Source organism: Psychrobacter sp. ANT_H3, from assembly GCF_027919975.1.
GTDB lineage: Bacteria > Pseudomonadota > Gammaproteobacteria > Pseudomonadales > Moraxellaceae > Psychrobacter > Psychrobacter maritimus.
In genome coordinates this window covers 115344-173014 of record NZ_JAQISM010000004.1, presented here as the reverse complement: position 1 = coordinate 173014, position 57671 = coordinate 115344, and the positions used below count along the sequence as shown (strand labels likewise).

The window sequence follows — 57671 nt, the reverse complement described above, 5'->3', positions numbered from 1 at the left end:
TCTCCGTCTGGTTTACCTTGGTGATGAGCGCTTTGGTATTAATATTCTATATGCGCTTATCAACGCCGCTGTTTTTGGCAATGGGTATTTTTATTCTTATTTGCCTATCAGTAATGACGTTATTACCATGGGGTTTTAAGGTTTGGGCAGCTATCTTTGTTGTCGCTTGGATTGGACAGTTTATCGGTCATAAAATTGAGGGTAAAAAACCATCATTTTTTGAAGATTTACAGTTCTTATTAATTGGTCCAGCATGGGTAGCTAATAGCTTGATGGGTCGTAAAAAAAGCCAATCCTAACTATTCACTACTGCCATTATCTTTAAGCTCAATATCTAAAAAATCATGCTCTAACCATTTTAACCAAAAAAAAGCGCCACCCAACGGATAGTCGGATGGCGCTTTTTTGGTTTTGCTGCTTTTTCGCCTTAGGTATCAAACACGACCGTTATTTAGCACATGTTTGATACGCTAATATAAAACATACTATTTGCCAAATACTTGCATACGATCTGCAACGGGCTTAAATTCTTTGTCGCCTGCTGGCTGCTCAATCGCACCGAATACCATTTGAGCATTTAGTTCCCAATGCTCATCGATGTTCCATTCGTTGGCCACTTTTTTATCGATGATTGGATTGTAATGCTGTAAATTGGCACCGACATTGATACTTGCCAAGGCAGTCCAAATCACATACTGGTGCATGGCACTGGTTTGATGCGACCAAATTGGGAACTTATCTGCATATAAAGGAGCGGCTGCCTGCATGTCTCTGATAACGCTATGATCTTCAAAGAACATAACCGTACCAGCGCCCGCTTTAAAGCCATCCATTTTTTGCTTAGTTGCAGCAAATTGCTCTTCATTATCAAGGATATCACGTAAGGTATCTTCGGTCATTTGCCAAAGCTTATTATGGTCATCGCCAAATAAAACCACGATACGCGTTGATTGTGAGTTAAAAGCTGATGGCGTATGCAAAACCGCATGCTCAACCAACTTGACGATTTCATCGTTTGATACTGGCAATTGATTGCTCAATGCATAGATAGAACGACGCTTTTCAGCCAATTGCTGTAATGTTTTTAGGTCTGACATATACATTTCTCCATATGATTAATAGAATTTCAATCCAATGAAAATAACCGTTAAACCAGTAGGGACAATAAATTATCTAGAAACCCCTACTCTTTAATCTCAATTATTATATGGACGTTTGAGATAAATCCGTACTTTACTTTTGTAAAAAAACTTAATGATACATATCTATTTGAAAGGCAGTTTAACGAATAAAGCTTACCGTTAAATTAACCTTTAAAGACATTAACCTTTAAAACCTTCAGGCAACTCTGGCGCTGGTAAGCGCTTCATATCAGAGTCGACATTACCAAAACGCTCATGACCGTTATTCCAGTCGATGATAGATTGCTCAATCTCTTCTTTATTGTCCGCGACAAAGTTCCACCACAGTAATACTTGGTTATTTAATGGCTCACCGCCGATAAACATCACACGGGTGCCTTTTTTCGCGACCAGCTTAATACTTTTATTATTGGCAACATCGCTATCATGGAAGCGGAACAGTTGATCTTGCTCACAAATCTTGCCTTCAGACTCGATTTGTCCTTCTGTCACCAAGATTCCGTATTCAAAGCCCGGCTCTAAGTTAAGCGTGACCTCACCGTCTTCAACGAAATAGACATCGATACCAACCATTTTTGAATACTGGATGGTCGGCGCTTCGTAACGCTCACCTGATATGTTGGTATAGCTGCCAGTGGTTAGAATCATCTCGACACTATCTTCACGCCAAGTTGGCAGCTCTGGGTAATGATGGAAACTACGCTCGATTTGCTGATCCGTTGGCAGTGCAATCCACAGCTGTACCATACTCAAACCGCGTGCCGCATCTGCTGAGCCACCAGTATCTGGAAAGACGCTTTGCTCAGTATGGCTGATACCTTGGGTTAGACCGGTGCCCGCTGTCATGACGTTGACTTGGTTTTTGGTAATCACTTGCTCATTACCCAAGCTGTCTTTGTGCAGCACTTCACCATTTAACATCCAGCTAAAGGTTTGCAAGTTGGTATGCGGATGGCGACCGACTTGCATACCTGACTCATCTTCGCCAAATTCAGCAGGGCCAGCATGGTCTAAAAAGCACCAAGCGCCGATAGGCTTTTTGCCTGTATTGGGCAATAGACGCGCGATAGGAATACCGCCTACATCGGCCAAACGTGGTTCTAGGGTTTCGATACTCATGATTCACCTCTTATTATGTGATACGGGATGTGATGTAGAGATAATGGGCAACACGCTATAAAAAAATCAAAGTAGCGCGGCAAAATGATGTTTTTATTTCTACCGCGCTACTTTTAACTCAACATGCTATTTTTAACTTAAGTGCACCTTAATGTCAGCACCTTTTAAATTTAGCACCTTTTAAATTTAGCACCTTTTAAATTTAGCAGCTTTTACATTTAGCAGCTTTTAAACTTAGCACCTTTTACATTTAGCATCAGGGATGCTTAAAAGCTCATTGGAACTTCCATTAGCAATACTTTAGCATCTTCTTCTACGTCCATCGCAAAGCTCTTAGTATCCCAAACGCCAAGACCATCGCGGGTATCCAAAGTATTGCCGTTCACAACCACTTTACCGCTAATGACAAAGATATAAACACCGTTATTAGGGTTTTTTAGCTCATAAGTTTGGGTGATACCTTTATCAAAATCGCCCATGCTAAACCAAGCATCTTGATGAATCCATACCCCTGCGTCGTCCGCATTGGGTGACAATACTTGATTGAACTCGTTTGGCTTTAGGATATCGTCCATACGGATTTGCTGATAACGAGGCTCAACGTTCATTTTATTTGGGATAACCCAAATCTGTAGGAACTTCACCGCTTCGGTATCGTCGCCGTTCATTTCACTGTGCGTGATACCATTACCCGCTGACATCACTTGGATTTCACCGGTTTCAATGATGCCATTATTACCGATGTTATCGCCGTGACCGAGCTTACCGGATAAAGGAATACTGATAATTTCCATATCGCGGTGTGAGTGCTTACCAAAGCCTTGACCTGCGATGACAAAATCATCATTGATAACACGTAGCGCGCCAAAACCCATACGTTCTGGATTGTGATAATTGGCAAAGCTAAAGGTGTGCTTGCTTTTGAGCCAGCCATGGTTGGCATCGCCACGAGAATCTGCTGCATGATAGATGGTTTTCATAATGTATCCTTAACTATTAGTAAGTTAAACGGCTTTAGAATTTGACATTCATTAACTCGTTTAAACAATGAAATTATTATAATTGTTGTCCACTAACAGATAAACAACGATATTCGCAATTAACTATTCTCATTTTTAGAACAATATTGTCATAAAGGTAAGGTAATATATTTATAACAGAACCCTGTATACTCATAACAGTACAACTAGCATGAGCTGTTACTATGGCCAAAGTTACGATAAAAAGTTATGAAAGAAGTAACGCGAGCAGGTGTAAATTAAGTCTAGAAGATATTAATCATACGATATAAGGAAATTTAACTATGTCAGATATGGCAAAGACAGATGTGGAAAATAAACAACCATTACATTATAAAGTTATTAATAATACCGAAAAGAAGCGTTTTGAGATTCATATCGATGACAAAATCGCTTTAGAGGATTATGAATTTTTCACCACGAGCGCCGGCGAAAAAGGCATTGAATACAAACATACCGAGGTGCCAGCAGAGTTAGGCGGCCGTGGTATTGCAGGGTATCTGGTCAAATATATTTTAGATGATGCGGCGGCGAAAAACCTGCGGGTGAAACCAACTTGTTCTTATGTAAAGTCTTATATCGACAAGCATCCAGAGTACCAAGACAATTCAGTATTTCATAATGCTACGCCTTAAACAATGAATAGTTAAATATAAGCATATAGCTAAATATAAGCATTTAATCGATAAGCAAAAAAAACGCCATATCTGCAGATATGGCGTTTTTTATGGACGATGCTTTCTAGTATCTATAATGTAAGCGCTAGAATAATTCAGTTAAAAACGCTTAGGCAATATGCTCTAAAAACCCTGTATTGCGCGCCCTCATTGATAAATACAGCACCGGCAATACAAACAAGCCCACCGCCCAAAAACTCAGCTGCATATATAGCAGTGCGCCCACTAACGCCCCCACTAAAAAGCTAAATACCAATACTGAACTGTGTGCCAGTTTTTTGCCATTATCCGCTGTGCGATTGACCAAATAATCGGTCAGGTTGATACCAAGTTGCGTAGTATTACCGGTCATCAATACCGTCGGACTCATATGCTTAATCACTGTCTTGCTGGCAGTATTACGAATCGCCAGCGCAATCAAACCTAATCCACCCGTTATCGCCACGGTTATATCACCGGCATCGACAAAGGGTTGATAGTACAGACCGGCAATCATAAAAGCGGTTAAGAAAAACGCTTCCGCTAGGAACAAATGGCTCAGCGTTAATTGTTTATTTTTACTATGGTCAATAAATATCTTCGTGATCATAACCGTTAAAATAAATAACGGTAAGGCGGCAAGCTTAATCCATAGACCCGCCTCACCCTTGACCAAGCCACTGCCCGCCATCACCAAGTTACCTGTGACATGAGCGGTGAAGAAACCAAACAAGGTGATAAAACCAATAGTATCAATTGCCCCGCCAACCACGGTTAATAGCACGGGCGTTTGATGGCGCTGCCAAAAACTTGGCGGCTTTGAATGTAACGGCTGTGAGTCAGGTGAAGCTGATTGATTGCTATCACCTTTACTAGCAGCTTCATTATTAGTATTCGCAGCATTATTAGAGAGTGAGTTAGCCACCCGACTTGCCTGCAAACTGCACAAAATCAGTCACAAAGCCTTGTAAGAATTTTTGCGTGCGGGCGCTAACACTGCCATCTTCATTTAAGCTATCGGTTGCACGGCTGAGATGGATTTCTGGATCGACCATCAGTTGCGCCGAGAGCATTTGCATGCTTTTGCGCACATCAAGCCCACTATTGATACCACCAAAACTCCCCGGAGATGCCGTAACTACGGCAACTCTTTTATGCGTCCAGACACTTTCTTTATAGGGACGCGAGCCGATATCCACGACGTTTTTTAACGCCGCAGGTATGGTGCGATTATGCTCTGGGGTGACAATCAATACCGCATCAGCGTCTTTTAGCTGCTGACGGACACGCTCATAACTTTCAATGGTTTTATCATCATAATCTTGATTATAAAGCGGCAAGTCTGCAATGTGGACTTCCTTTATAGTGACGCTGTCAGGCATCTGCGACACGATATATTCGGCAAATTTACGATTGATAGATTCTTTTCGCAAACTACCAATAACTAGGGCGATGTTGATTGATGCGCTCATAGCAACTCCTGAATGATGATAAAACCATATGGATTAAGCATTTTACTATACTAAATTCTGCGCGTGTTGCTGTGATCAATTGAATAGGCACCTGCACCATGGGCAAAAATCATCAAGAAACCACCCGCCATCGCGATGTTTTTCATAAAGGGGTTCATTTGTGATTCATCAATCCAGAATTGGTGGAATAGCAATGCTGAGACAACGCTAAAGCCTGCCATCAATATAGCCACCAAGCGCGCTTTAAAGCCCAATAGGATGGCGATACCACCAAGTAACTCAACAGCGATGACCAAAGGCAATAACATACTTGGCACGCCCATCGATTCCATATAACCTTGAGTGGCAGCGTAGCCGGTAATTTTAGTAAAACCTGAAAAGATAAAAATCATTGATAAAAATAGGCGACCAATTGGGGCGCTAAGCTCTTGTAATTTGTCCATGATTATTCTCCAATAGTATGAAATTTCTAAAGATAACGTTTTTATTTAAAAGACTTTTGTTTGATTAGGCAACGACATTATTGTAGTCGTTGCTTATCAATAGATAAACCGTGATAATTACAAATATGAGTTCTTATTTAGAGAACAATCAAGGAATGGTTCTATTGATACAATGATAAAAACAGTTAGTATTTGATAGAAGGTATCAGCCGCCACAGAAAGAAGTATTTTTCGATACTGCCTAACGTCCAATACTATACCTCCAATATCATGATTTTTTGCTACACTTATTGTGTTGGTATATAAGATATACTTAACGCTAGCTTTTAAATGAAGCGCTTTTAAACCGAAGAATTTTAAACCAATATCAGTCTTTGAGCTGATAATTAAAACAGGCAGTATATTTACTCGACGATATACTGGCTTTTACCTACTCACTTAACAAAAGGATTGATTTATGATCACTGTAAATTCTATTAAAAAAACAAATCGTGCGCTTGCTTTTGCTGCTATCGGTACGCTTGGTCTGCTTAGCACCCTAGGTCACGCTGCGACTTATGAGCTTGACCCGCATCATACCGCCGTGCGCTTTTCTGTAGACCACTTCGGTACCACGACCAATGCTGGCGGCTTCTATAATCTATCGGGTATTCTTGAATACGCGCCTAAAGAGAAAAAAGGCTTTGTCGGTATTACGATTCCTATGGGCAGCTTGAGCACAGGCATTAAAGCTTTTGACGGCCATCTAAAATCTGCGGATTTCTTTAACGTAAAAAAATATCCAACCGCTTATTTTAAATCGACTAAATGGGAGTTTGATGGCGATAAAGTTAAAGCGGTCAAAGGTGATTTAACCCTGCTTGGTAAGACCCATCCAGTGACTTTAAAAGCCACTAAATTTAACTGCTATGACAGTCCTTTATTAAAAGCTGAAGCTTGTGGTGGTGATTTTGAAACCACTATCGATAGAACCAAATGGGGCATCAATACCTTTACCAATGGCGGTATGATGAAAGACATCAAACTGGTCGTTCAGGTAGAAGGCAGTAAAAAAGCAGACCTTAAAAAAGCAGACACTAAATAAGGGTAATTTAACCATTTAAGATAGTGCTTTTAGATTGACCACAGTTTCGACTATTTGGTTTTTTGATAAAAGGCTGGGTTTTTAACTCAGCCTTTTATCTTTTGTATCGTTAATATTAAATAAAATAGATATATTAAATATATACTTAGATAAAGAGAACACTTGGGAAATAACCGTTTTATATCATGGTCATCATACGATATAGCAAAATAATAATAGCTAAATAACAATAGTTAAATAACAATAATGAGGTAGCTAGGATGGGACAACTAGAAGACATGGCGATGTTTGTTCGCATTGTCGAAGCAGGCAGCATTACCAAAGCCGCTGAACAATTAAATATTGCTAAATCAGCCGTTAGCCGTCGTCTTAAGGATTTAGAGACACGTTTGGGCAGTCAGCTTATTAGCCGCACCACGCGCCAATCAAACCTAACCCAAGCCGGTGAGCAATATTACCAAAAGGTGAACAATATACTCAGCGAAGTTGACGCCCTAAATGAAGAAACCAGTGGCGCGCCAACGCGTATCGAGGGCACCTTAAAAATGACTGCGCCATTGTCATTTGGCTTGATGCATCTCAATGATGTCATCGATGAATATGCCAATCAGCATCCCAATTTGAACTTTGAGCTCGATTTTTCTGATCGCCATGTTGACTTGATTGAGGAAGGCTATGAGCTTGCCATTCGTATCAGAGAGCTACAAGATTCCAGTTATCAAGCAAAGCGTCTGGCACTTATTCGTTATGCACTTTGTGCCAGCCCGGAATATTTAGAAAAGATGGGGACGCCTGCGACCCTAGAAGACTTACAACAACATGAGTTTTTGCAGTATGGTCTTGGTAAAACAAGCACGCTTACCCTTACGGACGCGCAAGGGAAAAAACACAACCACACCATTGATGCCAAAATCAAAGCCACTAATGGCGAGTTCTTGGTGGACCTAGCGGTAAAAGGTCAAGGTATTGTCTTTATTCCAACCTTTATCGCTTATAAACGGTTGGCTAAAGGGGAGCTTGTGCCTATTCTTGAACGATACCAATTACCCACACTCAATGCCTATGCGGTATATCCAAAAAACCGCTTTTTATCGCAGCGCTGCCGCTATCTCATTGATTTTATCGCCGAGCGTTTTGGTGATGACCCTTATTGGGATAAGTTTTAATAGGCTTAACTTAGTAAACTGAGTAGTTTTTTAAAGTCGCTATAAATATTAAAACAATACTGTTAGTATTATTTTAAGATATCCATCAGTCATAAGGAAATGCATTATGGATTTGCAAGCACTCGGCATGAAAGCCATTCACGACTTTGATGACGTTCGCCAAAGCCCGTTACCACAAGAGCGTCTAAAAGCAGCGCGTAAGCAAGCAAGCGCCTTTAGAGAGCGCTTTATGGATGAAACGCCGGTACAGTTTTATCAAAGCGCCGACATGGTGCGTGTTCCCTACCCCACGTGGTACGCCTACAGTGGCGTCTATACCCAAAGCACCTATAAATTCCCCTACATTCATATCCTCAACCGCATTTTTATCATTCAGTATTATGACTTTTTGGGTGAATTAAAAACATTGCTATTCTCTCCTTCTGATATCGAAGCAGACCGTGAGACGCCATTTTTTAAACGTCTAACAGACAAAATGCCTAACTGGTCACCACTTGAAAGCGTGGTTGCACCTATCATCCGTGACGTCACTGGCACCTTAGCTGAAGTTGGCTTGTCTCCAGAAGATGTTGATTATATAAGCTACGACCATCTACATACCCAAGATGTACGCCGCTGGTTAGGGACTAAAAGCATTGATACTAAAAATGTAGGTGAAAAAGATAAGCCTGCCTATTTTCCTAACGCCAAGCTATTGATTCACGAGCAAGAATGGCTAAGTACTACCTCTTTATTACCCGTGCAAGCAGATTGGTATTGCCCAAACGGCATCGAAGGCGTCGATGCTGATAAAGTAATTAAATTTACTGGTAGCATCCAATTGGGCGAAGGCGTCGCGCTCGTACATACCCCCGGACATACCGAAGGTAACCATTCGTTAGTCGCACGCGTCCCAGATGGCATCAGAGTAACTTCAGAAAATGGCGTGGGCGCCGATGCTTATGCACCGATGAACTCAAAAGTGAATGCCATCCGCCGTTATGCTAAAGACACAGGCGTGGAAGTGATTTTAAACGGCAATACACTAGAAGGTAGTAATGAGCAATATATCTCGATGGTCATTGAAAAAACCATCGCTGGTCCCTCAAAAAACCCTGATTTTCCCAATTGTGCGTCAAGTAGTGAAGCAACCCCTTATTGGTTGATTCCCGGGCATAAAGTCAGTCATTTAATAGGCGAAGCAAAGTTTGGCAGCTTGCAGAACAAATCGGCAAAAAGTCGCTCATTGCAGAAGGAAAGCGCGTGATGGGTTACTTTACCGGTAAAACTGTCTATATCACTGGTGCTGCCTCTGGTATCGGGCTTGAGACAGCTAAGCAGCTCATTCAGCAAGACGCTAAGTTAGTACTGTTTGACGTACAACCGTTTGATGAGGTGCTATCAACCTTGCAAGCTATTAATAAAAATAACGCTTCGATTATCAGCTATGAATTGGACGTCACCGACGCCGATACAACCACTCAAAAAATCGCCGAGGCGGCAAGTAAGCAGTCACCTGACATTGTCATGCACTTCGTTGGGATTACAGGTCCTTGGACGTTTGATGAGATGAGCCAAGCACAGTTTGAGCGTGTTATAAATATCAATTTATTTGGTACGCGCAACGTCCTAGCGGCCGTGCGTCCGTTTTTATCACGTGGCGATCAAGTCATGGTCACCGCTTCGATGTCATCTTTTACCGGCAGTTATGGCTACAGCTCTTATAGCGCCTCAAAGTTTGCTATTTGGGGCATGATGCAATCGATAAGCTTTGAGTGGAAACCTCACGGTATTGATATCACTGTTTTTGCACCGCCACCGATAGATACGCCGCTGACCCAAGCGGAAGTCGGCGTCATGGCACAAGCGGGTGTCGGTATGAAAAAGCTGGCAGGCGAGCTAAAAATTGAAGATGCCGTTAAATCTATGCTAAAAGGGGTAGAAAATCGGCAGTTCCTAGTCGTACCGGGCGTGATGGCAAACTTAATTAGATTACAGCTGCGTTTCTTTCCGGTCAGCTGGGTGAATTGGATAGGCAATAAAACGGTGGCTTTTTCGCTTAGAAAATAGCGTTTTTAAAACTGGCTTGTATACATTGAACTTTCACAAGTATTGAATGTCAGTTAGTCACTTAAAAGTTCACAAAAAAAAGCGTCACCCGATTAAATATCTGGTGACCCTTTTTTATATGACGAGCTTTCTACACTAGCTATTACCGTTAATCTTAATTTTAGTCTAAGGTTTGCACACCGCCACCATTGACAAATAACGTCTGCCCACTGACCCACTCAGAGATAGGCGCCGCAAAATATAGCATCGCACCAGCAATATCATCCGCTTCGCCTAAGCGCTTGATAGGCGTATGCGACAACATTCTCTCTTCAATCTCAGGCGTCAATACGCTCTCTAACGCCGCAGTGCGCGTGGCACCCGGACCCACAGCATTGATACGCACCTCGGGACCGAAATCATGAGTAAGGTTCGCCACCATATGATTAACCGCCGCTTTTGATGCTGCATAGCTACTCATATCTGGACTCTTATTGACACTCGACATCGAGGTGGTGATGACGATTGAGCCATAGCCCGATTTTTTCATATGTGGCACGCATAACTGGCATAGACGCCACGCGCTAAAGACGTTCAATTCAAAGTCGCGGCGGAAATCATCAACAGAGATTTTAAACGGATTTTCTTGACCACCGCCACCGCCGCCTGCATTACTAATCAGGATATTGATACTACCGAATACCTCTACCGTTTTATCGACCATCGCTACCAAGTCTTCGTCTTTTAAAATATTGCACTCAACCGCCAAGGCTTTAACGCCGTAGCTTTCGATGTCTTTAGCAGCTTTATTGGCATCTTCTATTTTTAAATCTGCAATGACGATATTTGCGCCCGCTTGTGCCAAACGCAGTGCCGTTGCTTTGCCAATGCCATTAGCACCGCCCGTCACAATCGCTGTTTTTCCTGTTAAGTCAAATAGCTCATTAAATGATTTGTGCTCAAAAGCTTGCATGGTTAATCCTCATAATAATTATTAATGGAGGCGATATATCGTTTGAAAATTTTTAATATTTAATACTTCAAATAAGTATGCCAATTCAAAATCAAATAAATGTGTCAAATTATCCATATTTTGTAACGCTGCTACTTATACTTATCACATACGCTTTTTCACATGCACTTTGTCATAGCGTTATACATTAGCTTGCCAAATTTCAGGCATAAAAAAAGCCTCACTTCTTAGTATAAGAAGTGAGGCTTTAGTGCTTTTGCAAGCCATATTTGGAGCGGGAAAAGAGATTCGAACTCTCGACCCCAACCTTGGCAAGGTTATGCTCTACCACTGAGCTATTCCCGCTAATTATCAAATCGCAATGTTGTTAACAACGACTACGTCTCGATAGGCTGGCTATTTTAGCAAATATTCTGAGAGTGTCAATACCTTTTTTCAAATTTTTAATCAAAGGTATGGTTTTTAAATCTATCTTAAGAGAAAAACAAGCATAGAGTATTGATTCTAAGTGCTATTTTAATTTATCTCATTAAGATAATAATTTCAAATAAATAGAGAAAATAATAGCAGTCTCAGCATTCTGCCCGCCTAACCTTTGCTTACAACATGCTGACAACGTCAAAACGCTAGCAAAATATAGTTTTTCTATAGAAGTTATAGAAATAAAAACGCTTGCGCGCAAACGATAAAGCGGCTTTAACTACTGTATCCACTTCCATTATTTCTTGTGCGAACTACTTACCTTTTAATAGCACTTACTAACAGCACTTGCTAACAGCACTTACAATCCTACCGCCTATTGTTACTTTTTCTGTCTAGGTTTTAGGTTGTTAACATTATTATACTTATGGCTAATGACAGTTGGAGTAAAATTCCACTGTTTTAGTAGATGGGCAAACGGTAGCAATACTTCAATAATAAGCTACCCTTTCCGCTACTATTTTGATCTTGGCATTGTTCCACTTTATTTTTTCCATTTACAGCGAGGACGTTTATTATGAAAAAACTGCTTACCACAACAGTTATGGCGGCATCATTGTCGGCATTGGCCATGACCGGTTGTTCTAGCACGACTAGCACTGGTGCCGTCGGCGTTGACCGTCAGCAGCTATTATTAGTCTCAAATGAGCAAGTATTGCAGCTATCGGCGCAAAGTTATGCCAAAACGCTGCAAGAAGCAAAAGCGCGCGGCTTACTGGATACCAATAGCGCGCAGCTCAATCGCCTAAAAAATATCTCGAACCGTTTGGTCGGTCAAGTCGGTGTCTATCGTCCTGATGCGGCAAAGTGGCAATGGGAAGTGCATACCATTAAATCTAATGACTTAAACGCCTTTGTGATGCCCGGCGGTAAAATTATGTTTTACTCGGGTATTATCGACCGCTTAAATTTAACGGACGATGAAATTGCCGCTATTATGGGACATGAGATATCGCATGCCCTACGTGAGCATTCACGTGAGCGCTTATCACGTCAATACGCTACCCAAACGGGTATTGGTATGGCAGCGAGCATCTTTGGTCTCTCACAAGGGCAGGCAGAGCTTGCTAACGTCGCTGGTGACTTAGGTCTTAGCCGTCCGCACAGCCGTACGCAAGAAGCAGAAGCTGACCAAATCGGTCTTGAGTTGATGGCACGTGCAGGCTACAACCCACAAGCAGCGATTACTTTATGGCAGAAAATGCAACGCGCCAGCCAAGGTGAGCCACCACAATTTTTAAGCACTCACCCAACCAGCAGCAACCGTATTGCGCAATTGCAGTCATTGATGCCTAAAGTAATGCCGCTTTATCAAAAGTCACGTCGTTAATGGATGATGTTTAAGCATTAAGTATCAATCTAATGACAAGTACGGACTAATGGTAAGTAATGATAAATAAAAAAGGCAGAGCGTAATATATTGCGCTCTGCCTTTTTTATGCGTGCTGCTAAAATATTTTATAGTAAACTGACTATCGCACGGCGATAAACGGTCAGTTAATGCAGCATAGCGGCACAGTGAACTGTGTCTGCTATAATGGGCGCAATCAGCCATTTAAATGGCTAAGCCCTATAAGATAAAGGATGATTATGACTATCAATACGCCTACGACCAATACGTCTACTAACACTCCAACCGCCGATACCCTTAATAATGAGCTACAGGCTTTGCAAGCGCAGCATATTGAGCTGGTAAATGAATCGATGAATCATGCGGGTTACTTTGACGGTAAAGAAAGCCATTTTAAACTGACCATTGTCAGTGATGCCTTTGAAGGCAAACGTTTGGTTGCGCGTCATCAGCTGGTATATGCTCTGGCAAACTCGCTACTGACCTCACAAGGCGGTCAAATCCATGCCTTGGCTATCCATGCTTATACGCCAACAGAGTGGCAAGGTCAAAGCCCTGAGAGTCCACTGTGCGCCGGTCAAAACAAAGGTTAGATGGCGGTTTTATTGTTTACTATTTTTAAACAGCTACCATTAAACATCATAATCAAATGCTAACTTCTAATAATATAAATAAGCTGGCAAACGGCACCTTTAAAGGAAATCCTATCCAATGAAACATTTACATATGCTCATGGCAGTACTGTTGATTGCGGCGTTTTTATATCAAAGCTATCTGGTATTAAGCGCAAACAAGCGAATGCCATTGGCGCTCAAAATTTCTACCCATATTCTCTATGCCGTTATTATTCTTTCAGGGGCTGGTATGCTCATGCAATTAATGAGTGCCAATGCGCCCGTGCAATGGGTTTTTGCAAAAATTATCTTGCTCGTTGCCGCCCTTAGCGCCAGTATCAAAGCCTTTAATAACAATGCAACACTGAGCCAAAGAAAAACCGGTATTCTGATTGCAGGTGTGGCTTATATCGGCATCGTGGTGCTTGCCTTTAGCAAACCGGGTAATTTGTTTTAAGCGTTGCTAAACGATATATTTTTCAATATCTTAATCGCCACTTTTTTGCTATCTTAAATAAATATGCTTTTTAAAATGCCCTGTTAAAACATAACAGTGTTAATCAATACCAAAACAGATATTAATTGACAGCAGGCATTAATAAGCACGGTAAACATCCTCATTTAGCTTATGGAGACATTATGAAAACTCTTACTGCAGCAACACTACTGGCAACAGCTGGCGTTTTTGGTCTCTCAGGCTGCGCCTCAACGGGTAATATCACCCCGCAATATGTGCCACCAAGCACCTATCAAAGTTATGATTGCCAAGCGCTTAGTCAAGAGTATAATCGCGTCAATCGCTATGTCGATGCGGCGCGCAATGAGCAATCAACCCTATCCGCCTCAGGCGTCGGCGTTGGGGTTTCCGCTGGACGCTGGGGTATCTCCCCTAATATCAGCTTTGGTGTTGGTCAAAGCAACAATACTAAAGCGCGTGATGCCAAGCTATCAAGACTGTATGGCGAGCGTGATGCCATCATTCAGTCTGCCCGTATCCAGCGTTGTAGCTTTGCCAATGGTATTAAGATTTATGGTGAGTAATGCTCGATAGCTCGTGTTTAAATGGCTCGTGTTTAAATGGCTCGTGTTTAATAAGTCACGTTTGATAGTTTATTATTCCGATGACATTAAACGCTGTTCAAAAGAGAAAAGCCAATACGCGATAAGCATATTGGCTTTTTTGTGTCTAATCATCGAGAGTAAAAAATCAAGCAACGCTTATGCGTTTAAGCTTTTTACCCACTGCACAATTTGATCGCTAGGTAACGCTCCAGACTGTCGCGCGACTTCTTTGCCATTTTTAAAAGCAACCATCGTCGGCAAGCTACGAATATTATAAGGTGCCGCCGCTTGCTCGTATTTATCGGTTTGTATTTTGGCAAAAACCACTTGCGGCAACTGACTGGCCGCCGCTTTAAACTGCGGTGCCATCATCAGACACGGCTGACACCAGCTTGCCCAAAAATCAACGATGGTCAACACCTCGTTTTTTTGAATGACTTTATTAACCGTTTGGGCGTTTAGCTCATGCGGACTGGCCGTTAATAATGGCTGACCACATTTGCCACAGTTCGGTGCCGCATTTAGCCGTGTGGCGGGTATACGATTGGTTGCCTGACAATGCGGGCAGACCAGATGAGAGTTTTGCTCACTCATTATACAACTCCTTTATACATAGCTTGGGCGCGTATCTTAATAGAGCGCCCATACTCAATGCTTGTGAATGGGTTATTCGTAAGAATCTTAATCACACTTTTTTTTGGCTTTATTCCATTATGCAAACTTACAATGCAAGCTTATAAGACAGATTAGCATTAGGATAGCCACTACTCGTATTGTGCGTGCGTAACTTTCTGCTCTATTTGTATTTAGCTATTTATCAGCTCTTTTTTTATTTCACTGAAATTTAATTAGTTACTAAAGCGCATTAATCGGTACTTTTAGATAACGGGTGCCATTGTCTTCTGGTTTCGGAAAATGACCGGCATCAATATTAAGTTGTACTGACGGAATAATCAGCCGCGGCATCTCTAAATTGGCATCGCGGCGCTCACGCATCTCAACAAATTCAGCTTCATTAATGCCGTCTTTAACGTGAATATTACCGAGCTTTTGCGCCGCCACCGTCGTGGTTGGGCAATGCTTGCGACCTTGACTTGGATAGTCATGGCACAGATACATCAGGGTCTCATCAGGGAGTGCCAGCAGTTTTTGGATAGACTGATACAGGGTTTTGGCGTCTCCTCCCGGAAAGTCACAGCGCGCCGTACCCACATCGGGAGCAAATAGCGTATCGCCGACAAAAACCACGGTTTTTTCATCGTCAGCGGCAAGATACGCCATATCCGCGCGCGTATGGCCGGGCACATACATGGCAGTAATCGTAATGCCGCCCAGTGCCAAGGTTTCGCCATCATCGGTCAAGATATCAAACTGGCTGGCATCGGTACGAAAACTGCTATCAAAGTTAAAAATTTGCTTAAATATTTTTTGCACTTCAGTGATATGTTGACCGATGACCAGCTTACCGCCAAGTGTTTCTTTTACATGTATAGCGGCCGATATATGATCGGCATGGGCATGGGTTTCTATAATATAAACCAGCGCCCAACCCTGCTCACGCACGAACGCTATTACCTTATCGACACTAGCGGTATCCGTACGTCCTGACTTGGCATCGAAATCCAAAACAGGATCGATAATGGCACACACTTGCTGCTGCACATCAGCCAGTACGTGGGTGTAGGTCTCTGTGTCGCTATGTAAGAAGGAATGAACTTGCATGGCTACCTCTTTATTTTTATATGAATGTTTTATTATTTAATGAAGTCTTACGTATAATAAATACTTGTTTATAATATTTGAATGTACATAATACCTATCTTGCATACCACTATAGCAACCAGCTAACAATTTATCAATTTATATAATGTAAATAATGATAACTTGCTATAAATCGCGATATCATTGATAATTAACTATATATGACCATATCTTATCTATAAACTTTGCCTTTTTTATCTATAGCTTAAATAAGGAGTTCGCTCTGACTACTTCAACTTCAGCATTGAGCACGTCTACTAATCACACTGGTAAACCTGTATCTGCCAGCGTAACAGACTTTGCACCCAAAGACCTTGCTGAGCAAATGCAACATGCATCTATGCAAGCCAGTCAATTATTAAAATCACTCTCGCATCCTGATCGCTTATTACTGCTATGTCAGCTGACCCAAGGTGAGTACTGCGTCAGTGAGCTTGAAGACTTAGTCGGTGTCGGTCAGCCAAGCTTGTCGCAGCAGCTTGGTATCTTACGTAAAGACGAGCTGGTGACGACCCGCCGCGAGGGCAAGCAAATCTATTATAGTATCGCAAGCGATGATGCGTTATCGGTATTGCAGTTATTGTATGAACGCTTTTGTGCCAAAACAGACGCATAACTGGTCATTTAGCTCTTAGCTATTCTTAAATTTATTTATTGTGATGACCTATTGCTATGCCTTCTATCGCCGCTCGTCTGATTCCTGCTTGGTTACGTCAGTACCAGCTGTCTGCCCTGCCGACTGACGTCATCGCGGGATTGGTCGTTGGGGTGCTCGTCATTCCACAAAGCTTAGGTTATGCGGTGCTAGCAGGGTTGCCGCCGGTCTATGGACTCTATGCGGCCATTGTACCCGTGCTGGTATATGCTTGGATAGGCTCGAGCAATGTCCAAGCCGTAGGGCCTGTCGCCATTACAGCGATTATGACAGCCAGTAGTTTGCACCCTTATGCCAATGATGGCACGCAGCAATATATATTAATGGCCAGTTTACTGTCTTTGATGGTTGGCACGATGTTATGGCTGGCGGGAAGGCTGAAGCTTGGCTGGATTATGCAGTTTATCAGTCGCGGCGTATCGGCAGGCTTTATCAGTGGCGCGGCGGTATTGATTTTTGTCAGTCAGCTTAAGTATCTGACGGGGATTCCTATTGCAGGTAATGGCCTTATCGGTTATTTATCGAGTATGCAGATGTATGGTCACCAGCTGCATCCGCTAACCTTGATCATCGGCGTGATTGCATTTACGCTATTATTTGCTAATCGCTATGCGAGTAAATGGGTCTGGCGCTCTTGGTTGTCAGCCTCTTATGCAAAATGGGCTGAGCGTCTATTTCCGCTTATTTTGCTTGCTCTTGCCATTATATTAAGTATGAGTTTGCATTGGACAACGCACGGCGTAGCGACGATTGGTACTATTCCGCAAGGGCTGCCTAGCTTTACCCTGCCGTACTTGCCAGATTTTCATGAAGCGCTCAATCTATTACCGAGCGCCGGTTTAATGGCGTTGATTATCTTTGTTTCAAGCAGCTCAGTAGCCAGCAACTATGCACGCCTGCGCGGTGAAACCTTTGATGCCAATCGTGAGTTAACCGGACTGGGTCTGGCCAATATGGCTGGAGGCTTTTTTCAGAGCTTTACCATTGCTGGCGGCTTTTCACGTACGGCGATTAATGCCGACTCAGGCGCCAAAACGCCAGTCGCAAGTCTGGTCACTGTGTTGGTTATGATTGCGGCGTTAATCGCTTTTGGTCATTTATTAGCTCCTCTGCCCTACGCCCTCTTGGGCGCGACTATTATGACGTCAATTATCGGTCTCATTGATATGGCGACTTTAAGGTCAGCATGGCAACGCGACCGCTTAGATGCGGCGAGCTTTTTGGCGGCATTTATCGGGGTGCTGATATTTGGGTTAAATACTGGCTTAGTCATCGGTTTGATGGTGTCGTTTGCTAGCCTTATTTGGCAATCAAGCAAGCCGCATGTCGCAGTCGTCGGTCAGCTAGCGGGTACAGGACATTTTCGTAATATCAATCGTCATGATGTGGTGACCTTTAGCAATTTATTGATGCTGCGTATCGATGAGAGCTTGTTTTTTGGCAATAGTGAATCCGTGCATCGCAGCGTCATACAAGCGACGCGGCAGTACCCCGATGCGCATGAGGTTATCCTGATTATGTCCGCGGTCAATCATATTGACTTGACCGGACAAGAGATGCTTATCAGCCTCAATCAAGAGCTATTGAATCAAAAAAAGCACTTAAGCTTTAGCTTTATTAAGGGACCGGTGATGGATATTATCGAGCATACACCAGTCATAACCCATCTATCAGGGCAGGTTTATTTAAGCACCATGGATGCGGTCAATGCGCTAAAAGAGATTTGATAGCACCGTATTTATGCAACTCAAGTTAAATTATTCATGACCGTTATTGTCCGTGACAAAACATCAGTGATAAAACCTTAATTATAAAACATCAATGTCAAAACAGAGATACGATAAGAGCTGTGTTATGCTAAATTACTATTAGATTTAAAACTTATCGTCTCTAGAAACATCAGAAAATCTAACGCCATTTAATATACGCGACCGAAAAACTTATGACCGATGATTTAACCATTTATAAGCAAATTTACCCAAGCCAATGCGTCAAAATTGCTGAGCTTGGCTACCGCTCTGTGCTCAATATTCGACCTGATGCTGAGACAGAGACGCAGCCTAATAGCTGTGACTTTACCAGTGCAACGGCAAAGGCCAACCTTAACTATCAGCATTTACCGTTCGATGATGAGCGTTTAAGCATGGCGACTGTCGAGCAGTTTGCCGCCTTTTATCGCAGCATGCCAAAACCCATCCTGATGTTTTGCGGTACGGGTGCACGCGCCAAATTGCTCTATCAAAGTGCACTGATGCAAGGTTTACTATAGAAAGCAGATAGGCTTTATTGAAATATTTTAATCCAAGCGCAAAATTTTCGTTTTTACGCTAAAAAATAAAAAGGAGCTCTTATGAGCCATGAAGTAAGTTTTACCGGACAAATCACCCCTGATCAAGTACCTATGATTGCTGAAAGTGGTTTTAAGACCATTATTAACAATCGTCCAGATGGTGAAGAACCAAACCAACCAACCAGTGCTGAGATTGAAGCTGCCGCTAAAAAAGCAGGTCTTGCTTATAAAGAAGTGTCTTTCGCCGGTAGCGAGCTCAATCAAAACCATGTTGAAGAATTTGCTGACTTTTTTAACCAAGCTGAGCAGCCTATACTGATTTTTTGCCGTACCGGTAACCGCTCAACGGGTATCTATGAAGCAGCAAAGCGTATGGATTTGTTAGACGATTAATGATGTCCTGAATAAAATTGTAGTTGCTTAAAAAAACAAAACCCCTAAAACCTTAGTAGATTTTAGGGGTTTAAAACTTTAATAAAAGCTAAAGCAAAACTTTACTGCATCACCAAGTATTCAAACGCTGATAATGCGGCTTTTGAACCTTCGCCCATGGCAATGTTAATTTGCTTAAATGGTACAGTGGTCACGTCACCACAAGCAAAGATACCTTTGCGGTCGGTGCGACAGCGCTCGTCAATCTCAATCTCGCCAAAGCGGTTTAAATCAACAAAGCCTTTGACAAACTCAGTATTTGGTACCAAACCAATTTGCACAAACACCGCTGACGTATCTAGCTCTTTGGTTTCGCTGCTGCTACGATCTTGATAAACAAGCGAAGTCACTTTACCATCTTGCGCTTTAATCTCTTGCGTTGCAGCACTAGTAATAATATCAATATTACTCTTCTCTTTGGCTTTATTAATCAGTACTTGGTCCGCCTTTAAATCATCGGCAAATTCAAGGACGGTCACGTGTTTAACAATACCTGCCAAGTCTAGCGCTGCCTCGATACCTGAGTTACCTCCGCCAACGACCGCAATATCCTTACCTTTAAAGAATGGACCATCACAGTGCGCACAGTAGGCTACGCCTTGACCCACGTTTTCATCTTCACCGGGAACACCAAGCTTACGCCACTGGGCTCCGGTCGCTAAGATGATACTGCGCGTCTCAAACGTCTCACCAGTATTGAGATGAATACGGTAGTTTTCTTCTTCAGTTTCACTGATTTCTTTGACGCTGACATGCTCTTTGAGCGTAATGTCATATTCGTGCAAATGTTTTTCAAAGTTCGCCGACAGCTCACTACCGGTCGTTAAAGGTACAGAGATTAAGTTCTCGATATCTTGCGTATCTTTCACCTGCCCACCGATACGGTCAGCGACCATAGTGACTTTTAAGCCTTTACGCGCGGTATAAATCGCCGCCGCCACGCCAGCAGGACCGGCTCCGATAATTGTCACATCTTGCTGCTCTAGCTGTTCAGCATCGTCATCAGCTTCGCTCAGTAAATCAGGAAATTGCTCTTGCAACTTCTCAATCAATTTAGCCGTGTCAATCAGACCATTAGCAAACGGCTTACCATTTAAAAACACTGCTGGTACGCCTTGGATGTTATTGGCTTCTACTTGTTCTTGGAATAATGCGCCATCGATCATCTCATTACTGATGTCATCATTGAGCAAGGCAAATTGGTTCAGCGCTTGCACCACCTCTGGGCAACTGTGGCACGAGAGCGACACGTAAGTCTGAAACTGTAGCGGCTTATTAAAACGCTTAATCAGCTTTTGAATACCTTCATCCAGTTTTAAGGTATGACCGCCCGCTTGCAAAATCGCCAAAATCAACGAGGTAAATTCATGACCACCAGGGATACCGCTAAAGACAATACCGGTATCGGTCAATGCGCCATCGATATGGCTGACTACTTTAAAGCTAATCGGGCTTGGCAAGCTGTCATCGGTAGCTGTACTGTCAAAATTAATCTTATCCGTGGTGCCAGCGATTTTAGTCAAAAAATCAATCAGCTCAGCGCGCTTGCTATGTTCGCCGCTACCCAATACAAAGGTAATTGGGCGGGTCATGTTTTCACTGTAGCTTTTGACTGCATCTAATAAACTTTTATCTATCATGTTTGTTCCTCATTATTATTAAATATGTAACGCCAGCTACGATGCTGAGCATTTAAATAGGGTTTGGTGATAAGTTAAGTCGCTGATTTAGAAAGCTAAAAATACCGGCCTTACCACCTTTGATACGTCTATTATCAGGGGTTTGCAGGTTTTGGGCAAGCTGATAAACTCAAACCTTACGTTTTATAAAATATATCATAAACCGATATTATTATTTAAATTCAAAACCACTGATAAATAGAAGTCAATGATAGTCGTAGTATCTGGCAAATTTTTTCGCTACAATCGAGTGAAGCGAATAAGAAAAACTCTTATTTGTCCCATGGTAGATTGGCGGTTATCGCAGTGTATTAACAGCCCTTTCTGCTGCTAGTAAGTCTATGCACTTTTGAGCTGAATAACGATTTGGCTCAATGACATTCAAGTCTCACAATCATAGCAATTCATCACAGCACTCTTAACTAAAATGCGCCGATGCTTTGATAAGCTTGCGCTTTATAACAAGGATGACAACATGAGAAAGACTGATACATGGCAAGACAACAGAGATATTATTGCTGAGCTTAAGCAAAAAGACAGTCACTTTGCGACTATTTTTGACGAACATACGCAGCTTGATCAGCAAATCAATCAGTTGGATAAAGATTTGGTCAAACATGCCAGTCGCGATGAAGAAATTGAGCAAATGAAAAGGCGAAAGCTGCATTTAAAAGATGAGATTTACAAAATAATCGATAAAAATAAATTACAATCTCATGCTTAACCAGTGGCTAGTTTATACCGTTAGATATTATAAAGTCTTATAAGATTGAGACAAAAAAAGACCCCGTTAACATCTGTTAACGAGGTCTTTTTTCTAGCACTTTATTTAGCATTATCAATCAGCAATTACCGCTTTAAATAATACTAAAATCTTAATCTAATAACTTTAGTCTAATAAAAGAAGACTTAGATTTTACCAACTAGATCAAGGCTTGGTTTAAGAGTTTCTTGACCTTGTTCCCAAGCTGCTGGGCAAACTTCGCCGTCGTTTTCACGAACATACTGTGCTGCTTTTACTTTACGTAGCATGTCTTTTGCACTACGGCCGATGCCGCCTGCATGGATTTCAGCAACTTGAATCAAGCCGTCTGGATCCACTAAGAATGTACCGCGCTCAGCTAGACCTGCTTCTTCAATCATGACATTAAAGCCACGAGTGATACGACCAGTAGGATCGCCGATCATTGGGTAAGTTACTTTGCCGATGGCTTCTGAAGAATCATGCCATGCTTTGTGGGTGAAATGCGTATCGGTTGATACTGAGTACACTTCTACGCCCAAACCTTTAAGCTCTTCGTAATGAGCTGCCATGTCTTCAAGTTCAGTTGGGCAAACAAAGGTAAAGTCAGCTGGGTAAAATAGGAAGATTGCCCAGCTGCCTTTTACGTCTTCTGAAGTGATGGTTTTGAACTCACCGTTTACAAACGCATCTGCTGAAAACTCTGGGATTTCTTGATTGATAATAGACGCCATGATTGGCTCCTTTTTTTGATTGATTGTTGTTGAGTTAATGGATGTTTATTGTTGGTTATTTCTACTAACCCTTTGCTTAACTGGGCTACCTGACAAACTATACGCGAATTCTATGGTTAATCCAGTTAAAAGTTTTTAATGTGATGTTTTGTTTTATTAAACTTGTTAAACTATTCTATCTGCTTTTTATCCGTACATCGGCATTAAATGGCTATAGTACACAAGATAAACGAGTAAAACAAATTGCGTTAAAAACCCATTAACAGAGAGGTTTTATGATTACCTTACGTCAACTTGAGTTTGCCTTAGCGGTTGCCAAACATCGTCATTTTAAGCGTGCGGCAGAAGACTGTAATATCTCACAATCAGCGCTGAGCTTGGGTATCGCCGAGTTAGAAAAACAGCTTGATACGCAGATTTTTGAGCGAAATAATAAGCAAGTCTTGATTACGCCTATCGGTGAAGATATCTTGACGCGGGCGCAGCGCGTGTTTTCGGAAGTCAATGATTTGACCACGCGCGCGCATAGCCATCAGTCGCCGCTTGCTTACCCTATGACCGTCGGCATTATTCCAACGATTGCCCCTTATTTGCTGCCAAAAGTGTTGCCTGCGCTACGTGAGCACTATCCAGAATTTCGTATGACCATCGTTGAGCAGCAAACCGAGCGTTTGCTCGAGCAAGTCCGTTACGGTCATATTGATACCGCCATTATTGCGCTACCGTATGCAGTCGATGGCTTGCATACTTTTGAATTTTGGAGCGAGGACTTTTTTGCCGTCTTCCCAAAAGATGATGTCCATGCCAAACTTAAAACCATCAATGCTGATGAGCTAGCAACGGCCAATCTGATGCTATTAGGTGAAGGACATTGCTTGACGGATCAAACACTGACGGTCTGTCATTTTGACCGCGCGCAAATGAAATCGAGTTTTTCTGATGCCAGCTTAAACACCCTTATTCAAATGGCACTTGCCAATATGGGGACGACATTAGTGCCAGAGATGGCATTAGACCAGCTACATCTGCAAAATCAAAATGCAGTTGCGGTGCCACTAGCCGAGGAAGGACCGCATCGTCATATCGCCTTTGTCACTCGTTTAAATTATGCCCGCGTTGATGATGTTAATTTATTAGGCAAGCTGTTTAAACAAGCATTTGAAGATGCGGCTAGTAAGAAGTAAGCATTTGCTAATAGATTACAGTCATTAAATAAAGGCTAACTATGGACGGGTTGTCACAAATAGAAACTGAGCTCGGTAAGCTTTTCGAGTGGCATTTAACGGCTATTAATAACGCTATCGAGCCAGCAATATTAAAAGCACTTTGGCAAGATATCGCCGTGCGCTATAACGAAAGCCAGCGCGCTTATCATAGCTTGCAGCATATTCAGCAATTATTTACGCAGTTTGAACAGATTAAGCACCATTTAAATAAGCCGCATATTATCGCATTGGCACTGTTTTATCATGACGTGATATATGCGCCGACGCGCTCAGATAATGAGCTTAAAAGTGCAGAATATGCCTTAGACTCGCTAATTCCTTATCTAAGTGCTGAGCAATGCCAATATATCTACGCGCTGATAATGATGACGGCTAGCCATCAAATTGCCGACATTGATGAATGGTCAGACAAAGCTAGAAAAAGCGATGCCGCCTATTTACTAGATATGGACTTAAGTATTTTAGGGGCATCTTGGCCTGAGTATGAACAGTATGCGCAAGCTGTCCGCCAAGAATATGCGCATATCTCAAATATAGATTATCGCGTTGGACGCATAGCAGTATTAAAAGGATTGTTAGCGCATCCAACGCTTTATCTGTCGGATTATTACTCTACACGGTTAGAAGAACAAGCTCGACAAAACATCAAGCGTGAGATTAAGGTTTTACGCGCATCTTAATAAACAGCTCACTGCCCTGCCTTGCGGGATGTGAGTTATAACTTGTCTCCATAATTTCAATATCAAAATAAGGCGCAAAACGCTGTTGGTATTCAGCTTTTGTACCGCCAAACGGTGGCTCGTCTCGTCCAAAGTCTTTATCAAACAGCAAACCAACCAGCTTACCATTCGGTTTCAATAATGCTGCCATCTGCGCTACATATTCATCACGGCGCGCAGGATTTATCGCACAAAAAAACGTCTGCTCAAGCACCCAATCAAACTGATATTGCGCAGCTGATAACTCAAAAAAGTCGGCACAGATTAAATGCTCAGCTGGAAAGTCAGGATAGCGCTCCGCAAAAGCGTCAATCGGCGCAGGGGCAAAATCAACCAAGGTAACATTACTAAACCCTTGCTCATGCAGATAACCGACCTCGTAAGCATTACCCGCTCCCGGCACTAAAATAGCCTGACTTTTAGCAGATTCAGGCAATTGATCAATATAAGCTTTGAGCGGTGGCGACACCTGTCCCATATCCCAGCCGATACTGTCTTGCTCATAACGCTGCTGCCAAAACGCTGCTTGATTGACGTTTTCCATATGACATCCCTGTATATACGATAGATAAGAATATTATTTAAACGACATAATTTGTATTGTTATGATTAATCATATCAGTCTTATGGTGCTTATTGACAGTACTTGTTGACAGTACTTGTTGATAGTACTTGTTGATAGTACTTAGGTGAAGGGTTTAATCTAACTGTCCCGCCTTACCTGCCAGCATATTATGCCAATGCTGATAATCAGGCATCGCGGTCGCCACCGTTTGCCAAAAGGCGCGGCTATGATTGGCATGATGTAAATGACATAGCTCATGGACAATCACATATTCGGTACATTCGATAGGATAAGCGGGCAGATAGACAGACAACCAAATTCGCCGTGCACGGGTATTACAACTGCCCCAACGCGTATGCATTTTCTTTAGACGTATCTCATTAGCGTCAGCGCCGACAATTGGTTGCCATTTTTCAAACAGAGAAGGTATGACTTCAGAAAGCTGTTGTCGATAGTAAGTAATTTTTTCATCATGATTTAAGGTGAACGATTGCTTTATGCCCCATAACAGCAGCGTACTATCGGCAGTTGAAGACTCTTTTGAAGGAAGTTGTCGCCGCCTATATTGCTCTAATACTTGGCCGTGGTTAGCGATTGCCCATGGCACACGCTTCGCCACAGCCTGCGCAGCTTGGGCTGAACTAATAAACAATGGCACAGAAACCATTAATTTATGCGGTTTTAAGCGAAAATTGATATTTTTGACCCGCTTTTTACTGATATGTAGCTCAATATCCGCTTGCGCCAAATGTTGTATCGATTTTTCTAATAAAGGTGACTGGTATGCAGACGGCATATTCATGCTCAAAGCGCTTGCAAGTGATTGTCAAACGACATCATATGACATTTGCTGTCTTTAAGAATACGGTCGTTTTTCTCTACAGTATCCAATTGTGCCGTTGCCAAGCTATCAACAGCTAACGCCGTTAACTGACCTTGGCCATCGCTAACAATAAAGCCTGATTGCTCATCACGGCTATCTGTCTTATTAGTGCGCTGACTAAACAGTACTGCTGCCCCTGCACAATCTGGCAAACTGACATCATCAATCAATTCTCGCGTACTTAAATCATAAATCGCCGCACAACCCCCAATCGGCGTGGTTACGCATAATAAGTTACGCTCACTGTCGACCGCTACACTGGCGATATATTGATGGAAGCGTTGCCACTGGTTATTGGGCATAATAAGGGGTTTAAACTCACTATCACCGCGTTTATGGGTCAACACTAGCGGCACATTGATATGCTTTTCACCTTGGAATTGAATACCTATCATCACCGTTCCATCGTCATGCATGGCTAGGTGACGCACACTCATTTGATTATGTTCAGGCGTAATCTGCTCAAGCAAAGCGCCAGTATGACGATTGAGGTAAACCAATGATGGTCGCATACTGTCTAGATTTAACTCTTCACGCGACGCTTGCTCGGTTTTGATACCACCATTAGCAATCACTAACGTCTCACCATCGGGATGCATAATCAGCTCATGCGGACCGATACCATACGAGTCAAATTCTGCTATTTTTTTATAACTATCATCAGCATCATAGATACCGATTTTACCATCTAAACTTAGGGTGTCATTTTCGGTCACATAGAGCAATTTACCGTCTAGGCTATAGCAAGCATGCCCGTAGAAATGACGATGAGTAGATGCTTTAATAGCAAAATTTACTTGTCCGCTCGCCGTGTCTAATACCCAAAACTTTGCACTCGGACGCCGACCCATGACCACGACATCGCGATGTTGGTTGTTTTTAGCAGATGAGTTTTGCGCATCAAAAATCGGCTGAACAACAATATCGTGGACACGTTCAGGCATAGTCGTTTGCCAAACGATTTGTCTATCGGCATCGATACCGACCACACCAAAGTCGTTTTCATTATGACTGGCATCACTATTATCATTTGCTAATACGACACTTTTTGGCATAGAAGCAACACCGCTAACCCAACAAACGGGGCGCGGTAGTACGGTGGTGGTATGTGCGGCGCTAAAGTCAGCTAGGCTATTATTATTGGCATTTTTCAAATCATCTATCGGTAAACGATAAGCCTGTTGCCATGCAGTTGTAGCTTGCTGATAAGCGTGACGAAACTGCACGAGCTCGCGTTTTGGTGCGGCGGTTAACGACTGCAACTGCGAGCGCATACCTACTACATAGTCCTGCAAGCTGGCATCAGGGTGACGCTGCTTACGATAATGATGATGGATACCGACAAGCGCGGCTGTACCCATGACAGCAGACAGCGTGGTCAATGCGGATGTTACTAGCAGCTCATTATTAGGCTGCTGCTGTTGTGACTGCTGCTGTGACTGCTGCTGTGATTCATTTGCCGTCTTAGTATCGATAGTGTGCATTTTTTAATCGCCATCAGTGCTATTAAAGCCCACACGGATACCGAGCGTCGGAATCAATTGGCGTTTAATAATGCGCGTAATGGTCGTCAGCTTGTCATACAGCTCTTGCTGGGTAGCTTTATCGGCAGTCGCTAAGTCTTCTGGCATTTGCGCCAATAATGTGGTCGCATCAGCAAGTGCGGTCGATAGATTATCCGCCACTGCGTTTTCATTATTGCCACCAAGAATAGCGGTTAAGACAGGATCGGTCATTGCTTTATTGAGCGTGGCCAATTTAGCATTGATAATCGCGCGGCTTTGCCCTGCGGTCGCAGCTGGCAGGTGACCTTTTTTCTTACCGGTTAAGCCTAATGGCTGATCAATGGCATTGGACTTCATGGTCTCAACCAATGACAATAAAGAATTAAACCATTGGTTTAGCCCTTGATCACTCTCAGCGGTTTTATCAATCGCTAATAAAGTAGTTGAATTTTGCTGCCAGTTTTTCTCAATATCTTTAAGGCGCGTGCTTAAGGCACTGCTTGCGCTCATCACATAAGCACATTGCCCAGCATCCAAGCTATCATTGGCATATAACGCTTCTTCTAATCCTGGTATACCTTGGGCAATAGCGCTCTCGTTAGCCAGTTGCTCAGCGGTGAGCTTGGGATTGGCAGCAATGAGATCGGCAACACCACCATGTACCAGACCGCGCTCATCAGGATAATAATTGATATATAAATTACTCATACTCGCTGTCGCTGGGCCAAAATTAATCATCTCAGCGCCCGCCCATGCTTGTGCAAGCACCAGCCATTGGGCGCGCAGCGCTTGCAATTGATTACCGCTGACTGGCGCTTGCTGACAAGATTTCTGTGCCAATTCATGCAATAAATCACTCTGCTTCGCGGCATCCGCATAAGCGGGAATAACAATATCATTTGCCACATGGGTCAAATAGGTCTTTTCAGTATCAGCGCTAATATCAACAGCGATAATCTTATCTATACTATTGTCTTTTTCAGCTGTAGCCGTAGAAGTGGCACTATCTTGTGTAACTTGGCTGTCCACTTCTGGCACTTTGGTCTCATCAGCAGGTTTGACGCAGCTGATAAGGATACCCGCACTTAGTGCTGATAGAGCCATTGCTAAAGCATGGTTTATTTTCATAGATTTCTCGGTATTTATATGGCTATTAATATAAGTAATTATTTAAATCTGTACATTTAAGGCGGGCAATTTTTAAATGCCTTTTAGATGGTTTTTAAATGGCTTTTAAAGTGTATAGCCTGACTTTTATAATGACTTTAAGAACGCATTTAATTCACTGCGCCCTTGTTTGTCTAACTTTAATACCTTTTGTTTCTGCTTTTCCGCTTCGCCGCCATGCCATAGCACCGCTTCCATCAGCGTACGAGCGCGACCATCATGTAAAAATGTCGCTTGCGAATCAACGGTTTGCGCAAGCCCAATACCCCATAATGCAGGCGTACGCCATTCATAAGAATTGGCCAAAAATTCAACTTGTACGTCTTTCGATGGCAGCTTGCCAGCGATAGTACGATCGGCAAGATCATTTCCCATGTCATGTAATAATAAATCGGTATAAGGATAAATCACTTGCCCATGCTGCTCAAGATGGTCATCGTCGGTTTTTGGCAACTGATATCTTGGTGTATGACAGCTTTGACAACCCATATCATAAAAGCGTTTTTTGCCCGCCAGTACTAGCTTATCGTCAGCATTACGGCGATGCGGCACCGCTAAATTGCGGGTATAGAATTCAACGAACTTTGCCACTTCATCATTGACTTCAACCGGTGGTTTGCCATTACCTTGCTCATCAGCACCCGTTGCCGCCTTTATACAAGCGGTCTGCGTGGGCATGCAAGATTCATGGGGACGGATATTAGAGGTCAGTCCCATATCTTCATTAAAGGCACTTTGGTTTTGGGTAATCAATTTGGTTTGCCCAGCTTTCCAACCAAAACGACCTAATGCCACTTTACCCGTTTGTGGATCCATAACCCAGTTGAATTTGCCGCTAATATCGCCATTGGCATTATTTGTTTTTATCGCTTGTTTTTTAATGGCTTCGTCTGGGATTTGCTCGAGTAGCCCAAGCCCAATCATAGGTAAGGCAACACGCGGCGACACCATCAGCTCATCATCAAATGCACCATAACCGGGTTTGGTTAAGTTAAAGGTTGGCGACCGCAGTGTTTCGACATGACCATCAGCAAAGGTGACGGGTTTATCTGTCCACTGTACCGCAATGCGCGCTTCAGCAGGAACGCCTTGAATACCGCGGTCTTGCAATTGGCCGCCATACATAGGATGCACAACTTTCTCTATCAAGGAATTCTCTAATTTTTGGCGCTGCTCCTCGGTAGTAGCAGGCATAGCAAGGCGGATAAGCAGGCTATCAGCATCATCCTCACTGCTCATCGGCGCATGACCGCGACCGTCTTTGATATGACAGGATTGACAGGCAGCGACGTTAAATAAAGCGCCAAGCCCATCGCGGCTATCGGTACTCGCCGGCGCAACCACCCACGGCTGCCTAAAAAATGCATTACCGATAAAAAAAGAACCTTTGCGTGAAGCGGTGATATTGGAGGAAGGTTTAGAGTAGCTCTCGCTAGTGGTGATACTAATACCAGTATCGCCGCCTTGCTTAATCTCTTGCGCATCAAAGCTGGCAAGCTGCTGCATAGCCACGCCAGCTAACGTCTCAATAGTCTGGACACGTTCAAAAGTGATTGCTTCAGAATGGCTGCTTTCCGAGGGTTTGCCGTCATCTGTAGCATTATTAGCAACATTATCACTTGGCTGACAGGCGCTTATGGATAGTGCACATACTATTCCTAGCGAGAGCTTCAGTGGCGAATGCGTAAATATTAAAGAGGAATAAAACGCGATAGATTGTTTAGCTTTTAACACATTACTGCTGCTCATAGGGAACCTTAGTTCTAATAGAGAACCATTAAAATCGCGTGCTATAATTTTTTCACTTCTATTCGATAAGTATTTCTATTCAATATAGTATTCACTGCGCTATGACATATCTGGCTATCTTAATAGGCTATAAAAAAAACACGCTGCCAACGGTAGTCGACAACGTGTGTATTATACCTAAATTATTTTTCTATGAAAATAATTCTCATTCGCTTATAGTGACTTATTAGGCATATAAAACCAAGCCTATACGTACAGCGACAAACACACAGCCAATTGACGGTATTAAATACGCATTGTCTTAAAACTGTGAACCTGCATCGGCGTCTAGATTATCAATACCAACGGCTTTTGCAGCGTTTTCAATACCAGCGGTTAGCTCTTGTAAGCTCGTAATGCTGCTTTCAATCCAACCACGGCGTTTATTTTGCTCTTCAGCAGAGATACCATGCTTGCTTGCTTGCCCTACCGTCGCAATCATTTGGTCGACCTTGATGCCTTCTTTTTCGCCTTTATCAACAATTACCTTAAAGGCAGCTTCTACTTTAGCAAAATCAGCCGCGAGCTTATCAGCCGCCTCTGTATTACCGGTATCAATAAGATAGTGTTTAACGCCATATCCGCCGACAGTCTTACCGGCGACGGTTTTATAGCTGCCATTAAAGACATTTTGAATACCGCGGGCATTATTAGCATAGCTTAAATGGGTTAAATCACTAAAGCATTCATGCTCATCTTCGGTAGAGCCGGTGACAAAGGCCACTTGTATGCGCTCAGAGGCCAACTCACCAAGTGCTAAGCTGCCCATTTGGTACATAATTTGACGTAGACCATTTTTGTCTTTACGTTCCATCATGTCGCTACGCAAGGTGTTTTCGCTGTTAGGCTGCCACTGGGCTTCCATCGCGGTTAAATCATCGACCAATAACTGAGTAACCGCTTTTAAATACTGCCCACGGCGCTCGCAAATACTGGCATCACTATTGACCGTGTCACCGCTGGTGCATTCACCGTCGGTTGCTATATAGTCGCTCACTGGACGGTTACCTGCGCCCTCACCGACGCCATTGGTATCTTGACCCCACAGCATAAACTCAATCGCATGATAGCCGGTGGTAACATTGGCTTCACTGCCACCAATCTCACTCATCTCAGCCAATAACTTAGGCGTAATGGTGGTCGTATCTTGTTTTAGGCTACCGACTGTAATGCTGTCACTGTTGATAATATTGTCCTGACTGTTATATTCACCCTCATAACTGTCACTCACATAATCAATCAATGCCTCATCAAGCGGCCAAGCATTTACCTGCCCTTCCCAGCCATCGATACTGCCAAGCGCACGTTTGTCATTAGCCGTCACAAAGCCTTCGTCAAAGCGGAAAATTTCAGTCTGCGAATAAGGCTGGCGCGCCGCTTTATAAGCCGCTTTTGCAGCATCAAGATTTTCTTGGGTCGGCGTTTCTATATAGGTATTAACCGCTGTTTGTAAAAGTTTGGCGGTTTCTAAAGAATCCTTGTAGGCGGCGTGCGCCATATCAGCATAGCTAATCAGCAAGCGATCAATATTCGCTTGGGCAGCCGCTGACGAGGTTTTATTGTCTGTTTTTTCAGTGCCTTGTACGTCAGCTTGTGCGTCCGTACTTGCACTCTCATCAGACTGCTTGCTACAACCCGATATCATTAATATCCCTGCCAGTGCAGCAGCTAAAGTAGTCGGTAAAATTTTACGGCTTGGCGCTGGGCTGATATTCATACACGTCCTCGATGAGATACACTAAATAAAATAGCAAAGTAGAAGTCTAGAGACTTATAAGGAGAAAATTCAGCAAGATAAGTAGCAAATATTGATTAGAGTAAAACTGTCGATTTCACAATATCATTACATGCTAGCAGAATTTAATACTTGCGAATTATAATGTTATTGATAACTATTATCAAATATAATTTTGAAATCCTACATAAGTTTTAGGACAAATTTCAGGCAAAAAAAGACCAGCTTTGCGCTGGTCTTTTTGTCTCATTCTTTATTTTTTCTTGATTTTTAGTCAATCAATTTTTTAGTCAATCAATATTGATTAACGAACGCTGTTTGGCGCATTAACGGTTAGCTCTACACGGCGGTTTTGTTGACGACCATATTCACTGCTGTTATCAGCAACTGGACGCGACTCACCATAAGCGACTACGTTGATACGGTTAGAAGCTACGCCACGTGCACTTAAGTAGTTCGCTACTGCATAAGCACGGTCACGTGATAATTTCATGTTATAAGCATCAGCACCTTTACTGTCGGTATGACCGGCAATAGTAATGGTGTTTTGGTTATATTCATTCATTGTAGAGGCAAGCTTATCAAGCGTTGGTCTAAATGATGGGTTTAAAGACGCATCATCAAACGAGAACGTGATATTACCTGGCATAACCAAGTCAATGTTACCATTAGCATTCGGTGTAACTGTCACACCAGTACCAGCCATTTGCTGTTGAAGTTGCTTGGCTTGACGATCCATATAGTAACCAACGCCAGCACCTAGTGCAGCGCCAATAGCAGCATCACGACCAGTTTTGTCGCCACCTGTTGCTTTTGAGATAGTCGCGCCACCAGCTGCACCAGCTAATGCGCCAAGTGCAGACTTGTTAAGCGTCTGTTGGCCAGTGTATGGATCTGTAGCACAACCGCTTAGAGCCAAACCTGATGCCACTGCTGCAATCATTAATGTATTACGCATAATATTTCCTCTTAAGTTAAAAAAATCGATAGATAAATTTGCTTTTTATAAATATTGCTTATGACCATTATTGATCAGCAATTATTGGTCAGCAATATCGTTTAGATGTTTATCCACACTTGCTATTATTATGGCAATTGCCATCCATTTGTGTGTAATATTTTGTCACATCTATGTATGAAAAGTGCATAACTATTTATGACTTATTGCTTAGCAACAGAGCCAATTTGCTACCGCAAGTCACGTTTACAGTCGTACACTATAATATTTTTCTGCTAAAATCAGCCAACAAAATGATTATTGCATCAACAATACTAAAACCTGACATGCAATAATAACTGAACTTAGTTAAGGTATTAAGTAGTTCAAAATGATAAAAATGCTATTAAAAAGTACGTTGGCTCAATTAAATATAGGCGCTTGTTAACAGAGGCTTATTTATATCATGAGCTTTTATATGGCGAAATTATTACTAATAAATAAGAGTCCATATTAAGAATACATTAGTTATATATTTTGAGGTTGATTAAAAAATTCTAAAAAAAGTTGCTTGATTAACGAAATGAATAGGAAGGAATTGGATATGCGCTTAAATTCTGCCATACAAAAAATACACGAACGTACGCCAAAATTAGCAAAAGCCATGTCGCTTGCGACAGCAACTGGGGTCATCGCTGCCAATAGCTTTGGCGGTAGCATTCCGTTATGGCTAATGGGAGTTGGTAAAATCATCACCGGCGCTCCTATCGCCGATAAGACAGTGATTAAAATCGCTGAACACTGGATTAGCAGCAACAATGCGCTCATCGACAATATGTTGCCGCGTAAAGACTGGCGCATTCATTTGCCAAATGATGTCCATATGGACGGTAAGTACCTGCTGGTCAGTAACCATCAATCTTGGGTAGATACCAGTATCGTGCAATATATCAGTGAAAAACGCTTGCCGCTGACCCGCTTTTTTACCAAGTTTGAGCTGATTTATATTCCTATCGTTGGGCAGGCGTTTTACTTTTTAGACTTCCCAATGATGCGCCGCCACTCTAAAGAAGCGGTTGCTAAAAACCCTGCCCTTCAAGGTAAAGATATCGAAGAAGCAAAGCGTGCTTGTGCCTTATTAAAAGACAAGCCCTTTACCCTATTGAACTACTTAGAAGGCACGCGCTTTACCCAAGAAAAGCACGATAAACAACATTCACCCTATACCCATCTATTAAAACCACGCGCCGGTGGTTTGTCGCTGGCTATTAACGCCTTGGGCGCTGACATGGATGGTATCTTAGATATGACCATCGTTTATCCTGACGGCGTCCCAACCTATGGCGATTTGTGGAAAGGTAATATCAAACGCTTAGGCGTCGATGTTCGCCATATCAAGATACCTGACGAGCTGTTTGCAGGTATTCAAAACGGTGGTTACGAAAACGATGAAGCAGTCAAAGCGCAGATGTTTGATTGGGTCGAGCACATTTGGCGTCAAAAGGATCAACGCATTACTGAGATGCTTGCTGAATTTGATGATACGGCGGTTGATAAAACGCCTTAGGATTAGAATAAAATGTAAAATCTCTATTATTAAAATCCGTTGCTACTGTCAGCGGATTTTTTCTATAAAAAGATAATGGCTAAAATACCAAATTATAATGGTTGATGGCTTGTTTTTTGGCATGATTCATTGATAATGTGAATAACCATTAAAACTCGTTACTTATTTGGTAGTGATTGGCCGAAAGCCACTCACTACTGATGCCATTTACCACTTAATAAGGTATGACTGTGTCCGCCTCTTCTACTAGCAGCGCCCCTATAGAATCAACGTCCGCGCGCAATCAGTCCTCAGACTTATCGAATAGTCCACCACCAAGACCGAATCGTCCCAAGCCCAATCGCTTGAAGCTGACCTATGATATCGTGATGATTATCGCCATCAGTATTGATTTATTATTAATCGGTATTGACGCTATTTTAATGAGTGGTTTTAGTAGTGATGCGGCGCAGTGGTTGACCCTGAGTGAGGCATTAAACTGGTATCAAAGTAATATCCATGATTCGTTACGGACAGCTGGTGGCTTCTTTACCTTATTTTTGATTGTAGAGCTGCTATTACGCTGGGCGATTGCTATTAAAGAAAAGGTTTATTACCGCTGGTTCTTTTTCCCTTTTGTCCACTGGTATGAAGTGTTAGGCTGTTTCCCGCAGCTGCGCGCGCTACGTTTATTTCGCGCGGTGATTATCGGACGCCGATTATATCAGCTAGGTTATCAAGTATTGCCGCAGCCGTGGATTAACCGCATTAACTTTTATATCGATTTACTTTTAGAAGAGCTGTCTGACCGCGTCATCTTAACGACCATTCAGACCTTTCGGCAGCAGCTCACCGACCCTAAAATGCATAAATCGTTTATTGAGTCGACCATCGCGCGCAATCGCAACGAGATTGAGGCGGCGGTGCTATCGCTGCTACGTAAAGAGCTGGCGCCAAAACTCCAAGCACTCACCGAGTCATCAGGCGGCGGCACCATTATCGCCACTGAGATGGGCAATGCGATTAAAGAGGGGTTGGCCAATACGCCTGAGCTACGCCGCTATCTGCGCATGATACCTATTGCTGGTAGCTTAATTGAGTCTCAGCTTCAACATGTCGGGCATAATATTGGTGAAAATGTGGTATATGCGCTTAATGAGCGCCTGCTTGACGCCGAACGTCTCGATGCTTTGATGGTCGCTATTGCCAGCGGCGTCGCTCAAATCGATACCGATAACAGTGCCCTTGATACATTAATCTCAAGTATTATTGCCGACAGTTTGGATGAGTTTGAGGCACAAATAAAAGTGCAGCAGTGGAAGCATCAGGACATGCTTAGGTTGTAGCATTTTTAGTCAAAGCGGGCTTAGCAAAAACTGGCTTAGCAAAAATCGGACTAGGAAGAACTGACTTAATAAGAACTGGGTTTTGATCGCGATAGTTTTATATAGCGATAGTTTTATATAGCGATAGTTTTATATAGCCATACTTTGATAATAAAAACGGCACCGTGAACACAGCAATACGACCATTTTTGAGGATTTATATTATGACGATTTCAAACAATGACCAGCATGCCCTCGCCTCAGCCAACACGCCGGCGTTAGCCTTTTATGGCAAGATGCTGACTTTTTCACGGGTGCAGTTTAGCACCGCTGATTTTACAGCGATTGCCAGCCAACTTGAAACCACTCTGAGCAATAAGAACAGCAATATTCCGGTATTGATTGACAGTGAGGTCGAGCAAGATTTATCGGCGTTGGTCGAGCTGCTTTGGTCTTGGGGTTTGCAGCCTATCGGCGTGGTCACAGGCTTGCTAGACGCGCAAGCTCGCGAGCTACGCTTGGCGATATTCCCCGCTGACGGTAAACGTATCGAGCGTATTTTACCGAGTAAAAAAGCCACTACTCAGCTAAGCCAAGTAGCGGCTACTGTGCCCAACAACAGTGCTGACTCTACAACCACCACTGCGGATAATACGGGTTCAATAGTAGACAACCAAGCGGTTGCAGCAAGCGCAATACCTGAAGTAGCCGAAACCACCTTGACCGCAGAAACACTTATCAGCGCTGAGCAAATTACCAGCCTCATCTACGATCAAATGCTACGCTCAGGACAAAGCCTCAACCATGTTGGCGGCGATTTGATTTTAACCAACAGTGTCAATAGCGGCGCCGAAGCCATTACCGACAATAACTTACACGTTTATGGCCGCGCCCAAGGTCGTTTGGTCGCAGGGGCAACAGGCGATAAAGACGCGCGTATTTTCTGCCAAGTATTTAACCCTTCGTTGGTCTCCGTTGCCGGTACGTATTGCTTACGCGACAACCTACCCGAGCATGTGATTGATAAATCGGTTGAAGTACGTTATTTAGAAGGTCAAGGCTTGGTCTTTACTGTCATGGACGACGCTTAAATTAGCTATGACACTAAGATTATCCAAAGACCTCATTGCAGTTATATTATTGCATTGATATCAGCTTAAAAAATGGATGATAAAGACTAAATTGGCGGCTAAATAGTATGATTAATATTGTAGTAAGTTTACTTAACAAAACTGCGCTATGATGAATTTTTAGCTCTGCCACTATTTACGTTAGACTATATGTACGGGCTTTGAGCGCAGATACTAGAGCGTTTTTTAGCTCTCTAATCTGTTTGCTTATAGCAAGCATAAATGTGATATATCGGCTGTTTTTGTGCTTTAATATAGACTTGCTATAAGTTTTTGTATATTTATGCTAGGCTTACGCTCGCAGATAGCACATATACGCTAGGTGAATGCCGAGCAAATGTGCTACTTTATATCTATACTGTTTTGTATAATAAATATCCCATCAATTCATAGGAGTGTGCCATTGTGGCGAAGATTGTTGTAATCACTTCGGGTAAAGGCGGTGTGGGCAAAACCACAACCAGTGCTTCTTTTGCCGCCGGTTTAGCATTACGTGGCTATAAGACAGTTGTTATCGATTTTGATGTAGGCTTACGTAATCTAGACTTGATTATGGGCTGCGAAAATCGAATTGTTTATGACTTTGTCGATGTTATCAATGGTAATGCACGCCTATCCCAAGCGCTGGTGAAAGACAAGCAATTGGAGAATTTATATATCCTACCTGCCAGTCAGACACGTGATAAAGATGCGTTGACGGACGAAGGTGTAGCAGAAGTCATGGACGAGTTGTCTAAGCAGTTTGACTATATCATCTGTGACTCGCCTGCTGGTATCGAACGCGGTGCTCAGCTTGCGATGTATCATGCTGATGAAGCCATCATCGTTACCAACCCTGAAATCTCTTCTGTACGTGACTCGGACCGTATCATTGGTATCTTGCAAAGCCAAACTAAGAAAGTGGCTGAAAACCAAGGGACAGTACGTGAGCATCTTATCATCACACGCTACAATGCAGACCGCGCCGCCGCTAACGAGATGATGGATATCGATACCATCTCTAACGATATTCTAAAAGTGCCGTTACTTGGCGTGGTTCCTGAGAGCCATTCAGTACTTGAAGCCTCTAACCACGGCGAGCCAGTGATTCATTATACCGACTCTGTTGCTGGTCAATGTTATGACGATATCGTTGCCCGTTTCTTAGGGGAAGAGCGTCCATTACGTCACATTGATGTGAAGAAAAAGAGTCTATTACAGCGCTGGTTTGGGGGTTAATAATGAGTAAGAAAAAAGGATTTTGGAGTAGTCTATTCGGCACCGATGACAGCAGTAATGCTGGTAGTGCCAATATGGCCACTGAGCGTCTAAAGGTTATCGTTGCAAGCGAAAATCGTTTAAACAACCGTTTGACCGCTGACCGTATTGAAAAAATGAAACGTGAAATACTAGAAGTGGTTAATAAATACGTCAACGGCGTTCAGATTGATGATGTCAATATCAATCATCGTTCTGAAGACAGCTTAGATGTGCTAGAAATGAATATCAGTTTACCTGAGCATAAAAAGTAGAGTTGTTTAGTTTACTTTATTGCTCCATAAAAAAGCCCTAAGTATCATACTTAGGGCTTTTTTTATGCTTACTTTTTATCTACAAGTCTTTATTTTATACGGGCTATTAGATTGTCTTTTTTGATAAATTGATGGTATAAAGCGGCGCCAATATGAATCAAGGTAAAGGCGATAATCATTGGCCATAAAATATCTGTATGCCAGTCATTAAAAAGTCGGGCCAAGCCTCTATCTGGTGTGACAAAGACAGGGATTTGAAATAAGCCAAAAATATCAACGGCTCTACCGCCATAGACTGACATCAGCAGCCCTGCTGTTGGCATAGCGATCAATAAAGCGTACAAGAAAAAGTGTGACAATTGTGAGAGGAGCATCTGCCATTTTGGCATAGCAACTGCAGGCGGTACTTTGGTAAATATACGATTGATCACGCGGGCAATCATCCAAAACAATAAACTGATCCCAAACGCCTTATGCAATCCGATATAGACCTTACTATCCAAATTGCCATATAAAAATATCATGACCCAAGTGACCAGCAATAAGATGGCACTAATCCAGTGAAAGATTCGACTAGCAACCGACCACTTTGTCAGGTTTGAATTGATGGTATTCATAGCTTACTTTATCACCCCTATTGTTCATTAGCGCTCAATGATGCTCATTCATACTAACTGGCGCTGACTGATACACCGATATTGGCAAACAGCGATTGGCTGATAAAGACACGTGCTAAACACTCTCAAGGCTAATGACAAAGATTTTTATGAGAAGCATAACCGTAAGCAAACTAGCGGTCTAAATCAACCAATTGGTGTGCTATTTTATCTAAATCTGCTACCAAGTACAGCGTATTATCAATCATCACGGTTTGAAAGAGGTAGGATAGCACATCATCTTCTTGTACGCGTTCATCAACATCATCGATTTTGTCGTCTGTCTTAATCAAATACTCAGGAAGGTCGATATCTTTGACATCAGAGATACGCGCCTGTAGTTGGCGTAGCTCGCCTGCCGTTTGAAGTGCGATGCGATGGGCGGAGGTATTACCCTCTAAGACAATCATTTTCTCTGGTTTTTGATGGCGTGGCAATAGATGGAAGACCGCGACTGCTTGCTGTTGCCACTCATAACTATCGGTATGTTCGCTACATTCCTCAACGCTCAAAATCAAACTGCTAGGAATAATCCAATCCGGTTGGTTAACTGCTGGGACAACCGTCACGTCGAGCATACCATTGTTAGTGGTCAGTAAGCTCACCGCCTCAAACGAATGCTTTAGAATCTGTTTCATAAGTCGCTCACAATAAATGAATCTAAAGGGGCGCTCACCGCCCTTTCAGTAATATACTCAGTAAGTTTTTCTGCTAATGCTGTAGGACTGCCGACAAACTGACAATAGCCTGAATCAATAATCGCTTGTGGCTGACTAGGACAGGCACTTAAGCTTGGCTCTTGCGCCCACAATTGACTGTCATTGTCTTGGATTAAATCTAAATACTGCGTACCATCGTTACCCATCCCTGAAAAGATAATATTGATAAGCTCACTGCCATAGACATCACTGGTATTTTTAAGAATTTGCCCGATAGCAGGTTTATAATCGCCTTCCCAAGCCTGGTCTAACAAAATAATGCGACCGGTTGAATCACAGACAATTTGTTTATCAATAGGCACTATAAGACATTGCCCAGTGCGCAAACGCTGCGTTGAGGTAATCAGCTGACAGCGCCACTCATTATGACGATTCAATATACGCGGTAAGGTACTAATCATGGTTTGGTTAAAGTGATGCGCCAATAAAATACTTACAGGCAGTAAAGGCGATAAGTGGTCTAGAAACTCTTTGACAGCGCTAGGGCCACCCATTGAAGCCCCTAAAAACACCACATAACGCCAGTCATTGGCCTCATTTTTATAGGCAGTGTTTTTATCAGTAGCATTATTGACTAGCATCGGCAAAGCCAACATATGGGCAAGCTTACGCTTTAGTTTACGCTGCCACTTAGCATACTGCTGTGCTTCATTAAGATACGGTGCTTGACTGAACCCTACCAACACAGCGGCAGCTTGAGAGGCTGCCGTTGCTGTCGCCATATGATGGTCATAATCACCGTCGATTAACCAAATATCGATAGAGCCTTCATAGCTCTCAAACTTATCTTGCAATTGCGCCCGCGATACGCAGTCAACCAGCTGTAAACCACAGCTACGTACCGTATCAGAAAAAGCCATACGCTGATGATGGTCCTCTGCAACCACCAATACCTTGATATCACTTTTATGTTTATCTTTTAGCGCCAAGGCACGTAAGTTATCCTTCATTGACTAGGCTAGCCTCTTTACCCAATAGGGTTTCAATCTTACTAAGAAGCTGATTTTCTTGGAAAGGTTTGCCCATATAGTCATTAACCCCAATCTCAAGGGCGCGCTCGCGATGTTTTTCGCCCGTACGCGAGGTAATCATAATAATCGGCAGATGTTGCAGACGTCTATTATGGCGGACTTGCGTCGCGACTTCAAAACCATCCATGCGCGGCATCTCGATATCGAGTAGCATCAAGTCAGGTGTCGTTTCTTGTAGAATCTCAAGCGCATCGATACCATCTTTGGCAAGCACCACAGTGAAGCCTTGGCGCTCTAAGAAACGTGAGGTGACTTTTCGTACTGTAACGGAGTCATCGACCACCAAGATAGTCGCTTTAGACTCTGTCGTGCTGCGCATGCTCACAGCAGGTTTTGCGACTTCTTTCACCAAGGCGACATTACGCATCAAGGCAATCAAATCAAGGATGAGCATGACTGAGCCATCACCCATAATAGTCGCTGCTGAAATACCTGATAAATTCGAGAACTGTTGTCCCAAAGGTTTTACCACAACCTCAATACGCGAGCCTGCGATTTGGTCAACCTGTAGCGCCATATTCTGCCCACTACGGTTTTTGATAATAATAAGTGGCACGCTGGTATTGGTATTGACGACCAGCTCATTTAACTTATTACCAGATAAAATCTCATTTAAATAACGGACGCGATAATCGGTATCTTCAAAGTTAAGCGTCGCCGCGCCTGATTGATAATAGTCGTATATTTTTTCTGGATTGATACGCACCACGCGCTCAATCTGTACCAGTGGTATCGCATAATAGCGGTCTGCTGCGCGCACTACCAAGGCATCAGAAACAGCAACGGTGAGCGGCACACGCATGGTAAATCGAGAACCTTTACCAAGCTCTGAGACGACGGATACTGCGCCGCCTAACTGACGAATCTCACTGATCACGACGTCCATGCCGACACCGCGCCCTGATATTTGCGTCACCTGCTTACTGGTACTTAAACCGGCATTAAAGATGTACTGCATAATATCAAGGTCGCTTAAGGTACTGTCGTCTGCATCAATCAGACCTTGCGAGATAGCTTTATTGCGTACTGCTTCTACATCAATCCCACGACCGTCATCGGTTAACTGGATGACAATTTCACTGCCTTCACGCCGTACTTCTAAAGTGATTTGCCCACTACGCTCTTTACCCGTCTTTAGGCGTGTAGCAACGTTCTCAATCCCGTGATCGACGGCGTTACGTAACATGTGCTCAAGCGGTGAGGTAATGCGTTCTAGAATGGTTCTATCCATTTCATCATCAGCATTGATAATCTTGAGCTCAACCGACTTATTAAGCTCATTGGCTGTCTGACGTACGATACGCTCAAGCCTTGGCGTTAGACGAGTAAACGGCACCATACGCGAGTTCATCAAGCCATCTTGGAGCTCGGTTTGCGTTCGTGATAGTTGTAGCAACAGACTTTCACTATCACGGGTTTTTTCTAATAAGGTGTTATTAATATCGACCAAATCCGACGCCGACTCTGTCAAAGATTTTGACAGCTGATTCAATGAAGAATACTGATCCATCTCTAGCGGGTCAAAACCTTCATGATTGACCAGCTCGTCATCGATTTGCGATAAAATCTGCGCCTCAAGCTCAATCTCCATCCGGCGTAACTGATCTGCTAAGCGCTGTACGGTAGTGCCCATCTCTTCAATACTATTGGTCAAGCTACTCATGCCCATATCGATACGCGCACGGTTAATCGCCGACTCGCCCGATAGGTTAATCATATGCTCAATCAGACCACCTGAGATACGAATCATCTCATTATTATTGGTGTTCTGCTCTTGCTCAGCGGTATTGGCCACCATCAGCGGCATCTCACTAATGTCCTTTTGGATATAGGTCGATTCTTGCTTTTGCTTTGCCAAAAGAATGGCGTCACGCTGCGGTTGCAATGACTCTTTCGGTATCTGCTTTAAGCTATCTGGGTTTTTACTAAATTGCTGTAATGCCTCAATCAATAAATCAGGGGTTGGCGGATTCACCTGTTGCGACAGAATGAATACGGCATCTGCAAGCCAATCATGACAGGCAACTAATAGCTCTAAGACTTTTTTGGTAGCAGGACGGCGACGATCGACGAAATCTGTATATACCGATTCCATTTCATGCGCAAGGTCAGCGATACCACTAGCGGTCACCATACGCGCGCCACCTTTAAGGGTATGCAAGTCGCGTTGTAGTGCCTGCAATGCCACCGTATCATTTGCATCACTTAAGAATGATTGCAGATATTCGTTACGGTTGGTCAGGGCCTCTGCTTCTTCTAAAAACACTTCCAAAATATCAGGGTCAGGCAAGCCATTTGCCCATGATTGCTTAATAATTCTATCTAAACTTAAGCTATCTGCTGCTTGTTCTATACGATGAATATATTCATCTGCCAGTACTTGCGACTCGGTATCGATATGGTTTTTCGGCATCGGTACAATAAGTTGGACGACATCTGGCAATGCCTTCGCTTTTTCAAACTGTTGTAACTGCTCAATCAACTCAGGTGCAAAAAACGATTGCTGATAGCGGACAATGTGCGCCACTTGTAATGACAACGTATCTTGCACGACCTGCATAATCTCAAGCCACTGTGCGGTTGGTACTCGTCTTTCTTCTACAAATGCCTCGTAGATACTCTCCGCTTCATGAGTCAAGTCACCAATACTACGGATACCTGCCATGCGCGCGCCACCTTTGATGGTATGCAGATGACGTTGTAAGACTTTTAAAGTATTGATATTACTAATGTCGGCGCGCCATTTACTAAAGCTGTCATTGAGCGCGTCATCAAGCTCTTGCGCCTCTTCTAAGAAGATTTCTAATAGCTCGATATCGGTATCGATGGTTTCAAGCTCTAGCTCAGGCGCAGCGATACTATGCACCGAAGCATCAGCATAAACCTCTGCAGCAATATTAATGTTGGCTTCAGTTTCAGTTTCAATTGCAGCGTTGATTTCGGCATCATCAGCGACCATTTCGTCATTACTGTCATGGCGTTGAGAAATACTTTGTAGCTGCTGAAGAACTTGCTCATCAATCTTTAATGAGCTGCTACCTGCCAAGGCATCAAATAAACCGACCAATTGTGCATGTCCGGCCAGTAAAATGGCTTGAATATCAGTATCAATTGACTGCTCAGGATGATGACTTAAATAAGCATAAGCCTTGCCCAACTCATTAAGGATGGCAATAAACTTTGGAAACTCTTGGGCTTTACCGCTTAAGTATTTTATTTGTGCCATTTGCTGCGCTATATAAGCTTGGACTTGCGCACTTTCTGGATGAGTCAAAGCGGCTTCTAGCTGCCATTCAGCATCGAGCAATTCATTGATATTATCATCCAACAATTGGTTTATCGTTGGCTTATTATCAGCAGTGCTCTCGCTATCTTTAATAGCATACTGCTCACCAAGCATCGCTTGCAAAGAAGCAATATCTTGCTGGCTTTGCATCTCTTCTAACGACACATCTTGCTGCTGAATGTTTTGTTTATAGTTGTCCAAATAGCCATTAATCAGGGTCGCAGACTGGGCGAGCGCCTTTAAATGCTGCGCACTCATCGGCGTATCCTGCTGTTGTAGCAGCTCTAAACTCTGCTCTATGGTCGCACTAACCTCGCTAATTGCTGTCAAAGCACTAGACCCAGAAGCAGCCCTTAAGGTATGGAATGCCCGTACAATCTCATCGCTTACCGCCACATAAGGCTCGTCTTGATGGCGACGAACAAAGTCATTAACGCTCTCTAATAACTCTTCTGCTTCTTCAATAAAAATGTCAAAAAAGGCTTGTTCTTCTTCACTTTGAGGGGTTAAAACGATGGGCGCTTCTGCCATTTTTTCATTCACAGAATTAATCGTTTGCAACATGCTGTCGATATGATTGCTATTGTCAGCATTGCTCTCATCGTCAAAACCATCCTGAGCACTTTGATTTGTGCTTGGTGCAGAAGACGGTGCAGGAGTACCTAATAACTGTTGGTATAGCGCAGAGTAGCTAAATTCATTACCCAACTGTTTACTATAGGCCTGCGCACAAGCCACCCATAAGGGCATGATAGTAGGATAATCTTGGCTATCGTTCTCAAAGGTGGTTAATAACTCAGGATACACGCTCAGCACATCGCCAATCAGCTGCTGTATGTCCGTAGAAGCCGTAATGCTATTATCTAAAATACGGTTGAGCATATTTTCTATCGACCACGCCAACTCAGCACTAGTGTTAGCACCAACCATACGCCCCGACCCTTTTAAGGTATGAAAGCCGCGACGAATATCAGTCAGCTGGGTTAAGTCATCTGGAGCAAGCTGCCACTGCTCATATAAAGGCACGATTTCATCCAAGACCTCATTGGCCTCTTCTAAGAAAATCTCTTTAATATCGGGATCAGCATCGTCAGCATCCATCGGTAACGGCTGGGCTGCTGACATAAATGGTTGCAGTGCCGCAGGGATTTCTAATTCTATCAATGATGCAGAGATATCTTTTTCCTCTGCCAGCGAATAATTAACGTGCTCTGTCGTTCCTAGAGTATCGGCATGCTCAATGTCTAAGTTTGTTTCGTTTAAAAGGAAACTTTCTTCCAGTAAATAATTATTTCCTTCAACGTCAGCGATAGAAGATATGACTTCAGATGTTTCTAGCCCAGTGTTGATAGGTTGCTGGCTCATTAGGTTATTGCTTTGCACAATAGTAATAGCAGGATCAAAGCTTGGTATTCTCTGTGCTTCAAAGTCACTCAACATCGCTGGTAGACGCTGGGTCGTTTCTATCACTAATGCGACGACTTCATCGGTCACCGGCAGTGTTTTTTCCAACAGACGATTGAGTAGGTTTTCAATGGACCATGCCATCTCACTGATGCTAAAAGCACCAACCATACGCCCTGAGCCTTTTAAGGTATGAAAACCTCTTCGCACTTCCGTTAACGGGGTTAAATCCTGTGCGTCTTGCTGCCATATCGGTAAAAAATCTTCTAAATCAGCAATAACCTCTGCAACCTCTTCGATAAAGATGTCACGAATATCTTCATCGATATCAAAGTTATCAGGCTTGATTTGGCTACGGGCGCTTAATAAAGCGGCACTTTCTGCTTCACAAGCGTTATTAAGATTATTAACGTTATCACTCGCTAAAACTGAGTCGATAATGTCGTCATTATTAATAGGCGCAATTTCACCACTGTCGTCGTAGCGCAGTACATTACTCGCTGCTAATTTTTGCGTTAAAAAAGTATCTTTTACTGTTTCAGGTGCATCGATATAGCCAGTAAGCAACGTTGAGGCTTTATCAATATAGACATTTGCTTGTTCTAATAATGCTTGGTTAAAGACTTGCTGCGCCAGATAATCGAGTAATAACTCAATCGACGTTAAACCTTCTGCCACTGCTTCAGTAACATCCCAGCTGAGTACATTAATCTCATGGGTGCTTAATTGATCAAATATAGCAGCTATTTTATCCGTCGCGTGACGGATTGATGGCAAGCCCATACTATCAAAGGCTTCGCTGATTTCAGTAAAATCTGCTGAGTCTGATAATAGTTCGATGTTTTGGCGCTGAATATAGTCATTAAAGCCTTGCTTAACGTCTTCGACAGCAATACGCAACTCACGCAGCTCTTTATCATTTGACTTAATTTGGCGGTTATTTTCTGTTTGTAAGCCGTCAACACTATTAACGCTATTAAAACCATCAAAATCGTCATTCGTAACGACTACAGGTTTAGAGGTAAACGACGCCGCGTTTCCTATTTTGCTAGCAATGACTTGTTCGGTATTGTAGACAGCATCGTATAATTCTTGCAGTTGGCGCTCAATTTGCCACTGTTCCTGCTTATGTTCCTGCGTATGTTCTTGGGTCAATTCTGCTTCTGCAGATAAACCACGCTCTATATCAGCTAGGATTGCGGCAGTCTGTGCAGCAAAAAACGTCCAACCGCGACTCTCAAGTTGGTTATTTATGTGTTGTAAAGGTTTTAATAGTGTGTGAGGTTTATCAAGATTAAAGATAAGACTTTCAATTTGACTGAGTATGCGCGGTAAAAAACGTGATTCTACATCCGGCTGCGATACGTTATGCAATATAGATTGAGCGTTTTCACTATAATTGACAAGGTTACTTAACTCAATATAAATACTGGTTATTAAGTTATTAATGATATCCGTCGATATCTCGTTTTGCTGCGCGCAGGACTCTATTAGCGCATCTAACTGGCTTAATAACGCGGCATAATGTTTAGGTTTTGGGGTTTCATTGTCTGCTAGGTCATGTAGCCAAGTTTCAGTCAGATACCAAAGACGCTGTAAGTCTGCATCCGCTGTAGTTTGCCATAAATATTGACTGACCTTTTCTAAAACCGTCAGTATAGAGGGAGTGTTGGCATTAGCTGCTAGTAATGCTTGTACTTGCTGACGCCAGACCAATAACAATTGCTGATATTGCTCACGGTCTAAATTTGCCGCTGTCGTAACATCAGGTACTGTAATATCAAGGTATTCAATATCCATCATGCTAGCAGAATGCTCAGCTTCAAAGGCTAAAGAAGCATCTGCAAGATGGTCAGTCACGACACCATAATGCGCTAAGACTTGTGTCAACTCAGCCGAGGTTTTATTCAGCAAAGCAGCATGGTAGCTACCCGTGCGCGCGTAGTGTCCAAGCTCACGCATGAGTAATCGATGAGCTATTTGACCAATACGGCTTTTATCCGTACCAAATGCTACTTCAGCAGCTATTTCTGACCCTGTTTCAGAAGCCGCTCCAGAATTTATTGCAATGTCGTCTGCAAGAGTATCTTCTAGGTCAACGACTTTACCTATTCCTGCTAACAAACTTAGCTTAGTCGCCAAACTTGCCAATGCAGGCAAGTTGAGCATGGTTAAGGCACCACTAATTTGATGATAGCTCTGTGACATTTGCTCATAATCAGCGCTTTTTTCACCTAATTGCCAGCCATCAGCTACCTGTGATAATTGCTGATTAAATAGTGGTAATAACCACTCAAACGTCACCATGTCATTGGGCTGGTTTTTCATAGATTTATCCTAACTCGTCTAGGCGCTAATTTAGGCACTGATTTTTTGCCACGCATTAATCTGTGGGTGCGCAATACGGCGCATGTTTGATGGACGCCAAAATAACGCCTCACCTGGAGCCAATATAATATAACCGCCTAGCGCACACTGCTCTGATAGCCGCGCTAAAATATCACGCTGATCAAACTTGCGAAAATACAGCAGCATATTTTGGCAGACAATCACTTGTTGTAAATGCGGGGTTGGCGGCTCTTGATTGATAATATTATGTAAAGTAAAGCGTACCTGCTGTTTTAAGGTTGGCATCACTTGCCAGTTTGCATTTACGCTATTTTTTATGGTTTGCTTAGTATTAGTCGCCACAGGAGCAAAACGTAATGCTTCGATGACGCTTGCCTGACGCAGTGGCTGGATAAATTGCTGACAATGCGGGGGAATTAAAGCCTCCTGTCTTTTATCATACTGCCCTAAGCGTGCTTTTTTTAATGCTTGTTCGCTGACGTCAGTACCCAATATAGTGTAATGAGTCAGCTGCTTTGCCGCTAAGCTCATTGCTAGCGACCAAGTCTCTTGCCCACTCGCACAGCCGACGCTCCATATACGGAACAACTCATTAGCGCCAATATGGTCACTGTTATTAGCCTTACTAGCAACACTGCTATTAACATTGCTATTAACATTACTGTTATTTGCTAATTGCCGCCGTTGATGCTGCAAAGCACACTCGGTGACAAATTCTATAGAAGGCTGATGGCGAAAGAAGCGACTTTCATGAATCAGCACCTTATCCAAGAATTGCTGACGCAGCTCATGATTAATCGGTAACTGCTGCCATAACTGTAGAATAGTGAGCCCATACGATAGTGCCGTTTGCGTGACGGCATTGACCAACCACTTACGCTGAACATTCGGTAATATAAAGCCGATTTCTTGCTCTATATAACGTTGCCATTGCTCTGTATCAAAAGCAGCATCCTGTCTTAAAGCCTCGGCCGCTAAAGCGTCGGCTTTATAAATAAAATGACTGTCTTGTTGCATATGATTATTCATGTGACCTGCTATTAATAGTGTTGCCTTAGATAAGGATAAGATAATAACTAGAGCAACTATTTGGTTAACATTTCAATATAAAAATCATAAATTAAGCGCTAATGACTCAATAATAAATGGCCCTTAAATACTGGCTGATACTCTTTCATCAATATCTAAGTACTCATCATCCGTCTGTTCTGTATGTAATTGCTCATCATCATTAGAAATCTTGAAGCCGGTTACTGACTCTTGCAATGCTGCTGCCATTTCACTCAGCTCACCAATAGAGCGCGCCGTTGCCATCGAACCCGATGACGTTTGCGAGGTAATATCTTGAATGATATTCATCGTATGCGAGATATGACCTGCAGACTCTGCCTGTTGCATAGCGGCGTTGGAGATGTTTTGAATCAGATCCGCCAAGGTATTCGAAACGGTTTGCACCTCTTCTAGTGCCTCACCCGCATCTTTTGCCAAACGGGCACCACGTACCACTTCAGAAGTCGTTGATTCCATCGACATCACTGCTTCACTGGTATCGGCCTGAATGGTTTTTACCAGCGTTTCGATCTGTTTGGTTGCGTTGGCTGAACGCTCAGCAAGGCGCTGAACTTCGTCGGCAACAACCGCAAAGCCTCGACCAGCCTCCCCTGCCATCGATGCCTGAATCGCAGCGTTCAATGCCAGAACGTTAGTTTGGTCAGCAATATCGTTAATCAAACCAACGATATCACCAATCTCTTGCGAAGACTCACCAAGGCGTTTGATACGTTTTGAGGTCTCTTGAATCTGATCACGAATAACGTTCATACCCTCAATCGAGCGCTGTACAACTTCCGCACCGTTATAAGCAATAGCAACTGAACGCTGTGCAACCGTTGCCGATTCTGCAGCGTTATTTGAAACTTGGTCAATCGATACCGTCATCTCATTAATAGCCGCTGATACGCCCGCAATCTCTTGTGCTTGGTGTTCTGATGCTTCAGCAAGCTCAACCGCATTCATCTGCGTTTGCTCTGAGGACTGCGAGACGCGATCAGCGGTACTGTTAATAACCAGTACCAACTGACGTAATTGGTCAATTGCGAAGTTAACAGAGTCAGCAATCGCACCCGTAAAGTCTTCCGATACGGTCGCATTTACCGTCAAGTCACCATCTGCCAAATCACCTAGCTCATCCAGTAGACGCAAAATAGCAATCTGGTTACGCTCGTTTTCTTCTTGAATTTGGCGCGCACGCTCAGACTCTGCTTCCGCTTCTTGGCGACGACGCAAGGTCTCTTTTTCAATCAATAAACGTTCTGAGCCGCCACGTTGTTTTAGTAGCTGGAACAACGCAAATAAGATACCAAGTACACCTAAGACAAATACAATCACCGGCAAGACAACTGATTGATTAAAATTCGTTAAATATTGGCTGACCGATGACAATGAATTGACCAGCCAAAACAGACAAGCCACACTTACTAAAGCACAAAGCCCTAATAACAGCTTCCATTTACTATTAGCATCTGTCGTTGTTTTATTCTTACCAGCTACAGGGTTGTTTATAACATCACTCATCGTGCCTCTTCCTTTCAAACAATCGTCAAAGTCGTATCGTGACTGACTCTGAAATCATATTGTCATCAAAACAACAGTGATTAACAAAGCCTGTATGAATGCTGACATATCACTAAACCATGTCAGCCCTTGTTCTTTATTCTTGCTTTAACAAAAACCGCTTATTAAAAACAGTTAAGTAATAAAGACCGCTATGCTTATATGGCGGCATCGGTATACTGCAAATCTTGTGCAAGCAAGCTTGGCATAAACACATACCAATCTTGCTCATCCTTAAAAAACTTGCCATGGTTATAAGGCGCAAATGGCGAGCTGGGCTCAAGCGCTTCTGGACGATATTGATCTTGAGTGAACTGCTCAATACCCAAGACTTGATCGACCAACAACCCTGAGAACACATTATCATGGTCAATAACGATAACTTTACGTTGGCTCATTTGCGACAACTGACTAGGCACTTGTAAAAACCGCGACAAATCGGTTAAAGGTAACAAGCGCCCACGAATATTGGCGATGCCGAGCATCCAAGGCTTTACTAAAGGCACGCTGGTATATTCTGGCATGGTCAATATCTCTGATACCTGACCCATTGGTGCCACCAAACGCTGACCACCAATCTCAAATACCACACCTTGCCAGTCAAACTCTTTGCCTCCGCGGCGACCACTTTTGCGCGCGCGTGCTAAGTCTGCTATCCGTAGCAGTTCAATAAACCCTCTGGATGCCACAAGCTACTCCATTACTCTACGAATTATCTGGACCAGACCACTTTCATCAATCGGCTTAGTAATATACTCTTTAGCGCCTTGACGCTTACCCCATACGCGATCAGTTTCTTGATTCTTGGTACTAATCATAATGATAGGAATATGAGACGTGGTTTTCCCACGGGTAATCTTACGAGTTGCCTGAAAGCCGTTCATTTCAGGCATCACCACATCCATTAAGATGACATCGGGCAGATGATCAATGGCCATCTGACAGCCTTGCTCACCGTTTGTCGCTTCTAATACTTGATAGTTATTCTTCGCAAGCATGTCGCGAAATTTCGCCATCTCAGATGGCGAGTCGTCAATGACTAAAACAGTAGTCATAGGTGTTTCCTTTATTTTCGATGATATCCATTAGGATATATTATTGATACAAATCGATTAAAATAAGTCGCTATGAGTCAGTGGCCGCATTATTCTCATCAGGGTAAAAATTAAGCAGAAAGCTCTCATGACAAATATGCATAACCAACTTTCCTAAACAGCGTCAGTAAGAATAACTGTAAAGACAACTTATCTGCTGATTAGCAACTTATATTGGGTTTTTGTAGCGGGCTATTATTTATAGCGGGCTATTTATAACAGCTTATAATAAGTTTTAAAAAACCTACCGCTATGAGCGATACTGATTAATCGCCTCAAAAAGCTCATCTTTACTAAATGGCTTGGTCAAATACTCATCAGAGCCGACAATGCGACCACGGGCTTTATCAAATAAACCATCTTTCGATGACAACATAATTACAGGCTTGCTGGCATAATCAGGATTGTTTTTTATCAATGCGCAGGTCTGATAACCATCTAAACGTGGCATCATAATGTCCACAAAAATAATATCTGGGTTATGATCGACAATCTTAGCCAAGGCATCAAAACCATCAATGGCGGTTACAACTTCGCAGCCAGCTTTTTGCAATAACGTTTCTGCGGTACGGCGAATGGTCTTTGAGTCATCAATCACCATTACTTTTAAACCATCAAAATTATTTTCCATTATCTCTGTCCTATTAATGACTATTTATTCGTAGTGCTATCTATAAGTACAGATTATCACTCTAATCTGCCAATCTAAGCTATCAATACAAAACAATAAGCGGTTATCTTAATTTATCAGTGAACGTATTTTATCTAAAGATAAACAGCAAAACCTGTATTGTGCTCGATCATAATAGCTAAATTTTCACCATCAGTATCTGCCTATTTACCAGCGCATTACCATCAGTCACTATACGCACTTTATGGTAAATATTCTTAGCAAATTGCGCGGTATTTTAAGTGCTATTAAGCGGTGATAATACCTATATCAGCGTTGCGCAATCATACTATTCAGTCATCGATACAAATCCTAGCTAACCGAACTGCGAGCCTTTTCAGCAATCATTCATTAAAGCTTAGTTATTAAAAGCAGTTCATTCTTACTAAAAGTAATTGCTGTTACTTAATAGGATTTGATTTAGATGACACTAAAGCCAGATATGATATTTGGTGTTGCTATATTTTGGCATTATATAGAAATAGCGTGCACCTTACCGAATAATTTTCTTTTGTCATAAAAATGTATCAATATATTTTATTATGTTTGTTTTAGCACAGTTGCAATGCCTTTTCCAGTCATTTAGTGAATTTATGTTCAAATAAATCAGTGTAAATTCATCACTCTAGCGCAAGCCCTTTATTTTCGGCCTATATTATCAGCGTTGCCTATCAACGCAATATTCAACTCAATCAATGCCCATTAGAAAAGACAGGCTAATCATTTCACCGCAGCAAAATTCACTATATAATGAAAATTCGTTGATAATGGTGACTGGTATGACAGATTCTATGTGCTCAAGGCATTTAAGCACGATATTTTCAAGTGCGCTATTTCTAGCTTCTAGCCCTTTAAAAAAGAGCATGTACCTCTTAAGTGCTTTGCTCATTATCGCCTGTCAACCCTCGCCTCCGACATCAGAGCCGGTCACTGCCGAAAATAGCGAGACGGTTAATACGCCGCTCCTCATTCGCGCTGATAGCATCACGATGACCCCTGACCATATCCTGAGCGTCAAGCCAACCCGTTATCAGCCCAGTCTTGGCTTAGAAGGTGAAATTGAACCTATTAAAAAGGTCAATCTGATTGCCGGACAAGCGCTGATAGTCGAAAAAGTATTGGTGAAAAAAAATCAATGGGTAGAAAAGGGTGCGCCCTTATTTATTGTTCGTCGTCAAACGACCGAGATTCAACAGCCAGCTGATGCAGTAGCGGCTACAAACTCAGCAGAAACCGTAGAAATTAATAAAAAGGCTGATATTAAGCCTGAGCAATCGGCCGCCAATAATCAGAATTCGGCAGATAATACCGTTATTAATAGTGATAAACAGACAAAACAAGCGGTAAAAAATGATGCAGAAATTGATGCAGAAAGCGATGCGAAAATGACGGCCGCTAACAGTAAAAAGCAAACTACAGACAACGCTACTAGCAGTGGCAGTAATGACGACAATAACACTCAAGAAAATACACAATCAGAGAAATCATACAACTTGATCACGGTGCGGGCGAGTTTTTCTGGTTGGATAGAAAAGCTCTACATTAAAAACGAACAAAAGATAGAAGCGCGGCAGCCTTTATTAAAGCTCAGTGACGAGACGGAACTGCATTTTATTGCCACCCTTCCCATTGACGCGGAATCGCAAATCTCTGTCGGGCAAACGGTGAATTTTACCGCTGAAGGTTTAATAGATGAATTTACCGGCCAAGTGAGTAAGCTGACCACCACTCAGCAACCCAAACAGCTGTTGGTTGCTGTCAACGTGGTTGATAATGAAGTCAGTCGCAACCAGATAAGACCTGATATGAAGGTGACAGGACGTGTTGACTACGGACAAATACAGGTCGGTACCACTGTCCCTAAGCGTGCCCTGCATAATGTAGATCTCACTGTGCTGCACAAACCGCCTTATAAGCCGCTGCGGCCTTTAATCGCCAATGTATGGATTATCAAACAAGACCAGCGTTTGACGCGCCAGCCTGTCGAGGTCATTGAGTATGACCCGCTGACCAAACAATATTTAATCGCGGGCATTACCAATGACAGTTTGATTTGTTTGGCAAATCTACCGGTTGAGTCTGAAGGTAAAAAGGCGGTAGTTTCATAAGCATTGAAGCAAGTAGTTACATTGTGTAGAAACATTAACAAAGCATGTCTTGTTTAATAACATCCTGTTTAGGCAATATAGCGTATGCTAAATAGCAGTGATTGAAAATTAAGGGCGCAGTACTTTTAAAGCAGCACTTTTAAAGCAGAACTTTGAAAATGCAGGTTTAAAACAGTACTTTTTAAAATGCAGATTAAACAAACTATAACAACAACTAGAGGAAAAATTATGAGTAAGCAGATTTTACTAATTGAAGATGATCCAGATTTGGCCGAGTTAATCAGTGATTATCTGACCATGAATTACTACGATGTACACCATGCAGGATTGGGTCAAGAAGGTTTAGATTTATTAGACACCAAAGAGCGTGATATTGACTTGGTTGTACTGGATTTGATGCTTCCTGATATGGATGGGATGCAAGTTTGCCAAAAAATACGTGGCAACAAAAACAACATGACCAATAAAGTGCCGATTATTATGCTGACGGCAAAAGGCGATACTACTGACCGCGTATTGGGTTTAGAGATGGGTGCCGATGATTATATTGCTAAGCCATTTGAGCCACGTGAGCTATTGGCGCGTATTCGTGCCGTTATTCGTCGTCATGAGCAGCCAAACCAAGCCGACAGCCAATCAGACAGCTTAACTTTCGGTCGCTTGAGCGTCTTTCCTGACAGTCATGAGGTCACTATCGATGACCAACCGGTACGTCTAACGACGCATCAGTTTCAATTGCTGCATTATTTTGCCACCCATTCTGGTAAAGTACTAAACCGCGAGCAATTGTGGCAAGCGATGCCAAACGATGACAGCTCAGACAATATTGATCGCGCTATCGACGTACATATTTCGCGTTTGCGTGCGCTTATTGAAGACAATCCACGTCAGCCAAAACGTATTATTACCGTACGCGGTGTGGGTTATCAATTTGCAACCGATCAAGTATAAATGGCGTATGTAATCAAACGACGTTAGGTTAAGCGATAGTGCCAATAAAACCGATAAAGCGGTTATGAGCGTTTGATAATAGAGATGATTTAATGCAACAACTGGGTTTTCGTTCCGTATTTGCCAAGCTATTTGCCAGTGTCATGCTGGCACTTATCTTATTTGCGGTAGCGATGGTGTTATTGACGCAGTTGGTCCATGACAAAGACGCTGGCATTCGCTCAGAAATCTTAGCCACGCAAATCTTGGGTCAAATAGACCCTTTTTTGCATGAGCTAAACATCGCGGTCAGCAAGGACAATCGCTTACAGTCGCGCTTTATGCTGGCGGTGGTCAAAAAAAGTTTTGATATTTTTGATGAATCTTTGCAGGCAAAGATGGGTTTGTATGACAGCGAAGGTCATTTGCTTATGCAAACTGACAATAGCGATTTGCCGTTAGAATTGCCGGCACCGCCCTCGCTATTAGCACGCGTTTTTCCCTCATTTGCCGAAACCTCCCCAACCAAGCAAGCCCAAGTCTATAGTAGTACGGGCTACACGCTACTCTATGAGTCACGCTTAGCGCCTAAAAAACCCGTACTTTCGGCGGCGCTAAACTTATTTACCGGCACCTTATTGCTGCTGATTATTATGGCGGGCGTGCTTTGGTGGATTGCTCGTACCATTACTTGGCGTATCAATCAGATGAGTCAGCAGATGGCTGAACTTGGTGATGGCGACTTTAGCGTGCGGGTCAATGCACGCGGTAATGATGAGATTGCCTCACTCGCCCGCGGTTTTAACCAAGCGGCACAGAAAATTGAACACCTTATTAATGCCAATAATCTATTATTGGCGCACGCCTCGCACGAGCTGCGCACGCCTATCACCCGTATCCGTTTACAGATTGAGATGATGGATATGCTGGCAGCGGCTCTGCCGAGCGATACCAAAGAAAAATTTGATAAACGTGCCCATGCGATCAATCGCGATCTGTCGGGATTAAATGATTTGGTTGAAAGTATCTTGCTCGTCAGCCGATTAGACGCCGGTCATGCGCTACAGCAAGTTGAACATTTAGACTTATATGACTTGGTCAATCAGGAACGCCAGCATTATCCTGAAGCGACCTTGATTGGCGAGCATATCGTCATTGATGGTCAATCCTCTATGCTTACCCATTTAATTCGCAACCTACTGACCAATGCCATGCTACATGGCAAGCCGCCTGTTACTGTATTGCTTTATGGCGTACAAACCTTAGATGAAGCCAATGATATCCCTGACTTCCTATTGCAAACCATACTTTGCAGCAGTTTTGTCGACTATAACAGCTCCGACTTTGATTCTTATGAAGAAGGCACTCATGACGTTAGTCAGCTTGAAAACGCGCAGGAGAATAAGCATGGCGATAATGACTCTATTGACGTTAGTGACAAAAAGTCTAAGCCAACGTCAGCAGAAGCTACAGAAGTAGCGTTATTACCCGCCCCCGCTATTTATAAAAATGGTGAAAGCGTCACGGCGCTTACTGATGTTCAGAATGAAACTATTGAGGTCAATGGTGATAGCGATAATGATACGAGCTTAGTCACGGATAAATCACAGCCTTCAGAACTTATTGACGTACCTAGTAAGGTAAACAGTAACGTAAACACTGACATAAGCAGTGCCATAAACACTGATATAAACAGTAATGATGAGTCGAAAACCATTAATGAGCCTTCGCTTAGATCTAACTATCAACGCTTCACGAGCGATTTAACCGATAAAATTAAAAAAGTCATTTGGCGCGCGGTTCCTGAAAATCAGGAGATATCACTTCTCAGTATTGAAGACAATTCTATCAATCAAAACGCAGAAAACACCG

Annotated in this window: 51 protein-coding genes, 1 tRNA gene and 1 pseudogene (2 of these 53 cut by a window edge); 25 read left to right on the top strand and 28 right to left on the bottom strand. The window is 42.8% G+C overall.

Annotation, left to right across the window (positions count from 1 at the left end):
* Nucleotides 1-299, top strand: partial view of an Mpo1 family 2-hydroxy fatty acid dioxygenase gene (locus tag PG901_RS03545; protein ID WP_201625510.1) — the 3' portion only. 154 nt of this gene lie to the left of the window's left edge; the window shows 299 of its 453 coding nt (coding positions 155-453); its start codon lies off the left edge, out of view; it ends in the stop codon at nt 297-299.
* A gap of 186 nt (nt 300-485) precedes the next feature.
* Here PG901_RS03545 and PG901_RS03540 read toward each other — a convergent pair whose 3' ends face one another.
* The 3 genes from PG901_RS03540 to PG901_RS03530 all read right to left on the bottom strand — a co-directional run bounded on the left by PG901_RS03540 (nt 486) and on the right by PG901_RS03530 (nt 3241).
* Nucleotides 486-1097, bottom strand: coding sequence for a nitroreductase family protein (locus PG901_RS03540; RefSeq protein ID WP_271133527.1), 612 nt, complete (start codon nt 1095-1097; stop codon nt 486-488).
* 225 nt (nt 1098-1322) lie between these two features.
* Nucleotides 1323-2261 carry a pirin family protein gene (locus PG901_RS03535; RefSeq protein ID WP_271133526.1) on the bottom strand — a complete coding sequence of 313 codons (939 nt, stop codon included), beginning with the start codon at nt 2259-2261 and terminating at the stop codon, nt 1323-1325.
* A 266-nt stretch (nt 2262-2527) separates the two neighbouring features.
* Nucleotides 2528-3241, bottom strand: coding sequence for a pirin family protein (locus tag PG901_RS03530; RefSeq protein ID WP_271133525.1), 714 nt, complete (start codon nt 3239-3241; stop codon nt 2528-2530).
* A 323-nt stretch (nt 3242-3564) separates the two neighbouring features.
* Here PG901_RS03530 and PG901_RS03525 point away from each other — a divergent pair, with 323 nt between their 5' ends.
* Complete coding sequence (locus tag PG901_RS03525; protein WP_271133524.1) at nt 3565-3915, top strand: GNAT family N-acetyltransferase; 351 nt, start codon at nt 3565-3567, stop codon at nt 3913-3915.
* A 151-nt stretch (nt 3916-4066) separates the two neighbouring features.
* Here PG901_RS03525 and PG901_RS03520 read toward each other — a convergent pair whose 3' ends face one another.
* From PG901_RS03520 to PG901_RS03510, 3 genes are all read right to left on the bottom strand, one after another.
* A complete protein-coding gene (locus PG901_RS03520) occupies nt 4067-4720 on the bottom strand; it encodes a YoaK family protein (RefSeq protein ID WP_271133638.1) in 654 nt (217 codons plus the stop codon).
* A gap of 133 nt (nt 4721-4853) precedes the next feature.
* A complete protein-coding gene (locus PG901_RS03515) occupies nt 4854-5408 on the bottom strand; it encodes an NADPH-dependent FMN reductase (protein WP_271133523.1) in 555 nt (184 codons plus the stop codon).
* Between the two features lie 50 nt (nt 5409-5458).
* Nucleotides 5459-5851 carry a DoxX family protein gene (locus PG901_RS03510; RefSeq protein ID WP_271133522.1) on the bottom strand — a complete coding sequence of 131 codons (393 nt, stop codon included), beginning with the start codon at nt 5849-5851 and terminating at the stop codon, nt 5459-5461.
* Nucleotides 5852-6308: 457 nt separating this feature from the next.
* Here PG901_RS03510 and PG901_RS03505 point away from each other — a divergent pair, with 457 nt between their 5' ends.
* The 4 genes from PG901_RS03505 (at nt 6309) to PG901_RS03490 (ending at nt 10150) form a co-directional block, all read left to right on the top strand.
* The gene (locus tag PG901_RS03505) at nt 6309-6935 is read left to right on the top strand and encodes a YceI family protein (protein ID WP_271133521.1); all 627 of its coding nucleotides are present in this window, start codon (nt 6309-6311) and stop codon (nt 6933-6935) included.
* A gap of 260 nt (nt 6936-7195) precedes the next feature.
* Nucleotides 7196-8101: a LysR family transcriptional regulator gene (locus tag PG901_RS03500; protein ID WP_271133520.1), complete on the top strand. Its 906-nt coding sequence runs from the start codon at nt 7196-7198 to the stop codon at nt 8099-8101.
* A gap of 106 nt (nt 8102-8207) precedes the next feature.
* Nucleotides 8208-9347, top strand: coding sequence for a hypothetical protein (locus PG901_RS03495; protein ID WP_271133519.1), 1140 nt, complete (start codon nt 8208-8210; stop codon nt 9345-9347).
* On the top strand, nt 9347-10150 hold the full coding sequence (locus tag PG901_RS03490) for an SDR family NAD(P)-dependent oxidoreductase (protein ID WP_271133518.1): 804 nt from the start codon (nt 9347-9349) through the stop codon (nt 10148-10150). The genes PG901_RS03495 and PG901_RS03490 overlap by 1 nt, the downstream gene beginning before the upstream one ends.
* A gap of 160 nt (nt 10151-10310) precedes the next feature.
* On the opposite strand, the gene PG901_RS03485 is transcribed toward PG901_RS03490, so the two are convergent.
* Both PG901_RS03485 and PG901_RS03480 read right to left on the bottom strand, forming a co-directional pair.
* Nucleotides 10311-11102 carry a glucose 1-dehydrogenase gene (locus PG901_RS03485; RefSeq protein WP_271133517.1) on the bottom strand — a complete coding sequence of 264 codons (792 nt, stop codon included), beginning with the start codon at nt 11100-11102 and terminating at the stop codon, nt 10311-10313.
* 270 nt (nt 11103-11372) lie between these two features.
* Nucleotides 11373-11447 (bottom strand) — tRNA-Gly (locus PG901_RS03480).
* A 652-nt stretch (nt 11448-12099) separates the two neighbouring features.
* On the opposite strand from PG901_RS03480, the gene PG901_RS03475 reads away from it, so the two are divergent.
* The 4 genes from PG901_RS03475 to PG901_RS03460 all read left to right on the top strand — a co-directional run bounded on the left by PG901_RS03475 (nt 12100) and on the right by PG901_RS03460 (nt 14588).
* Complete coding sequence (locus PG901_RS03475; protein WP_201619189.1) at nt 12100-12912, top strand: M48 family metallopeptidase; 813 nt, start codon at nt 12100-12102, stop codon at nt 12910-12912.
* A 260-nt stretch (nt 12913-13172) separates the two neighbouring features.
* A complete protein-coding gene (locus tag PG901_RS03470) occupies nt 13173-13526 on the top strand; it encodes a BolA family protein (RefSeq protein WP_271133516.1) in 354 nt (117 codons plus the stop codon).
* 118 nt (nt 13527-13644) lie between these two features.
* On the top strand, nt 13645-14004 hold the full coding sequence (locus PG901_RS03465) for a SirB2 family protein (protein ID WP_271133515.1): 360 nt from the start codon (nt 13645-13647) through the stop codon (nt 14002-14004).
* Nucleotides 14005-14186: 182 nt separating this feature from the next.
* Complete coding sequence (locus PG901_RS03460) at nt 14187-14588, top strand: hypothetical protein (RefSeq protein ID WP_201564855.1); 402 nt, start codon at nt 14187-14189, stop codon at nt 14586-14588.
* Between the two features lie 177 nt (nt 14589-14765).
* Here the strand turns inward: PG901_RS03460 and trxC are convergent, their stop codons facing one another.
* Together trxC and PG901_RS03450 are read right to left on the bottom strand one after the other, a co-directional pair.
* Nucleotides 14766-15203, bottom strand: a complete 438-nt coding sequence (gene trxC / locus PG901_RS03455; protein WP_271133514.1) for a thioredoxin TrxC — start codon at nt 15201-15203, stop codon at nt 14766-14768.
* A 261-nt stretch (nt 15204-15464) separates the two neighbouring features.
* Nucleotides 15465-16331 carry an MBL fold metallo-hydrolase gene (locus tag PG901_RS03450; protein WP_201564859.1) on the bottom strand — a complete coding sequence of 289 codons (867 nt, stop codon included), beginning with the start codon at nt 16329-16331 and terminating at the stop codon, nt 15465-15467.
* A gap of 283 nt (nt 16332-16614) precedes the next feature.
* Here PG901_RS03450 and PG901_RS03445 point away from each other — a divergent pair, with 283 nt between their 5' ends.
* From PG901_RS03445 to PG901_RS03430, 4 genes are all read left to right on the top strand, one after another.
* Nucleotides 16615-16986: an ArsR/SmtB family transcription factor gene (locus PG901_RS03445; RefSeq protein WP_374220408.1), complete on the top strand. Its 372-nt coding sequence runs from the start codon at nt 16615-16617 to the stop codon at nt 16984-16986.
* Nucleotides 16987-17042: 56 nt separating this feature from the next.
* A complete protein-coding gene (locus PG901_RS03440) occupies nt 17043-18752 on the top strand; it encodes a SulP family inorganic anion transporter (protein ID WP_271133513.1) in 1710 nt (569 codons plus the stop codon).
* A 215-nt stretch (nt 18753-18967) separates the two neighbouring features.
* Entirely contained in the window at nt 18968-19294 is a 327-nt protein-coding gene (locus tag PG901_RS03435; RefSeq protein ID WP_200661803.1) for a beta-lactamase hydrolase domain-containing protein, read from the top strand.
* 81 nt (nt 19295-19375) lie between these two features.
* Nucleotides 19376-19708: a TIGR01244 family sulfur transferase gene (locus PG901_RS03430; RefSeq protein ID WP_271133512.1), complete on the top strand. Its 333-nt coding sequence runs from the start codon at nt 19376-19378 to the stop codon at nt 19706-19708.
* A 101-nt stretch (nt 19709-19809) separates the two neighbouring features.
* On the opposite strand, the gene ahpF is transcribed toward PG901_RS03430, so the two are convergent.
* Complete coding sequence (gene ahpF, locus PG901_RS03425; protein WP_271133511.1) at nt 19810-21387, bottom strand: alkyl hydroperoxide reductase subunit F; 1578 nt, start codon at nt 21385-21387, stop codon at nt 19810-19812.
* Between the two features lie 514 nt (nt 21388-21901).
* On the opposite strand from ahpF, the gene PG901_RS03420 reads away from it, so the two are divergent.
* Entirely contained in the window at nt 21902-22150 is a 249-nt protein-coding gene (locus PG901_RS03420; RefSeq protein WP_201564865.1) for a YdcH family protein, read from the top strand.
* A 185-nt stretch (nt 22151-22335) separates the two neighbouring features.
* On the opposite strand, the gene ahpC is transcribed toward PG901_RS03420, so the two are convergent.
* Entirely contained in the window at nt 22336-22902 is a 567-nt protein-coding gene (gene ahpC, locus PG901_RS03415; protein ID WP_201564866.1) for an alkyl hydroperoxide reductase subunit C, read from the bottom strand.
* A gap of 275 nt (nt 22903-23177) precedes the next feature.
* Here ahpC and PG901_RS03410 point away from each other — a divergent pair, with 275 nt between their 5' ends.
* Nucleotides 23178-24086: a hydrogen peroxide-inducible genes activator gene (locus PG901_RS03410; RefSeq protein WP_201564867.1), complete on the top strand. Its 909-nt coding sequence runs from the start codon at nt 23178-23180 to the stop codon at nt 24084-24086.
* A 41-nt stretch (nt 24087-24127) separates the two neighbouring features.
* Nucleotides 24128-24808 carry an HD domain-containing protein gene (locus PG901_RS03405; protein WP_271133510.1) on the top strand — a complete coding sequence of 227 codons (681 nt, stop codon included), beginning with the start codon at nt 24128-24130 and terminating at the stop codon, nt 24806-24808.
* On the opposite strand, the gene PG901_RS03400 is transcribed toward PG901_RS03405, so the two are convergent.
* The 7 genes from PG901_RS03400 to PG901_RS03370 form a co-directional block, all read right to left on the bottom strand.
* Entirely contained in the window at nt 24786-25391 is a 606-nt protein-coding gene (locus PG901_RS03400) for a methyltransferase domain-containing protein (RefSeq protein ID WP_271133509.1), read from the bottom strand. The two genes, PG901_RS03405 and PG901_RS03400, sit on opposite strands and share 23 nt — an antisense overlap.
* Before the next feature lie 154 nt (nt 25392-25545).
* Nucleotides 25546-26214 (bottom strand): M48 family metallopeptidase, encoded by a 669-nt coding sequence (locus tag PG901_RS03395; protein WP_442966844.1) that lies wholly within the window; start codon nt 26212-26214, stop codon nt 25546-25548.
* A gap of 2 nt (nt 26215-26216) precedes the next feature.
* Nucleotides 26217-27779 carry a DUF1513 domain-containing protein gene (locus PG901_RS03390; protein WP_271133507.1) on the bottom strand — a complete coding sequence of 521 codons (1563 nt, stop codon included), beginning with the start codon at nt 27777-27779 and terminating at the stop codon, nt 26217-26219.
* Between the two features lie 3 nt (nt 27780-27782).
* Nucleotides 27783-28928, bottom strand: a complete 1146-nt coding sequence (locus PG901_RS03385) for an imelysin family protein (RefSeq protein WP_271133506.1) — start codon at nt 28926-28928, stop codon at nt 27783-27785.
* Nucleotides 28929-29054: 126 nt separating this feature from the next.
* Nucleotides 29055-30716 carry a di-heme oxidoreductase family protein gene (locus tag PG901_RS03380; RefSeq protein ID WP_271133505.1) on the bottom strand — a complete coding sequence of 554 codons (1662 nt, stop codon included), beginning with the start codon at nt 30714-30716 and terminating at the stop codon, nt 29055-29057.
* Between the two features lie 301 nt (nt 30717-31017).
* Nucleotides 31018-32472, bottom strand: a complete 1455-nt coding sequence (locus tag PG901_RS03375) for an imelysin family protein (protein WP_271133504.1) — start codon at nt 32470-32472, stop codon at nt 31018-31020.
* Between the two features lie 322 nt (nt 32473-32794).
* Nucleotides 32795-33448 (bottom strand): OmpA family protein, encoded by a 654-nt coding sequence (locus PG901_RS03370; RefSeq protein ID WP_201564874.1) that lies wholly within the window; start codon nt 33446-33448, stop codon nt 32795-32797.
* Between the two features lie 583 nt (nt 33449-34031).
* Between PG901_RS03370 and PG901_RS03365 the strand changes: the two genes are divergently transcribed.
* The 5 genes from PG901_RS03365 (at nt 34032) to minE (ending at nt 38939) form a co-directional block, all read left to right on the top strand.
* A complete protein-coding gene (locus PG901_RS03365; RefSeq protein WP_271133503.1) occupies nt 34032-34994 on the top strand; it encodes an acyltransferase in 963 nt (320 codons plus the stop codon).
* A gap of 230 nt (nt 34995-35224) precedes the next feature.
* Complete coding sequence (locus PG901_RS03360) at nt 35225-36319, top strand: hypothetical protein (protein WP_442966843.1); 1095 nt, start codon at nt 35225-35227, stop codon at nt 36317-36319.
* A 203-nt stretch (nt 36320-36522) separates the two neighbouring features.
* Nucleotides 36523-37389 (top strand): septum site-determining protein MinC, encoded by an 867-nt coding sequence (gene minC / locus PG901_RS03355; protein ID WP_271133501.1) that lies wholly within the window; start codon nt 36523-36525, stop codon nt 37387-37389.
* Between the two features lie 444 nt (nt 37390-37833).
* On the top strand, nt 37834-38646 hold the full coding sequence (minD, locus tag PG901_RS03350; protein WP_183620258.1) for a septum site-determining protein MinD: 813 nt from the start codon (nt 37834-37836) through the stop codon (nt 38644-38646).
* Between the two features lie 2 nt (nt 38647-38648).
* Nucleotides 38649-38939, top strand: a complete 291-nt coding sequence (gene minE / locus PG901_RS03345; protein ID WP_183620257.1) for a cell division topological specificity factor MinE — start codon at nt 38649-38651, stop codon at nt 38937-38939.
* Between the two features lie 89 nt (nt 38940-39028).
* Here minE and PG901_RS03340 read toward each other — a convergent pair whose 3' ends face one another.
* The 9 genes and pseudogenes from PG901_RS03340 to pilG form a co-directional block, all read right to left on the bottom strand.
* Nucleotides 39029-39556: a cytochrome b gene (locus tag PG901_RS03340; protein WP_271133500.1), complete on the bottom strand. Its 528-nt coding sequence runs from the start codon at nt 39554-39556 to the stop codon at nt 39029-39031.
* A 173-nt stretch (nt 39557-39729) separates the two neighbouring features.
* On the bottom strand, nt 39730-40233 hold the full coding sequence (locus tag PG901_RS03335) for a hypothetical protein (protein WP_271133499.1): 504 nt from the start codon (nt 40231-40233) through the stop codon (nt 39730-39732).
* Entirely contained in the window at nt 40230-41264 is a 1035-nt protein-coding gene (locus tag PG901_RS03330) for a chemotaxis protein CheB (RefSeq protein ID WP_271133498.1), read from the bottom strand. Before PG901_RS03330 ends, PG901_RS03335 begins: the two co-directional genes overlap by 4 nt.
* Nucleotides 41254-48363: an Hpt domain-containing protein gene (locus tag PG901_RS03325; protein WP_271133497.1), complete on the bottom strand. Its 7110-nt coding sequence runs from the start codon at nt 48361-48363 to the stop codon at nt 41254-41256. The genes PG901_RS03330 and PG901_RS03325 overlap by 11 nt, the downstream gene beginning before the upstream one ends.
* A 30-nt stretch (nt 48364-48393) precedes the next feature.
* Complete coding sequence (locus PG901_RS03320) at nt 48394-49413, bottom strand: CheR family methyltransferase (protein ID WP_271133496.1); 1020 nt, start codon at nt 49411-49413, stop codon at nt 48394-48396.
* Nucleotides 49414-49620: 207 nt separating this feature from the next.
* Nucleotides 49621-50625: pseudogene (locus PG901_RS03315) on the bottom strand (methyl-accepting chemotaxis protein); the annotation flags it as partial.
* 530 nt (nt 50626-51155) lie between these two features.
* The gene (locus tag PG901_RS03310; RefSeq protein ID WP_201565077.1) at nt 51156-51686 is read right to left on the bottom strand and encodes a chemotaxis protein CheW; all 531 of its coding nucleotides are present in this window, start codon (nt 51684-51686) and stop codon (nt 51156-51158) included.
* Nucleotides 51687-51689: 3 nt separating this feature from the next.
* A complete protein-coding gene (locus PG901_RS03305; protein WP_183620243.1) occupies nt 51690-52052 on the bottom strand; it encodes a response regulator in 363 nt (120 codons plus the stop codon).
* A gap of 289 nt (nt 52053-52341) precedes the next feature.
* Entirely contained in the window at nt 52342-52722 is a 381-nt protein-coding gene (gene pilG / locus PG901_RS03300) for a twitching motility response regulator PilG (RefSeq protein ID WP_149488687.1), read from the bottom strand.
* 818 nt (nt 52723-53540) lie between these two features.
* On the opposite strand from pilG, the gene PG901_RS03295 reads away from it, so the two are divergent.
* From PG901_RS03295 to PG901_RS03285, 3 genes are all read left to right on the top strand, one after another.
* Complete coding sequence (locus PG901_RS03295) at nt 53541-54869, top strand: efflux RND transporter periplasmic adaptor subunit (RefSeq protein WP_271133495.1); 1329 nt, start codon at nt 53541-53543, stop codon at nt 54867-54869.
* Nucleotides 54870-55097: 228 nt separating this feature from the next.
* Nucleotides 55098-55820, top strand: coding sequence for a response regulator transcription factor (locus PG901_RS03290; RefSeq protein ID WP_057761578.1), 723 nt, complete (start codon nt 55098-55100; stop codon nt 55818-55820).
* Between the two features lie 92 nt (nt 55821-55912).
* Nucleotides 55913-57671, top strand: the 5' portion of a protein-coding gene (locus tag PG901_RS03285; RefSeq protein WP_271133494.1) for an ATP-binding protein. It continues 416 nt past the right edge of the window; 1759 of the gene's 2175 nt are visible here — the first part of the coding sequence; the start codon lies at nt 55913-55915; its stop codon lies off the right edge, out of view.

Bases quoted from the DNA above. Each gene is read 5' to 3' on its own strand.
- PG901_RS03295 (WP_271133495.1), top strand. From the start codon at position 53,541: ATGACAGATTCTATGTGCTCAAGGCATTTAAGCACGATATTTTCAAGT.
- PG901_RS03305 (WP_183620243.1), bottom strand. From the start codon at position 52,052: ATGACTACTGTTTTAGTCATTGACGACTCGCCATCTGAGATGGCGAAA.
- PG901_RS03325 (WP_271133497.1), bottom strand. From the start codon at position 48,363: ATGAAAAACCAGCCCAATGACATGGTGACGTTTGAGTGGTTATTACCA.
- ahpF (WP_271133511.1), bottom strand. From the start codon at position 21,387: ATGATAGATAAAAGTTTATTAGATGCAGTCAAAAGCTACAGTGAAAAC.
- PG901_RS03385 (WP_271133506.1), bottom strand. From the start codon at position 28,928: ATGAAAATAAACCATGCTTTAGCAATGGCTCTATCAGCACTAAGTGCG.
- PG901_RS03515 (WP_271133523.1), bottom strand. From the start codon at position 5,408: ATGAGCGCATCAATCAACATCGCCCTAGTTATTGGTAGTTTGCGAAAA.
- trxC (WP_271133514.1), bottom strand. From the start codon at position 15,203: ATGAGTGAGCAAAACTCTCATCTGGTCTGCCCGCATTGTCAGGCAACC.
- PG901_RS03525 (WP_271133524.1), top strand. From the start codon at position 3,565: ATGTCAGATATGGCAAAGACAGATGTGGAAAATAAACAACCATTACAT.
- PG901_RS03470 (WP_271133516.1), top strand. From the start codon at position 13,173: ATGACTATCAATACGCCTACGACCAATACGTCTACTAACACTCCAACC.
- PG901_RS03410 (WP_201564867.1), top strand. From the start codon at position 23,178: ATGATTACCTTACGTCAACTTGAGTTTGCCTTAGCGGTTGCCAAACAT.
- minC (WP_271133501.1), top strand. From the start codon at position 36,523: ATGACGATTTCAAACAATGACCAGCATGCCCTCGCCTCAGCCAACACG.
- PG901_RS03290 (WP_057761578.1), top strand. From the start codon at position 55,098: ATGAGTAAGCAGATTTTACTAATTGAAGATGATCCAGATTTGGCCGAG.
- PG901_RS03495 (WP_271133519.1), top strand. From the start codon at position 8,208: ATGGATTTGCAAGCACTCGGCATGAAAGCCATTCACGACTTTGATGAC.
- PG901_RS03365 (WP_271133503.1), top strand. From the start codon at position 34,032: ATGCGCTTAAATTCTGCCATACAAAAAATACACGAACGTACGCCAAAA.
- PG901_RS03390 (WP_271133507.1), bottom strand. From the start codon at position 27,779: ATGCACACTATCGATACTAAGACGGCAAATGAATCACAGCAGCAGTCA.
- PG901_RS03430 (WP_271133512.1), top strand. From the start codon at position 19,376: ATGAGCCATGAAGTAAGTTTTACCGGACAAATCACCCCTGATCAAGTA.
- PG901_RS03500 (WP_271133520.1), top strand. From the start codon at position 7,196: ATGGGACAACTAGAAGACATGGCGATGTTTGTTCGCATTGTCGAAGCA.
- PG901_RS03535 (WP_271133526.1), bottom strand. From the start codon at position 2,261: ATGAGTATCGAAACCCTAGAACCACGTTTGGCCGATGTAGGCGGTATT.
- PG901_RS03485 (WP_271133517.1), bottom strand. From the start codon at position 11,102: ATGCAAGCTTTTGAGCACAAATCATTTAATGAGCTATTTGACTTAACA.
- pilG (WP_149488687.1), bottom strand. From the start codon at position 52,722: ATGGAAAATAATTTTGATGGTTTAAAAGTAATGGTGATTGATGACTCA.
- PG901_RS03530 (WP_271133525.1), bottom strand. From the start codon at position 3,241: ATGAAAACCATCTATCATGCAGCAGATTCTCGTGGCGATGCCAACCAT.
- PG901_RS03475 (WP_201619189.1), top strand. From the start codon at position 12,100: ATGAAAAAACTGCTTACCACAACAGTTATGGCGGCATCATTGTCGGCA.
- PG901_RS03440 (WP_271133513.1), top strand. From the start codon at position 17,043: ATGCCTTCTATCGCCGCTCGTCTGATTCCTGCTTGGTTACGTCAGTAC.
- PG901_RS03330 (WP_271133498.1), bottom strand. From the start codon at position 41,264: ATGAAGGATAACTTACGTGCCTTGGCGCTAAAAGATAAACATAAAAGT.
- PG901_RS03340 (WP_271133500.1), bottom strand. From the start codon at position 39,556: ATGAATACCATCAATTCAAACCTGACAAAGTGGTCGGTTGCTAGTCGA.
- PG901_RS03540 (WP_271133527.1), bottom strand. From the start codon at position 1,097: ATGTCAGACCTAAAAACATTACAGCAATTGGCTGAAAAGCGTCGTTCT.
- PG901_RS03380 (WP_271133505.1), bottom strand. From the start codon at position 30,716: ATGAGCAGCAGTAATGTGTTAAAAGCTAAACAATCTATCGCGTTTTAT.
- ahpC (WP_201564866.1), bottom strand. From the start codon at position 22,902: ATGGCGTCTATTATCAATCAAGAAATCCCAGAGTTTTCAGCAGATGCG.
- PG901_RS03335 (WP_271133499.1), bottom strand. From the start codon at position 40,233: ATGAAACAGATTCTAAAGCATTCGTTTGAGGCGGTGAGCTTACTGACC.
- PG901_RS03460 (WP_201564855.1), top strand. From the start codon at position 14,187: ATGAAAACTCTTACTGCAGCAACACTACTGGCAACAGCTGGCGTTTTT.
- PG901_RS03505 (WP_271133521.1), top strand. From the start codon at position 6,309: ATGATCACTGTAAATTCTATTAAAAAAACAAATCGTGCGCTTGCTTTT.
- PG901_RS03375 (WP_271133504.1), bottom strand. From the start codon at position 32,472: ATGAATATCAGCCCAGCGCCAAGCCGTAAAATTTTACCGACTACTTTA.
- PG901_RS03320 (WP_271133496.1), bottom strand. From the start codon at position 49,413: ATGAATAATCATATGCAACAAGACAGTCATTTTATTTATAAAGCCGAC.
- PG901_RS03400 (WP_271133509.1), bottom strand. From the start codon at position 25,391: ATGGAAAACGTCAATCAAGCAGCGTTTTGGCAGCAGCGTTATGAGCAA.
- PG901_RS03420 (WP_201564865.1), top strand. From the start codon at position 21,902: ATGAGAAAGACTGATACATGGCAAGACAACAGAGATATTATTGCTGAG.
- PG901_RS03490 (WP_271133518.1), top strand. From the start codon at position 9,347: ATGGGTTACTTTACCGGTAAAACTGTCTATATCACTGGTGCTGCCTCT.
- PG901_RS03395 (WP_442966844.1), bottom strand. From the start codon at position 26,214: ATGAATATGCCGTCTGCATACCAGTCACCTTTATTAGAAAAATCGATA.
- PG901_RS03510 (WP_271133522.1), bottom strand. From the start codon at position 5,851: ATGGACAAATTACAAGAGCTTAGCGCCCCAATTGGTCGCCTATTTTTA.
- PG901_RS03450 (WP_201564859.1), bottom strand. From the start codon at position 16,331: ATGCAAGTTCATTCCTTCTTACATAGCGACACAGAGACCTACACCCAC.
- PG901_RS03435 (WP_200661803.1), top strand. From the start codon at position 18,968: ATGACCGATGATTTAACCATTTATAAGCAAATTTACCCAAGCCAATGC.
- PG901_RS03370 (WP_201564874.1), bottom strand. From the start codon at position 33,448: ATGCGTAATACATTAATGATTGCAGCAGTGGCATCAGGTTTGGCTCTA.
- PG901_RS03405 (WP_271133510.1), top strand. From the start codon at position 24,128: ATGGACGGGTTGTCACAAATAGAAACTGAGCTCGGTAAGCTTTTCGAG.
- PG901_RS03465 (WP_271133515.1), top strand. From the start codon at position 13,645: ATGAAACATTTACATATGCTCATGGCAGTACTGTTGATTGCGGCGTTT.
- minE (WP_183620257.1), top strand. From the start codon at position 38,649: ATGAGTAAGAAAAAAGGATTTTGGAGTAGTCTATTCGGCACCGATGAC.